The sequence below is a fragment of the Zooshikella harenae genome (genome assembly GCF_018837975.1).
Classification (GTDB): domain Bacteria; phylum Pseudomonadota; class Gammaproteobacteria; order Pseudomonadales; family Zooshikellaceae; genus Zooshikella; species Zooshikella harenae.
On record NZ_JAGSOY010000032.1, the window covers coordinates 1 to 55608 of the forward strand.

The 55608-nt window shown below is 40.7% G+C and carries 45 protein-coding genes and 1 tRNA gene; 19 read left to right on the plus strand and 27 right to left on the minus strand.

Features of this window, described 5'->3' with window-relative positions; all coding sequences use genetic code 11:
* Positions 1-74: 74 nt before the first annotated feature.
* Positions 75-710: a hypothetical protein gene (locus KCG35_RS13960; protein ID WP_215820397.1), complete on the minus strand. Its 636-nt coding sequence runs from the start codon at positions 708-710 to the stop codon at positions 75-77.
* 762 nt (positions 711-1472) lie between these two features.
* Between KCG35_RS13960 and KCG35_RS13965 the strand changes: the two genes are divergently transcribed.
* Entirely contained in the window at positions 1473-2729 is a 1257-nt protein-coding gene (locus tag KCG35_RS13965; protein WP_215820398.1) for a valine--pyruvate transaminase, read from the plus strand.
* Positions 2730-2805: 76 nt separating this feature from the next.
* Here KCG35_RS13965 and KCG35_RS13970 read toward each other — a convergent pair whose 3' ends face one another.
* From KCG35_RS13970 to KCG35_RS13990, 5 genes are all read right to left on the minus strand, one after another.
* Positions 2806-3462 carry an ABC transporter permease gene (locus tag KCG35_RS13970; protein ID WP_215820441.1) on the minus strand — a complete coding sequence of 219 codons (657 nt, stop codon included), beginning with the start codon at positions 3460-3462 and terminating at the stop codon, positions 2806-2808.
* Positions 3463-3529: 67 nt separating this feature from the next.
* A complete protein-coding gene (locus KCG35_RS13975) occupies positions 3530-4222 on the minus strand; it encodes an ABC transporter permease (protein WP_215820399.1) in 693 nt (230 codons plus the stop codon).
* 86 nt (positions 4223-4308) lie between these two features.
* Positions 4309-5079 carry an L-arginine-binding protein AotJ gene (aotJ, locus tag KCG35_RS13980; protein WP_215820400.1) on the minus strand — a complete coding sequence of 257 codons (771 nt, stop codon included), beginning with the start codon at positions 5077-5079 and terminating at the stop codon, positions 4309-4311.
* A 74-nt stretch (positions 5080-5153) separates the two neighbouring features.
* On the minus strand, positions 5154-5924 hold the full coding sequence (locus tag KCG35_RS13985) for an ABC transporter ATP-binding protein (RefSeq protein WP_215820401.1): 771 nt from the start codon (positions 5922-5924) through the stop codon (positions 5154-5156).
* Positions 5925-6413: 489 nt separating this feature from the next.
* Entirely contained in the window at positions 6414-7469 is a 1056-nt protein-coding gene (locus KCG35_RS13990) for a GlxA family transcriptional regulator (RefSeq protein ID WP_215820402.1), read from the minus strand.
* 432 nt (positions 7470-7901) lie between these two features.
* Between KCG35_RS13990 and KCG35_RS13995 the strand changes: the two genes are divergently transcribed.
* The 8 genes from KCG35_RS13995 (at position 7902) to astB (ending at position 22144) form a co-directional block, all read left to right on the plus strand.
* On the plus strand, positions 7902-12722 hold the full coding sequence (locus KCG35_RS13995) for an NAD-glutamate dehydrogenase (RefSeq protein WP_215820403.1): 4821 nt from the start codon (positions 7902-7904) through the stop codon (positions 12720-12722).
* Between the two features lie 65 nt (positions 12723-12787).
* Positions 12788-14014, plus strand: coding sequence for an aspartate aminotransferase family protein (locus KCG35_RS14000; protein ID WP_215820404.1), 1227 nt, complete (start codon positions 12788-12790; stop codon positions 14012-14014).
* Between the two features lie 223 nt (positions 14015-14237).
* Positions 14238-15482: a hydrolase gene (locus tag KCG35_RS14005; RefSeq protein ID WP_215820405.1), complete on the plus strand. Its 1245-nt coding sequence runs from the start codon at positions 14238-14240 to the stop codon at positions 15480-15482.
* The gene (gene astA, locus KCG35_RS14010; RefSeq protein ID WP_215820406.1) at positions 15469-16488 is read left to right on the plus strand and encodes an arginine N-succinyltransferase; all 1020 of its coding nucleotides are present in this window, start codon (positions 15469-15471) and stop codon (positions 16486-16488) included. The genes KCG35_RS14005 and astA (KCG35_RS14010) overlap by 14 nt, the downstream gene beginning before the upstream one ends.
* 167 nt (positions 16489-16655) lie before the next feature.
* Complete coding sequence (locus KCG35_RS14015; protein ID WP_215820407.1) at positions 16656-17477, plus strand: DUF1338 domain-containing protein; 822 nt, start codon at positions 16656-16658, stop codon at positions 17475-17477.
* Positions 17478-17955: 478 nt separating this feature from the next.
* Positions 17956-18993 (plus strand): arginine N-succinyltransferase, encoded by a 1038-nt coding sequence (gene astA / locus KCG35_RS14020; protein WP_215820408.1) that lies wholly within the window; start codon positions 17956-17958, stop codon positions 18991-18993.
* Complete coding sequence (gene astD / locus KCG35_RS14025; protein ID WP_215820409.1) at positions 18993-20462, plus strand: succinylglutamate-semialdehyde dehydrogenase; 1470 nt, start codon at positions 18993-18995, stop codon at positions 20460-20462. The genes astA (KCG35_RS14020) and astD overlap by 1 nt, the downstream gene beginning before the upstream one ends.
* A gap of 341 nt (positions 20463-20803) precedes the next feature.
* Positions 20804-22144: an N-succinylarginine dihydrolase gene (gene astB, locus KCG35_RS14030; protein ID WP_215820410.1), complete on the plus strand. Its 1341-nt coding sequence runs from the start codon at positions 20804-20806 to the stop codon at positions 22142-22144.
* A gap of 81 nt (positions 22145-22225) precedes the next feature.
* On the opposite strand, the gene KCG35_RS14035 is transcribed toward astB, so the two are convergent.
* Positions 22226-23632 (minus strand): YfcC family protein, encoded by a 1407-nt coding sequence (locus KCG35_RS14035; RefSeq protein ID WP_215820411.1) that lies wholly within the window; start codon positions 23630-23632, stop codon positions 22226-22228.
* A 1271-nt stretch (positions 23633-24903) separates the two neighbouring features.
* On the opposite strand from KCG35_RS14035, the gene arcA reads away from it, so the two are divergent.
* The 3 genes from arcA to arcC all read left to right on the plus strand — a co-directional run bounded on the left by arcA (position 24904) and on the right by arcC (position 28229).
* On the plus strand, positions 24904-26130 hold the full coding sequence (gene arcA / locus KCG35_RS14040) for an arginine deiminase (RefSeq protein ID WP_215820412.1): 1227 nt from the start codon (positions 24904-24906) through the stop codon (positions 26128-26130).
* A gap of 86 nt (positions 26131-26216) precedes the next feature.
* Entirely contained in the window at positions 26217-27218 is a 1002-nt protein-coding gene (gene argF, locus KCG35_RS14045; RefSeq protein WP_215820413.1) for an ornithine carbamoyltransferase, read from the plus strand.
* 84 nt (positions 27219-27302) lie between these two features.
* Positions 27303-28229 (plus strand): carbamate kinase, encoded by a 927-nt coding sequence (gene arcC, locus KCG35_RS14050; protein WP_215820414.1) that lies wholly within the window; start codon positions 27303-27305, stop codon positions 28227-28229.
* 259 nt (positions 28230-28488) lie between these two features.
* Here the strand turns inward: arcC and KCG35_RS14055 are convergent.
* A tRNA-Glu gene (locus KCG35_RS14055) sits at positions 28489-28564 on the minus strand.
* A 252-nt stretch (positions 28565-28816) separates the two neighbouring features.
* Between KCG35_RS14055 and KCG35_RS14060 the strand changes: the two genes are divergently transcribed.
* Together KCG35_RS14060 and KCG35_RS14065 are read left to right on the plus strand one after the other, a co-directional pair.
* Positions 28817-29608, plus strand: coding sequence for a hypothetical protein (locus tag KCG35_RS14060; protein ID WP_215820415.1), 792 nt, complete (start codon positions 28817-28819; stop codon positions 29606-29608).
* A 94-nt stretch (positions 29609-29702) separates the two neighbouring features.
* Complete coding sequence (locus tag KCG35_RS14065) at positions 29703-32102, plus strand: response regulator (protein ID WP_215820416.1); 2400 nt, start codon at positions 29703-29705, stop codon at positions 32100-32102.
* Between the two features lie 33 nt (positions 32103-32135).
* Here the strand turns inward: KCG35_RS14065 and KCG35_RS14070 are convergent, their stop codons facing one another.
* Positions 32136-32627, minus strand: a complete 492-nt coding sequence (locus KCG35_RS14070; protein WP_215820417.1) for a glutathione peroxidase — start codon at positions 32625-32627, stop codon at positions 32136-32138.
* A 29-nt stretch (positions 32628-32656) separates the two neighbouring features.
* Positions 32657-33088, minus strand: coding sequence for a peptide-methionine (R)-S-oxide reductase MsrB (gene msrB, locus KCG35_RS14075; protein ID WP_215820418.1), 432 nt, complete (start codon positions 33086-33088; stop codon positions 32657-32659).
* Positions 33089-33427: 339 nt separating this feature from the next.
* Between msrB and KCG35_RS14080 the strand changes: the two genes are divergently transcribed.
* The 4 genes from KCG35_RS14080 (at position 33428) to KCG35_RS14095 (ending at position 37111) form a co-directional block, all read left to right on the plus strand.
* Positions 33428-34642, plus strand: a complete 1215-nt coding sequence (locus tag KCG35_RS14080; protein WP_215820419.1) for a pyridoxal phosphate-dependent aminotransferase — start codon at positions 33428-33430, stop codon at positions 34640-34642.
* A 296-nt stretch (positions 34643-34938) separates the two neighbouring features.
* Positions 34939-35409: a hypothetical protein gene (locus tag KCG35_RS14085; protein ID WP_215820420.1), complete on the plus strand. Its 471-nt coding sequence runs from the start codon at positions 34939-34941 to the stop codon at positions 35407-35409.
* 250 nt (positions 35410-35659) lie between these two features.
* Positions 35660-36550, plus strand: a complete 891-nt coding sequence (htpX, locus tag KCG35_RS14090; protein WP_215820421.1) for a protease HtpX — start codon at positions 35660-35662, stop codon at positions 36548-36550.
* Positions 36551-36934: 384 nt separating this feature from the next.
* On the plus strand, positions 36935-37111 hold the full coding sequence (locus KCG35_RS14095; RefSeq protein ID WP_215820422.1) for a PA1571 family protein: 177 nt from the start codon (positions 36935-36937) through the stop codon (positions 37109-37111).
* 229 nt (positions 37112-37340) lie between these two features.
* Here KCG35_RS14095 and pdxB read toward each other — a convergent pair whose 3' ends face one another.
* The 14 genes from pdxB to KCG35_RS14165 form a co-directional block, all read right to left on the minus strand.
* Positions 37341-38492 carry a 4-phosphoerythronate dehydrogenase PdxB gene (gene pdxB, locus KCG35_RS14100; RefSeq protein WP_215820423.1) on the minus strand — a complete coding sequence of 384 codons (1152 nt, stop codon included), beginning with the start codon at positions 38490-38492 and terminating at the stop codon, positions 37341-37343.
* Positions 38493-38725: 233 nt separating this feature from the next.
* Positions 38726-39202, minus strand: coding sequence for a type II secretion system protein M (locus tag KCG35_RS14105; protein WP_215820424.1), 477 nt, complete (start codon positions 39200-39202; stop codon positions 38726-38728).
* 30 nt (positions 39203-39232) lie between these two features.
* The gene (gene gspL / locus KCG35_RS14110) at positions 39233-40450 is read right to left on the minus strand and encodes a type II secretion system protein GspL (protein ID WP_215820425.1); all 1218 of its coding nucleotides are present in this window, start codon (positions 40448-40450) and stop codon (positions 39233-39235) included.
* Positions 40447-41493, minus strand: a complete 1047-nt coding sequence (gene gspK / locus KCG35_RS14115) for a type II secretion system minor pseudopilin GspK (protein WP_215820426.1) — start codon at positions 41491-41493, stop codon at positions 40447-40449. The genes gspL and gspK overlap by 4 nt, the downstream gene beginning before the upstream one ends.
* The gene (gene gspJ, locus KCG35_RS14120) at positions 41472-42083 is read right to left on the minus strand and encodes a type II secretion system minor pseudopilin GspJ (RefSeq protein ID WP_215820427.1); all 612 of its coding nucleotides are present in this window, start codon (positions 42081-42083) and stop codon (positions 41472-41474) included. The genes gspK and gspJ overlap by 22 nt, the downstream gene beginning before the upstream one ends.
* A gap of 49 nt (positions 42084-42132) precedes the next feature.
* On the minus strand, positions 42133-42522 hold the full coding sequence (gene gspI / locus KCG35_RS14125) for a type II secretion system minor pseudopilin GspI (RefSeq protein WP_215820428.1): 390 nt from the start codon (positions 42520-42522) through the stop codon (positions 42133-42135).
* Positions 42503-43102, minus strand: coding sequence for a type II secretion system minor pseudopilin GspH (gene gspH / locus KCG35_RS14130; protein ID WP_309227388.1), 600 nt, complete (start codon positions 43100-43102; stop codon positions 42503-42505). Before gspH ends, gspI begins: the two co-directional genes overlap by 20 nt.
* A 16-nt stretch (positions 43103-43118) precedes the next feature.
* Positions 43119-44339: a type II secretion system inner membrane protein GspF gene (gene gspF, locus KCG35_RS14135; RefSeq protein WP_215820430.1), complete on the minus strand. Its 1221-nt coding sequence runs from the start codon at positions 44337-44339 to the stop codon at positions 43119-43121.
* Positions 44340-44367: 28 nt separating this feature from the next.
* Positions 44368-45888, minus strand: a complete 1521-nt coding sequence (gspE, locus tag KCG35_RS14140) for a type II secretion system ATPase GspE (protein WP_215820431.1) — start codon at positions 45886-45888, stop codon at positions 44368-44370.
* 267 nt (positions 45889-46155) lie between these two features.
* A complete protein-coding gene (locus tag KCG35_RS14145) occupies positions 46156-48267 on the minus strand; it encodes a hypothetical protein (protein WP_215820432.1) in 2112 nt (703 codons plus the stop codon).
* 16 nt (positions 48268-48283) lie between these two features.
* Positions 48284-49975 (minus strand): O-antigen ligase family protein, encoded by a 1692-nt coding sequence (locus KCG35_RS14150; protein WP_215820433.1) that lies wholly within the window; start codon positions 49973-49975, stop codon positions 48284-48286.
* A gap of 568 nt (positions 49976-50543) precedes the next feature.
* Positions 50544-51029 (minus strand): jacalin-like lectin, encoded by a 486-nt coding sequence (locus KCG35_RS14155; RefSeq protein ID WP_215820434.1) that lies wholly within the window; start codon positions 51027-51029, stop codon positions 50544-50546.
* 298 nt (positions 51030-51327) lie between these two features.
* The gene (locus KCG35_RS14160; protein ID WP_215820435.1) at positions 51328-51993 is read right to left on the minus strand and encodes a class I SAM-dependent methyltransferase; all 666 of its coding nucleotides are present in this window, start codon (positions 51991-51993) and stop codon (positions 51328-51330) included.
* A gap of 156 nt (positions 51994-52149) precedes the next feature.
* Positions 52150-53001: a Dimeric alpha-beta barrel gene (locus tag KCG35_RS14165; RefSeq protein WP_215820436.1), complete on the minus strand. Its 852-nt coding sequence runs from the start codon at positions 52999-53001 to the stop codon at positions 52150-52152.
* Positions 53002-53160: 159 nt separating this feature from the next.
* On the opposite strand from KCG35_RS14165, the gene KCG35_RS14170 reads away from it, so the two are divergent.
* Positions 53161-54263, plus strand: a protein-coding gene (locus KCG35_RS14170; protein ID WP_215820437.1) for an IS3 family transposase whose coding sequence is annotated in 2 segments (ribosomal slippage) — positions 53161-53410 and positions 53410-54263 — 1104 coding nt in all. Because the reading frame shifts where the segments join, the coding sequence is not laid out codon by codon here.
* 225 nt (positions 54264-54488) lie between these two features.
* Here KCG35_RS14170 and KCG35_RS14175 read toward each other — a convergent pair.
* The 3 genes from KCG35_RS14175 to KCG35_RS14185 form a co-directional block, all read right to left on the minus strand.
* Entirely contained in the window at positions 54489-54683 is a 195-nt protein-coding gene (locus KCG35_RS14175; RefSeq protein WP_215820438.1) for a cold-shock protein, read from the minus strand.
* A gap of 149 nt (positions 54684-54832) precedes the next feature.
* The gene (locus KCG35_RS14180) at positions 54833-55054 is read right to left on the minus strand and encodes a hypothetical protein (protein ID WP_215820439.1); all 222 of its coding nucleotides are present in this window, start codon (positions 55052-55054) and stop codon (positions 54833-54835) included.
* Positions 55055-55354: 300 nt separating this feature from the next.
* Positions 55355-55608, minus strand: a 254-nt coding sequence (locus tag KCG35_RS14185) for a hypothetical protein (RefSeq protein ID WP_215820440.1), incomplete at its 5' end; no start/stop codon positions are given.

Below are 55608 nucleotides of genomic sequence, written 5' to 3' on the forward strand. Positions count from 1 at the left end.
ATGGCCAAAGTCGAGATAAAAAAAGCCGGTAAATACCGGCTTTAGATAACCCCAACGTACTGTATTATGTAAGATTAATGTCTACGCCTTCTTCCTGCCAAGAGCAGCACTCCAACAAACATTAACAAACCTGATGCTGGCGCAGAAACTGAAGTTATCGGTGAAGCTGTAGCTATTACAGGCGGAGGTATTTTAGTGTTGCTAGGTTTCTGTTGGGGGATATCAGATAGAACAACAATAGGTGTAACGGGTTCTCCGCCCTCACAACCAGATAAAGCGGGATCACAATCGTCAATTAACTGCTTATCATCAATATCAGGGACTTCTTGTACAGGCTGATTAGGTACTGCCAGTAGTGGAAGTATTGTTTGAAGTGGAGGCGTGTTATCAGTATATATAGGTGAAAGCTGACTAACTGCCTCATACTTCCACTGATTCCCGTTAGGACCTTGGACTATAGGTAAGGCAGGTTCAACAGCTTGTGCTTTAGGTTCTTGATCAGCTTTAAGTTCTACATTAACCGTAGTCACAGCGTTTGTTTCTGGCTGCTCATCAACAAGCCATTCAATCACTCGTTTAGCACCATCACGCCAGCTACTTTCTTTCACTGACTGATCGTTTTTTTCAGGGTCAGCCTGAACTGGCAATGCTACAATGACTGCCAATAACAAACCACTCACCCCAAAAAATAATGAACCTCTTGTTTTCACTGCCAATACTCCTGTGTAACCCGTCCCCCATGATTGGGACTTTTTGTGGCCTACGTTGCCCCGTCCTAACTAACAACTCTAAATACAGTAAGTGTTTGATCAACTAACACATGGATACTGTATTGGGTTAGATCACTAAGTCACCATGCTAAACGCTTAGTGTCTTCTTATGTTAGCAGGTGAGTCTATCCACACATTTACCACTCATTTGATTCACAAACAGATTATTATTTTTTAACTAACAGGCCTTATGCTTGTTATTTAAGTTCGAGTTAATCTCAAACATTCAGCCAATGCCGTATTTATTAGTTTGGTCATACATTCACGACTTAGTCGTATTGTCATCAATATCCGCCTAATTTTTAACCACCCACTTCACATTTAATTTATGTAATGACTAGTAATTAACAAGCAAAATACAAATCTGTTCGATATTTCACATTGATGTTAATTTATGTAAAAGAGCCTGACATAAGACGGAACATGTATCCCATACACGACTCGATGCCACTTATGTCCAAGTTAACTGACCAAACAACACAGATCACTTTTAACAGCAGGATGGATCAAATAGCTTACTTGCCCACTTTTCCTGAGGCAGAGGTATACTTTTAAGCCAAAATTGCGGAAAATTAGTAATCACGCACGTTCTCTAGAACATGATACTTACTAGGCTTTGCATAAAACGTCTCATAGTCCAAATCAGAAACTAGTGACTATTATGCTTGCAAGACGCTTTGATTCGCTTATTTTGAGGTATGCATGAAACTATCGGAGTTTGGAGAAAAGTTTACGAGTCAGACCGGTATACAATCCTTAATGGATGACCTGGGTAATGCCCTCGCCAGTGGTGAAGATTTCATCATGATGGGTGGTGGTAACCCAGCACATATCCCTGCCGTAGAAGATGCCTTCAAAGCCCGACTTAGTCGCATCCTTGACAACCATCATGAATTCGTCAGACTCATTGGTATTTATGATCCTCCCCAAGGTGAGGTTGAGTTTATCAACCACTTGGTTAAACTACTTCGAAACCAATTTGGCTGGTCACTTTCGACTAAAAATATTGCTTTAACCAATGGCAGCCAATCCGCTTTTTTCATGTTATTCAATATGTTTGCGGGACAATGCAGTGATGGAACACAACGTAAAATACAGTTACCACTGGCACCTGAGTACATAGGCTACGCAGATGCGGGACTCACTGAAAACTTTTTTTCAGCAAATCGACCCAACATCGAATATCTAGATAACCACCTGTTTAAATATCACGTTGATTTTGACCAGTTAAAGATTGATGAAACAACGGGTGCATTATGTGTTTCACGCCCCACAAACCCGACAGGCAATGTTTTAACTGATCATGAGATTGAAAAGTTAGATCGGCTGGCCAAGGCACACCACATTCCTTTACTACTCGATGGTGCTTATGGTACGCCCTTTCCCAACCTTATTTTCACTGACGCCACGCCTTATTGGAATGACAATATTATTCTCTGTTTAAGCTTATCAAAACTAGGTTTGCCTGCAGCTAGAACAGGTATTGTGATAGCCAACGAAGAGGTAATCACTGCATTATCACGCATTAATGCGATTATGAGTCTTGCCACAAACAGCACTGGCAGTTTAATGGCAATGGATATGGTTAAGGATGGCAGTATCCTAACCTTAAGTAATGATATTGTTCGTCCGTACTATCAACAAAAAGCCGAAAAAGCGACAAATGTTTTACAGAACGCATTGGGAGATCATGAGTATTATATTCATAAACCTGAGGGTGCAATGTTCTTATGGCTTTGGTTTAAAGACTTACCCATTAGCAGTTTAGAGCTTTATCAGCGGTTAAAGGCCCGAGGTGTTATTGTCGTATCTGGCCATTATTTCTTTCCTGGTATGGATGCCTCCTGGCGCCACCAACACGAGTGTATTCGAGTTTCTTATGCTCAAGATGATAGTAAAGTAGCCAAAGGCTTAAAGATTATCGCGGAAGAAGTTAAACGCGCCTATCAGGAAGGTTAAATAAGTAGGAAGGTACTCAGTAAAAAAAGTAGGCCTAATAAAGGCCTTCTTTTTTTAAGCGAACATACGAAATGTATTATGAGCGTGGACGAAGATGAGCTAACCAACGATGTTCCAACTGTTTAAACGCCCAAACAATCAGAAATGTCAGCATCATATAAAGTAAACCTGCAAATATAAATGCTTCAAAAGGGGTATAAAAACGTGAATAAACAACACGTGCAACCCCGGTAATATCCATGATTGTAACCACCCCCGCAATGGCAGAACCGTGAAGCATAAAAACCACTTCATTACAATAAGCAGGCAAAGCCCGTCTAAATGCACTGGGTAAAATAATGCGGTAAAAAGTTTGAAAATAACTCATACCATAGGCTTTAGCTGCTTCAATTTCACCTCTGGGTGTTTCCTTCATCGCTCCCCGAATAATTTCTGTCGTGTAAGCCGCTGTATTCAACGTAAAAGCAACTAACGCACAGTAATAAGCATCCTTAAAAAAAGCACCAATTGATGAAGCATTTAAGTCAATAAACTGCCCCATTCCATAATATATTAAAAAGAGCTGCACCAGTAATGGGGTTCCCCGGAAAAAATAGGTATAAAGCCAAACGGGCCAAGCTACCCAGCGATTTTTGGATAATCGTAAAACAGCCAAAGGTACAGCCATACATAATCCGATCACCAGAGAAATAAACACTAGCTGAACGGTCATCACCAGACCGTCAAAGTACATCGGGAGGTTATCAAGAATAACTTTGTAATCAACGTACTGGAGAATAACTTCTTTAAAATCCACGAGCTTAGGCCTCCCGACTGACACTGGCACTAAAGTGACGCTCAGCCCAATTCAATAATAAAATTGAAACAGTGGTATACAATAAGAAAATCAAGCAAACCGCAAAATAAAATGTAAACGGTTCTTGAGTTGAACCAGAGGCAAGCTGCGCTTTTCTGACCATATCTTCAAGTCCAATAATGGCCACGAGTGCTGTGGTCTTAAGTAAAACTAACCAATTATTACCAAACCCAGGTAAAGCATGCCGCATCATTTGTGGAAATAAAATCCGTCGAAAAATCAGCCATGGAGTCATGCCATAAGCCTTACCCGCTTCAAGCTGGCCTTGGTCAACGGCCATAATGGCCCCTCTAAATGTTTCAGCCATATACGCACCAAAAATAAAACCGATGGTGAGTACACCTGCTATAAACGGGTTAACATCAATATATTCCTCATAGCCTACCGACTCAGCAATAACGTTAACAAGCATTTGGCCGCCATAAAAAATTAATAGCATTAAAACCAAATCAGGAATACCACGAATGACTGTTGTATAAAGGGTACCAATGACACGTAAAGGTGTCGCTTTTGATAGTTTGGCCAGTGCTGTCAAAATTCCCAGAACAACCGAAATAAACAAGGACGACAATGCAACCTGCAATGTAACCCAAGCTCCACTCACTAAACTGGCTTCATAGCCATGCAAACCTAGCATGATTGTTACTTCTCACTATATTTACTATGGTAATTTGACGTATTTATCTGCAAAAAAAACAAATAAATACGTCAAAACATCAAATGTTATTGTCCGTAAATATCAAAATCGAAATAGCGTTTTTGAATTTTATCGTAGGTACCATCTGCACGGATTTGCTTAATCGCTTTATTAAACAGATCTTTTAGATCTTTATTTTGTTTGCGAATGGCAATACCAATACCTTCACCAAACCATTTTTGATCACTGATTGTAGGGCCAAAAAATTCGTAATTATCCCCACCTTCTTTTTTTAAAAAGCCATCAGATAGCGGAATAATATCGCCTAATAACAAGTCCAAACGTCCAGCTTTCATATCCAAATAAGCTTCATCTTGTGTACTGTAACGTTTAATTGTCACAGCTTCCCCATAAACATCCGTTAAATAACGGTCTGATGTAGTGGATCGTTGAACACCAACCACTTTCCCCTTTAAACCTTCAGGAGAAATAGCAATGTCAGCTCCTTTTTTTCGAACAAAGCGGACGGGGGTATGATAATACTTATCAGTAAAATCTACTTTTTGCTTACGCTCTTCAGTAATCGACATAGATGCAATAATGGCATCAAATTTACGTGAGAGGAGTGAGGGAATCATTCCATCCCAATCCTGGGGTACCATTTTACATTTCACCTTCATGGACTGGCATAATGCATTAGCAATATCAATATCAAATCCCTTTACCTCACCTGATTCTGTTGTATAACTAAAGGGAGGGTATGCGCCTTCAACGCCTATCCGTACTGTTTTCCATTCCTTTGCGGCAGCGGTAGCTGAAAGGGCAAACACGACAACCATCATCATTATTTTCTTCATAAGGTGACTCCTGCTTATTGTCTTTATTGTTTTTCCATGGTTAACAGCGTAGCCAAAATATACTGGCTACGTCGTTAATAGCTGGTTGACAGGAATTGCTGAAGACGTTCAGTTTGTGGATTAGTAAATAATTCCTGAGGAGGGCCTTGCTCTGCAATTAACCCTTGATGCAAAAACATCACATGATTAGAAACATCCCGAGCAAAAGCCATTTCATGTGTCACGATAATCATAGTACGCCCCTCTTCTGCCAGATCATGCATGACTTTTAATACTTCACCCACAAGTTCTGGATCTAATGCTGAGGTTGGCTCATCAAATAGCATCACTTCAGGATCAACAGCTAATGCCCTGGCAATAGCTGCGCGTTGTTGTTGACCGCCTGACAGCTGCCCCGGATAGTAATCTCGACGCTCATAAATACCTACTTTCTGCAATAAATGCTCGGCTGCTTCAATAGCCTGCTTTTTAGGTATTTTCAGCACATGTATTGGCGCCTCAGTGATGTTTTGCAAAATAGTCATATGAGACCACAGGTTAAAACTTTGAAAAACCATTGATAAACGCGCTCGAATGCGCTCAACCTGTTTAGCATCTGCTGGGATTGTATTTCCTGAACGATCCTGTTTCATTTCGATCAGTTCACCATGAACTTTAACCAAACCAGAGGTGGGAATTTCCAGCATATTAATACAACGGAGAAAGGTGCTTTTTCCTGAACCAGAGGAGCCTATCATGGAAATCACTTCACCTTTTTCAGCAGTGAGTGATACCCCTTTGAGTACTTCGTGGGCGCCAAAATATTTATGAATATCTTCAAGCTCTAAGGCAGGTACTTCTGTCATTATTTTTCTTGCCCCTGGAAGGGGTTACTCCTTTATAAATGATACACAAGGTACAACCACCTATTTCGAAAAGCACACTAGGCTGTACTACCCGACTACTTAGTACCTAACTTTTTAAGCATTATTTAAAGAAAAAACGACAAGAGACGTTTTTGAAACGCTTATATTAAAAAGTCATTACACACTAAGCATTAATACCTGATTGTACATAAAATTTATTATTTTTGTAGCGCATCACACTTTTCACAGGTTAAATATCATAAAACGATCACTTATAAGCTTGACATTTAATTTATAGTTAAAGAAAAACCCGCTCAAGTAAAAACCACAAGCATGATACGTATTAACCGTACTTTATATTCGGTTTGCACAAACATACCAGATAATCATCTAACCTAATGTCGCAAATAAGCCTATCTTTTACACATTCGCGACCATTCTCAGCAAAAATGACTTACTAGGCATCAAAAACTTGAACCAATTCTAATTTTAACGCTGAGGCTGCTCGTGGCTACCAAACAATGTTCCCGTTGGTGGTTGCTGACTGCGCTCTTGCTGTTTAACCCGCTCCTGTCTAGGGGTTATACCAAAATGATTACGGTAGGTCGTACTGAAGTGAGATGCTGTGGCAAAGCCACACATGGTTCCAACTTGCGCAATGGGTTTATCTGTTTGCTGTAATAGCTGCCTGGCTCGTTCCAGTCTCAGCTGTAAATAGTATTTTGAGGGTACACTCTGCAGATGTTTTCGAAAAAGTCGCTCTAAGTGACGTCGAGACAAGCCTACATGATAAGCAAGGTCATCCGTACTCAATGGCTCTTCAATATTGGCCTCCATCAGGGTTACGGCTTCTATAAGTTTTGAGTGACTGGTACCAATACGTACTTTGAGAGGAATACGCTGAGGATCTTCACCTGGTCGAATTCGCTCACATACAAACTGTTCGGAAATCGTCGAGGCTAAATCTAAGCTATGATGCTTACCTATCAAAAACAGCATCATATCCATAGCTGCAGTGCCTCCACTACAGGTATAGCGCTGGCCATCAATTTCAAACAAATTGCTGGTCACCCGTGTCTGGGGAAACTCTTCCCGTAAACTCACTAAGTCCCACCAATGGATTGTCGCTTTATAGCCATCTAATAACCCAGCACAAGCAAGCACATAACTACCTGTACCAATACCGCCAATAGCCATGTTGCCATGTTGATGTTTTCGCAACCAGGCAATCACACTTTCATTGCCCGTTCGTGCAACAGGACTTGCCCCACAAACAAAGATTGTATCTAACTCTGGAATGGCTTCCAAACTGCAATCTGCCAGGGTAGAAACACCACTACTACTCGCTACAGCCTCACCATCAGCGCTAATCACAGTACACTCATAGAGCTCTTGTTCTGTAACCCAATTTGCCATCCTAAGTGGCTCTATCGCTGACGAAAAAGCAATCAATGAAAAATTAGGTAATAGCAAAAAACCAAAATGTAACGGTTTCACTGATACCTTTTCTTGTGCGTTATGGTGTTGTACTTCAAACACAACCATAGGGCATCTTGTCTCTTTATTCTGTTATCAATAGACCTAACCAAGCATCTTATTCAAGAACCAATAGAATTATTCGCCACAACAGCAAAATGGTGGGTATTGAATATTAGCTTGGTACGGTAAGTAGGCAAAATTTCACACACCATAGCCCAAAAACGAAAAAATGTCATATGCACATAACAACTTGTCGCATCCTTTAAAAAAATTAGCTATGCCTTCACATGGACAATAGCTCATAATCCAGCCTAGCCAAGAAAAAAATACCCAGCTTGTGCATGTAGAAACGTTCTTTTCATCACATAGCACATGTGAAGCATAAATTAGTGTGATGAAAACGACTGTAGCCCAAATAAAGCAAAAATAATGGGTGTTAGATAATTATACTACACCACAACTGTAATATTTCGCCTATGTACTACCAGAACCAAATCTATGAGCAGTCAGAATCAAAATAAATACGACATTATACGTCAAATTCAGCAACGCCTTAGTGCTCAGCTGTCACCTGACCTAGTCAAACCTGTCAACGCACTGGCTTATCACTTCTATCGAGAAAGCATTAGTCGAGAACTGGTTCAAGCTCCAATTGATAAGCTTTGTGGGGCTATTATGAGCTTATGGGATTTTGCTCAACAGCGTACCAATAAGCCTATAATTCGAGCCTATAATCCGAGCTTTGAAGAGCATGGCTGGGAATCTCGGCATACCATTATTGAGATTATTGTTGCAGACCAACCCTTTTTAGTGTCATCTATTTCTATGGCATTAAATGCTGGCGAATTTTTCATTCACCGCATTACCCATCCAGTCATTCCTGTCATCCGCGATAGCCATGGTAATATCACCGATATTCCTGCCCCAGAAAACGTCCAGCCTGACACACCTTTTGAAGCCATAATGCGCTTTGAAGTTGCACGGGTGCTTGACCAAACCGTGCTTGATGATATGGAGCAACGCATTCAATGGGTACTTCAGGAAGTTAACCTGGCCGTTACTGACTGGCAACCCATGCTTAGTAACATGAAAACGGCTTGTAATGATTTAACCAAAGCCTCAATTCCTGGGTTCGATAGTAGTGAACAACAAGAAATCGTTGCTTTTTTAAAGTGGGTAATGGACAGCCACTTTACCTTTGTAGGCTTTCGTGCCTATACCCTTACCTCTAATCCTCAAAGCTCTACAGGAACAATGGTTCTGCAGGCAGATAAAAGTCTCGGCACATTCCGTAATATTGATAATCAAACCACGCGAGAACTCACTCTATCACCTTATTTACTGCAGCGGATGCTATCCCCGTTCCCGCTGATTCTAACCAAGTCCACAACCATGTCGTCAGTTCACCGTCCTGCTCACCTTGATTACATTGGTATCAAGCGGTTCAACAAGCAGGGACAAGTAGTTGGTGAGTGGCGCTTTTTTGGCTTGTATTCCTCTTCTGCTTACGCAGCACCCTATCAAGATATCCCTTTATTACGCCGCAAGGCTCAGCGTCTTATTGATACCATACATATTCCAGCCAATAGTCACAAAGGCAAAATTCTACGGAATATTTTGAACCATTATCCTCGTGATGAAATGCTTCAAGCTGACTATGAGCAACTGAATGATACTGTACAAGGTATTTTAGAAACCCAGGAAAGACGAGAGTTACGCCTATTTATTCGACCTGACATCTACGGACGCTTTATTTCTGCCCTCGTTTTTGTACCACGTGACCGTTATAACACCGAAGTACGTATGCGGATGCAAGAAATTCTACTGCAAAGCTTTAACGGTCAAAGCGTCGAATTTAATGTTCAGTTTTCCGAACAAGTCTCTGCTCGTGTGCACTTTACTATTCACTGTGAAAATGCTCACGAGCAAGAATACAACATTGATGAAATCGAAATGCAGATGACTAAAGCCATGTTGTCCTGGGCAGACAATCTGCATCTTTCACTACAAAGTCGTGTTGGAGAAGCGGAAGCTAATCGCTTATTCCGTCGCTATGGCAACGCATTTCCAGCAGGTTATCAGGCTGATTTCACGGTAGCCAGAGCTGCTGCAGATATACAACATTTGGAGAATGTACTTTCTGGCCAAACAATCAGCACTTACCTTTATCGCCCCTATACTAGCGCTGGCAACCTACATTTTAAAGTGATCGGCCGTGGTGACTTTATGGCATTATCTGATGTGCTGCCTATTTTGGAGCACATGGGGGTTAAAGTACTGAGTGCTCACCCTTATGCCATCAAATGTACAGACTGGGCAACCTGCTGGATCCTCGACTTTAATATTGCCACAATTAGCGCAATCGACTTAGACAACAATAGCGCCAAGCAAGAGTTCCAAACCACCTTCATTGAAGCCTACCAGGAACGAATTGAAAATGACGGCTTCAATAAACTGGTTGTTGCGGCTGCGCTAACGTGCCGACAAGTGGTGATACTTCGAGCTATCTGTAAATACTTGCTCCAGCTTAAAGTGCCATTCAGCCAGACTTACATGGAAACAACGCTGGCCAATAACCCGATTATTACCCGACAACTTGTGGAGTTATTCAGCCAACGTTTCGACCCTAATCAACCCATAAATGAAGAGCGCTGCCAAGAGTTACAACAGAATATTCAGGCTGCTCTGGATGCGGTTGCGAACCTGGATGAAGACCGCATTTTAAGACACTATCTTGAGGTTATCCTGGCCATGCTACGCACTAACTTCTATGTGCAAGACCAGGATCAAAATCTTAAAGCTTATGTATCCTTCAAACTCGCTCCTGAAAAAATTCCTACTGCCCCTCAGCCTCGTCCTGCCTATGAAATTTTTGTGTATGCCCCCTGGGTAGAAGGTGTACATATGCGTGGTAGTAAAGTAGCACGCGGAGGGTTGAGATGGTCTGACCGGCGAGAAGATTTTCGTACCGAAATTCTGGGTCTGGTCAAAGCCCAAATGGTCAAAAATTCCGTTATTGTACCTTCTGGTGCAAAAGGTGGATTTGTTGCGAAGCGCTTACCTGCTACTGCGGAACGAGAGCAAATTCAAGCAGAAGTGGAATATTGTTACCGCACGTTTATCAGTGGCTTGTTAGATATTACTGATAACCTTGTAGACCAGCAGCTCGTTCCTCCAACTCAAGTACTTCGCTATGATGATGATGACCCTTACCTGGTTGTCGCGGCTGATAAAGGTACAGCAACCTTCTCTGACTTAGCCAATGAAGTTGCAATGGGCTATGGCTTTTGGCTAGGAGATGCATTTGCCTCTGGTGGTAGTAACGGCTACGACCACAAGAAAATGGGCATTACCGCTCGAGGTGCGTGGGAATCAGTCAAGCGCTTATTTAAAGAGCTTAGTATTGATACACAACAACAAGACTTTACCTGTGTCGGTATCGGTGACATGTCAGGCGATGTTTTTGGTAATGGCATGCTGCTCTCTAAACACATTCGTCTAGTTGCAGCCTTTAACCATCAACATATCTTTATCGATCCTACACCCGATGCTCCAAGCAGCTTTGTTGAACGCCAGAGGCTATTCAACCTTCCCCGTTCAAACTGGCTCGATTATGACACGCAATTATTATCCAAAGGTGGTGGAATTTATCCTCGATCAGCGAAAGTGATAGAACTTTCAGCAGAAGCCAAGCAAGCACTTGGTATTGATAAGCAAAAACTCACGCCAAACGAGCTGGTCAAACATATTCTGCAAGCACCTGTGGACCTCCTCTGGAATGGTGGCATTGGCACTTATGTTAAAGCCAGTACCGAGACTCATGGTGATGTTGGTGATAAAGCCAATGACAGTGTGCGCATCAATGCCAACCAGCTAAAATGCAAAGTCATTGGTGAAGGTGGAAACCTGGGCTTTACCCAATTGAGCAGAATTGAGTTTGCTCGCCGAGGTGGATTAGTCACTACTGATGCCTGTGATAACTCAGCCGGAGTGGACTGCTCAGACCATGAAGTCAACATTAAGATCGTTGTCGATCAAGTTGTCAATCAAGGTGACTTAACCCAGAAACAACGTAACAAGCTGCTGGCGGATATGACAAACCATGTTGCATCGCTGGTGCTAAAACATAATGTCCAACAAAGCCAGATTCTTAGTTTGGTTAATGCTAAAGGCGTGCAATTACTCAATGACCAAACGCGTCTACTAAGGCTGTTGGAAAAAGAAAAACGTCTAAAACGTAAACTGGAATATCTACCCAACGAAGATCAACTGCAGGAACGAGCTCAAACCCAGGAAGGTTTAACCCGGCCAGAGCTCTCTGTATTGTTAGCTTACAGTAAGATTCATTTATCCGATGCGTTAAAAGAGGAACGGATAGGCGATGATCCTTACTTTGCACAACAAATACAGAGTTATTTTCCTTCACCTTTAATAGAACGCTGCTTATCTGCTGTTAAGCATCACCCCCTGCATAATGAAATCATTGCTACCCACGTTACCAATATTGTGGGTAACCGTATGGGGCCCAGCTTTATCATGCGTGTTCAAGAGCAAGCTAATTGCTCTGCACTGGCGATTGTTCGAGCCTTTATTGCGGCAACTCAGCTCTTTAATATTGATCAAATCTGGCAAGCTGTTGATCAACTTACGACTGAGGTTAGCTACCCCACTCAGTGCAATCTGTACACTGTATTGCAAGAAATGACAGAAAAAGTGACATTGTGGTTGCTACGGCACGGGGGTCACCCTTTAGATGTCGAAGCCACTGTCCAAAAATATTTGCCTGGCCTCGCCTATATCCGTCAGCAATTACATTCTCTATTGCACGGTGAACTGGCCACTACATATCAACAACGTGTTGGTCATTATTTAGAGCAACATGTACCAGAGTCTATTGCTGCAGCATGTGCCAGCCTGTCATTTGAGTACAATAGCCTTGATATTGTCCACTTAGCATTACAAGAGCAACAGGATGTCAATCATGCAGCACAACTCTTCTTTGCACTTGAAGAAAGGCTGACCCTACAATGGCTACGCACCAGCATCAGCGCTTTACCCCAGCGCAATGTCTGGCAGCGAAAAGCACGTAACACACTAGCTGATGAGTTGGATACAGCGCTAAGTCAAGTTACCTGCCATGTTCAGCAACAAATTGCTCATGAGCACGACCAAATTTTGCCCTGTCTTGATAACTGGCTATCACAAAAAACAAACACATTACAACATAGTCAGTCTATTTGGGCAGATATTCAATCCAGTGCTGAGCCAGACTTGGCGATGTTGTCTGTAGCTGTCCGAGAGCTGCACAACCTTACTTAACAGCACTTTTTCACAACAACAACGATGTAATAAACACAAGCGAGTAACGCAAGCGAGGTAAAAGCATGACTGAAAAGCAGGTAACACGAGAAGTCTTTGACGCTGTCATGGTCCCTAACTATAACCCACAGAAAATAATTCCTGTGCGTGGTGAAGGATCACGGATTTGGGACCAATCAGGCAAAGAGTACATTGACTTTGCAGGAGGCATTGCTGTTACCGCACTTGGACACTGTCACCCACGTCTGGTAAATGCCTTATCCCAACAAGCAAAAACACTCTGGCATTTATCAAATGTCTACACGAACGAGCCTGTGCTCAAACTAGCGCAAAAGCTTACTGAGCTAACATTCGCTGATAAAGTATTTTTTGCTAACTCAGGGGCTGAAGCGAATGAGGCTGCGTTCAAATTGGTGCGAAAATACAGCTACGACCATGTAGGCCCAGAAAAAAATGAAATCATTTCATTTACCCAATCCTTTCATGGTCGAACGTTATTCACAGTATCAGTTGGTGGCCAAACCAAATACCGAAAAGGGTTTGAGCCTGCTCCTGGCGGTATTCGCCATGCAGAGTTTAATGATCTGGCATCAGTTGAAGCGGTTATTTCAGACAAAACCTGTGCGGTAGTGCTTGAGCCCATTCAAGGTGAAGGTGGTATTATCCCTGCCCACCCAGACTTTCTCAGAGGTGTTCGTGAGCTGTGTGATAAGCACCAGGCCCTGTTAGTGTTTGATGAAGTACAAACAGGCGTTGGCCGTACTGGGCACTTGTACGCTTATATGGAATATGATGTCGTACCTGATATTCTAACCTCTGCCAAAGCACTAGGCTGTGGTTTCCCAATAGGTGCCATGTTAACCACTGATAAAGTCGCAAAAAGTTTGGTGTTTGGAACCCACGGTAGTACATCAGGAGGCAACCCTCTCGCATGTGCTGTTGCCAACGAAGTCATCGACATTATTAAAGAACCTGCTCTGCTGAAAGGTGTCCACGAAAAGAATCAACGCATTATTGAAGGCCTAAATGCAATCAATGCTAAATATGGAATTTTCAAAGAAGTTCGCGGTAAAGGCTTATTGATTGGTGGCGCATTAAAGGATGAATGGCAAGGTCAAGCGGGTCGTTTCTTACAAGCAGGGTTAGCGGAAGGCGTGATGGTACTCGTTGCAGGTCCCAATGTTATACGCATGGCTCCTTCATTGATTATTCCAGACAGCGACATTGATCAAGGTCTTGCCCTGTTAGAAAAGGGTATTGCCAAAGTGGTTGCTGAAGGGCCAAACACATAGTCATCCAATCAGTTTATTTTTGCACCCCAACGGCATGGTAGCACTAGTTGGGGTTTCTTTATTAAATGAAGCATTTTTGGCAAAAATGCCTATTCTGCGACCTCACAAAATTATAATTTGTCCAAATAAAAATAGTCTGGGTCGCATCAATAACACTCCTTGTCTAGGCCCTGACAAGGAAATACGGAATAATCAAAAGTAAAAAACAAAGGAAATTAGGAGTATGAGTGAGTCCCCATTCCATGAATGGTTGAATTGGCTGGATAACCGTCAAGAAGAGATGTTGGCTGCAACCATAGCCTTGGCGAATATTAATTCAGGCAGTCTGAACCATGCTGGTGTTAAAGCAGTAGGTGAAGCGCTATGCAAATTAGCAGCACCACTAGAGGGCAAAGTCGAACATATCCCCATGCCAGCTCATCAAGTTATTGATGACAAAGGGCAAGTTAAACAATACCCCTTAGCCAATGCCATAAGAATCACTAAACGTCCGCAAGCGCCCATAAAGGTTTTCCTATGTGGCCATATGGATACTGTGTTTGCTGTGGATCACACTTTTCAACAAGTCAAATGGCTGGATGACAACACTATTAATGGACCAGGCGTTGCGGACTTAAAAGGTGGCTTGGTTGTCATGTTAAATGCGCTGGCCTGTCTAGAGCGAAGCCCACTAGCAGAACAAATTGGCTGGGAAATTCTGTTTAACCCAGATGAAGAAATTGGCTCTCCAGGTTCTTCCTCACTATTTGCAGAATGTGCCCAACGCAATCATGTAGGTATGATTTATGAGCCCTGTTTTCCTAATGGTGATTTTGCTGGTCAACGCAAAGGTAGTGGTAATTTTTCAGTTGTAGTAACGGGCAAAGCAGCACATGCTGGACGTGAACACCATTTAGGGTGCAATGCCATTCGAGCTATGGCCGACTTTATCTCTGCACTCGACGATTTCAACCAACAACGGGAAACGATCACCGTTAATCCTGGTTATATTCATGGTGGTGGACCAGTCAACGTTGTACCAGATAACTGTGTCAGCCAGTTCAATATTCGTACAACAACGGCCGAAGATGAAGTCTGGTGTCAGCAAAATTTAGCCGAATTGATAGCAAACATTAACCAGCGGGATGGCATCACACTTCAACTCCTCGGTAGTTTTGGTCGACCACCCAAGTGTTTAACAGCCGCCAATCAACGGCTCTTTTCACTCGCAAAACAATGTGGTCAACAAATTGGCCTTGATTTAGCCTGGCACCCTACTGGCGGATGCTGTGATGGTAACAACTTAGCAGCTTATGGCTTACCTAACATCGATACGCTTGGTGTTCAAGGCGGCAAGATTCATAGTGATCAGGAATATATGCTGGTCAGTAGTTTAGTTGAACGCGCAAAACTAAGTGCACTTTTGCTTTTTCATTTGGCAAGTGATCATCCTGAAAACTGGGAACGGGGGGAACATGCTCCAAGTTAGACCCATCCATCATAATGACTTACCAGCACTTGAACGTCTTGCCGTTCTCAGTAGAGGACGTTTGACAACGCTTCCTGCTCATCGAGACCACTTAAGTAGCATTATCAGTGCAACGCAGCGTGCGCTACAAAATCCTGCGCCTGAATTAGCAGGAAATAGTTACCATTTTGTGTTGGAAAATACAGAAAATAAACAAATTATTGGTGTTGCAGGTATCGAGTCTGCCGTTGGCATTAACTGTCCTTTCTACAGTTACCGTTTAAGTGAAATTGTCCACGCTTCGGCAGAACTTCAAATTCACAACCGTATCCCAGCACTTCATTTATGCCAAGACTATGCAGGCAGTTCCCGTCTCTGTACTTTTTTTATTGATCCAGAATATTTAAACGCTACAACACGCCAGCTTTTACTGAAAGCACGTTTGTTATTTATGGGCATTCACCGAAACCGGTTTGCGGATAGAACAATCGCAGAGCTACAAGGCGTCCTAGATAACCATCAACTGTCTCCTTTCTGGGAATGTCTCGGTCGTCATTTTTTCTCAATGGACATTACTAAAGCAGTATTTCTAGTCGGCATTAATTCAAAAGCATTTATTGCCAGTATGATGCCCCAGTACCCTGTTTATGTACCCTTACTTTCTCCTGAAGCCCAAGCTGTCTTAGGTCAACCTCGGGCGGATATGCAAACACATATGGCATTATTACAAGCAGAACACTTTTGTTACCGCCACTATCTGGATATTTTTGATGCAGGTCCAACGCTTGAAGTTGAAACAGATCAACTTGAAACTATAAGACGTTTGAGGTCTATGACTGTAACGAAAATAACGACAACACCACCAGAAAATCCTGCACTACCATTATGTTTACTGAGTACCGGTGAGTTAAAGAACTTTCGTTGTATTCTTCGCCGAACAGACCCGGAAAATCTACAACTTTCACTTGAAGAAGCTGAATGCTTAGGCTCAGCAGAAAATGACCAGATTCATTGCGTCATGCTTTGAAATTAGACAATTTATGGAGGTTATAATTCACACAAAATATTTTTAAAAAATAATAGATACTGCAAATATCGTAGTTAAAAAAAGAAGTCATCGCCCGTTACAGAAATTAAGTACGAACAGTCTGTAACACATAATAACAACTCTAGCGGAGATGAAGGTGTACTGCTATGCAAAACACTCAATTAGATAACCTTTTAAATGCAATGTGGCAAAATTATCTGGAACTTAATCCAGATGCACAGCGTATATATAATTTATTTTCTTCACACAATAGTGGTCAGGTGATTAATGATCATATTGCATTACGCTCGTTTCAACACTCAAAAGTCACTATTGATAAAGTTGCTAGACCCTTTCTTGATGCAGGCTATCAAGAATCAGGAGAATATCACTTCCCTGAAAAAAAATTATACGCAAAACATTTTCAACATGACGACAACACTTTACCCAAAGTTTTTATAAGCGAGTTATGTTTAGACCAACTTTCTTCACAGTCTAAACAGACTATAGAAAATTTATTACAGTATTTAGATAGTAACTGTTTACTTCAGGATAATTTTTGTTATTCTGGCCGCCACTGGCCATTAACACTTTCCACATATCAGCAATTGCTTGAAGAAAGTGAATACGCAGCCTGGACTGCAGCCTTTGGCTACCGTCCCAACCACTTTACCGTATTGGTCAATGCCTTGCGTTCTCACCAAACCCTGCAAGAGGTCAACAACTTTCTTCAACAGCAGGGATTTACCTTAAATAGTAGTGGTGGACTCATCAAAGGCTCACCAGAAGTTTTTCTGGAACAATCATCAACCTTAGCAAATAAAGTTGAAGTTACCTTTGATGACACAACAGCAGTTATTCCCAGCTGTTTTTACGAGTTTGCTTTACGCTATCCGATGGATAATGGTGAACTTTACCAAGGATTTGTTGCAGCATCTGCAGATAAAATCTTTGAGAGTACTAATGTCAAAATAGCCATGGCTAACTGATAGAAAAGAGAACGATTGAAAAAGATAAATAACTGAGGGTTAAGCTAGATAAAATTATGCATAACAACAGGTAAATTGCTAGATATAAGAAAGTTGTTAAATGCATCTTTTTGTCAAAGTCAACATGACATTGTAAATGCCCTCAGAGAAAGGTATAAACAGTGACAAATTTAAATGCTTAAGTATTGAAAATAATTACTTACAGGATATTTTCATTTTTGCATTCCTAAGAGATCGACACAGAAGCGGTCTAGCAAAGAAGGGGGATAAAAATCAAAGCAATCTCCCTGAGCTTATGTTCAGGAAAGTATAAAAAGAGAGTATTTTTCTAATAAAAACAGGTTATTGGCAATTAAAATATTCGCGTTATTCTCAAGTTTTAAAGAAAGCGCTTAACCAGGTTAAACCAAACAAGTCAATAAGCCTGAATAACTATTTACCGATTAGGAGGCACCAGATTTTTGGTGATAATGACCCCATGATGATTATTCGCCCAATCAACCAAAATGACTATGAGCGCCTATACGATTTAGCAGAAAAAACGGGCACTGGATTTACCTCTCTACAGCCAAATGAAGCGCAACTTAAACAGAAGATTACTGTTTCTGAAGAAGCTATTGCTATGGATGAGCCTGAATCCCCAGGCGAAGAAACTTATTTATTTGTACTTGAAGATACAACAACACATCAAGTGGTTGGCATTTGTGGCGTTGCAGCTGCTGTTGGGCTTTCTGAACCTTGGTATAACTATCACCTGGGCACATTAGTTCATGCTTCAAGAGAATTAAAAGTACATAACATTGTGCATACACTCAGGTTATCCAATGATCATACCGGCTATACTGAACTGTGCTCATTATTCCTCGACCCCGAATACCGTCATAGTGGAAATGGCAGTTTATTATCAAAATCGCGTTATGCTTTTATGGCACAATTCCCTAACCGCTTTGGTAAACAGGTATGTGCAGAAATGCGCGGTGTATCAGATGAAGAAGGCAGATCTCCCTTTTGGGAAGCATTAGGACGTCCCTTCTTTTCAATGGATTTCGCTCATGCTGATTACTTAACCGGTATTGGTGAAAAAGTATTTATCGCAGAGTTAATGCCAAAACACTTGATTTATACAAACTTATTACCTGAATCAGCCCAAGCAGTGATCGGCGAAGTACATGAAAATACACGCCCCGCTTTACGCATGTTGGAAAGCGAAGGATTCCGCTATGAAGGCTATGTCGACATTTTTGATGCAGGTCCTACTGTTACCTGTCACTTTGATGATATTCGTGCAATCAGAGCAAGCCGTGAAGTCAAAGTGAATGTAACCTCTACTCTTCCCTCTAGCGATACAACATACGTAATGAGTAACACACGGCTGAATGATTTTCGCTGTGGCATGCTACAACTAGTAGAAGACAATGGCGCTGTAGCTATTTCTCCAGAGGATGCTAAAGAGCTTAAGCTTAACAACGGCGATCATGCAAGAATCTTTGAACTTTCTAGTGGGAGAGAACAGTAATGAGCAACTTGAGTGTAATGATTAATGGCCAATGGCAGTCAGGTCAAGGTGAAGCCATACTTTCTTTAAACCCTGCCAATGGTGAAGTCGTCTGGGAAGGAAAAAGCGCATCTTCAGATCAGGTTGAAGAAGCTGTCAAGGCTGCGAGACAGGCTTTTGTTAGTTGGTCAAAGAGCCCTTTTGCTGAGCGTGAAGCACTCGTACAAAAATTTGCACAATTATTAGACGAACAACGTGATCACCTGTCCCAAATAATTTCCCAAGAAACAGGGAAGCCATTGTGGGAAACAGCGACTGAAGTAGCGGCTATGATTGGTAAAGTGACTATTTCCATCAAAGCCTATCATGAACGAACAGGCACACATAGCAATGAAACCCCAGCAGGTACAGCCGTCTTAAGGCATAAACCACATGGTGTAGTGGCTGTTTTTGGCCCCTATAATTTTCCTGGGCACTTACCAAATGGGCACATTATTCCTGCCTTATTGGCTGGCAATACTGTGGTATTTAAACCCAGTGAACTTACACCACTTGTCGCAGAAACAACATTAAAAATTTGGCAACAAGCAGGGCTACCAGCAGGTGTCATTAATCTCCTTCAAGGAGAGAAAAATACGGGTATAGCTCTAGCTAATCACCCTCAGATTGACGGGTTATTTTTTACGGGTAGCTCCAATACAGGACACTTGCTGCATAAACAGTTTGCAGGCCACCCAGGAAAAATTCTTGCGCTGGAAATGGGTGGCAATAACCCACTCATTATTGATTATGTTGAAAATATCACCGCAGCCATTCACGAAACCATACAATCTGCTTATATTTCTGCAGGTCAACGCTGCACCTGTGCACGCCGTCTGTTTGTACCCAACAATGAGTGGGGAAATGAATTTATAAAGCAGTTAACAAATACGGTTGAAAAAATTGTTGTTGGCTCACCTGATGCCAATCCTCAACCGTTTATTGGTCCAGTCATTTCTTCAAATGCGGCAGATCAACTGCTTGCAGCACAAGAAAAACTAATTGCTTTAGGTGGCAAGTCACTGGTCTTAATGAAAAAACTAAAAGAAAACACAGGCCTCATCAGCCCTGGTCTGATTGATCTGTCCTCATCAAAAGATATTCCTGATGAAGAACATTTTGGCCCCTTACTGAAAGTGTATCGTTATGACACATTTGAAGAGGCCATTGATCAAGCCAATAACACACAGTATGGTTTATCCGCAGGGCTACTTTCTGACAGTCGTGATTGCTATGAGTACTTTTTACAACACATTCGTGCAGGCATCGTAAACTGGAATAAACAAACCACTGGCGCAAGTAGTGCTGCACCTTTTGGTGGTGTTGGCGCAAGTGGCAACCATCGACCCAGCGCTTATTATGCTGCAGATTACTGTGCTTACCCTGTTGCCAGTATGGAGGTCTCTGATCTCACCTTACCGAATAATTTATCACCAGGTTTATCCCTATAATGACATTTCATTAATCCTATACTTAAACAGATAGAGGCTATTTGTATACCAAAAGCCTCTTCTCATAGAAGTTAAAAAATAAATTAAACAAGAGCTATACCTATTACGAATGGTTTATAGGGAAAGCGCCAATTAGTGAGCTAAATACGCTTATACTGTAATAAATAATTGAGCCGAAAACTGATGGCAACAGTCCCTTTTTGTTAACCAGTTAGGGTAAGCGCTAAAGATAGCGTATTAAATGGAAGTCATTCGCCAATGGGTATACGGTATTAAATTGAGATGATAATCCCCTTTACAGGAGATACATAATCATCTCTTAATGCTACGAGATAAAAAATATGCATGCTGTTGAAGCAAATTTTGATGGCTTAGTGGGTCCAACCCATAATTATGCAGGACTTTCATATGGCAATGTAGCTTCTAGTAAAAATCAGCAAGTAGCTTCCAATCCAAAAGAAGCCGCGCTACAAGGGCTGGCCAAAATGAAAGCGCTGCATGATATGGGTTTTGTTCAAGGCGTGCTAGCACCTCAAGAAAGACCAGACATCAATACCTTAAAACGCCTTGGTTTTAGTGGATCAGATACTCATATTTTAGCACTTGCCGCAAAAACTGATCCGGTTTTACTTACTTCATGCTACTCGGCATCCAGCATGTGGACGGCCAATGCAGCAACTATATCCCCGAGTAGTGATACCCTGGATGGTAAAATTCACATTACCCCAGCCAACTTAGTAAATAAATTCCACAGAAGTATTGAACCTGAAACGACTGCACGTATCCTTCAAGCAGTATTCAATGATAACCAATATTTCCACCACCACCCTCCACTCCCAGCCGTTGATGTATTTGGTGATGAAGGTGCAGCAAATCATACTCGCCTTTGTAATGATTATGATGATGCGGGTTTGGAATTATTTGTCTTTGGTCGTTATGGATTATCACCCGAAAAATCAGCCCCTTGCCGTTTTCCTGCACGCCATACTTATGAAGCCTCTACTGCTATTGCTCGACTCCATGGCCTGACACTAGAGCAAACACTGTTTATTCAACAAAACCCTGATGTTATTGACCAAGGTGTTTTCCATAACGATGTTATAGCGGTAGGCAATCGAAACGTACTATTATTTCATGAGCAAGCATTTTTAGATAAAAAAGAATTACTAAATAAACTTTATCACTTTTTCCATGATAAACCTTTTTATCCAATTGAAGTTAGCTCAAATTTTGTAAGTGTTAAAGATGCTATTAACACTTACCTTTTTAACAGTCAATTACTTTCTCTCACAAATGAAGAAATGGCTATTGTTGTACCAGAAGAATGTTTACACAACAATGCTGTTAAACACTACTTATCTGAGTTGATAAGTGCAGACAACCCAATTAACAAAGTACTTAATTTCAACTTAAAACAAAGCATGCAGAATGGAGGAGGACCTGCGTGTTTACGTTTACGTGTAATACTCACTCCAGAGGAACTCGGAGCTGTAAATCCACACTGTATTCTTAATGAATTCCTTTATTCAAAATTAACCAATTGGGTTAACAAACACTATCGAAACCAATTAACGATTCAAGATTTAAGTGATCCCTCATTACTTCACGAAACTCAACTTGCACTTGATGAACTTACCCAAATACTACAATTAGGCAGTATTTACCCCTTTCAACGCAATTAGTAATGTATTATGAAATAAAAACCCCGGCTACCTGGCCGGGGTAATTGGACTTACTTAATTATTCTAATTATAAACTGTCTATTAAAGTACTGCTGCGATACTTAGCACGGCCATAATTAGGATGGTTAAGATTAACAACAAGGGCCAAATAAACTTTAACCAACGGTTATAGGAAACTCGACCTATAGCCAAACCTCCCATAACAACGGCAGAAGTTGGCGTAATTAAGTTAACTACACCAGAAGCAGACTGATAAGCAGTCACCACCAAGTCACGGCCCACACCTGCAAAATCAGCCAATGGTGCCATAATTGGCATAGTTAATACCGCTAGACCTGAAGAAGAAGGCACCAAGAAAGAAAGCACCACCTCCAGCCAGTACATTAAATTAATAAATGCAACCGTGTTTAGTCCTGCCAATGCTTGCTCTGAGGCATGAAGAATGGTGTCAGTAATCATCCCATTATTCATTACCACTACAATACCACGAGCAATTCCGATTATAAGTGCTACACCCAAGAGGTCTCGTGCACCATCAACAAAGTTTGAGGTAATGTCCTCTTCACTCATTCTAGCAATTAAGCCAACAATTATACTTGACGCAATAAAAAGTGCAGATATTCTTGCCATCCACCAGTCTTGTGATGATACCCCCCAAATCATTACAGCAAAAGTTAATCCAAATACAATTAAAATTAACTGTCTGGAACCACTCAGGCTCATATCCTGGTTTTGATCTTTACTATGCAGAAAGTGTTTTTTATTGTCTTCAGCTAAGTCTGCGACCAATGACGCTGATGGATCTTTTTTCACTTTCGCAGCGTAACGCATAACAAAGATGACACAGGTTAACCAACCCAAACCTAAAATCGCTAAGCGCCACATCATACCCACAGAGAATTTTACCCCTGCAGCATCAGATGCTATAACAGTCGCAAAGGGGTTAATGGTAGACCCTAAAGTTCCAATACCCGCTCCCAACAAAATAATCGCAACACCGGTTACTGCATCATATCCCGCCGCGATCACTACAGGTATCAATAACGTGTAAAATGGTATGGTTTCTTCAGCCATACCATAAACCGTTCCCCCTGCAGCAAATAGCAACATCAATATCGGGATCATTAAAATTTCTTTTCCCTTTAGACCAGTTACGGTTCGGGCAATCCCAGCATCGATCGCACCTGTTTTATTAACGACCCCTAAAAATCCTCCGATAATTAAGACAAATAAAGCTACATCAATAGCATTTGCCTCATAGCTATCGTGATCATAAAAACCATCAATAGGTGCTAAAAAAATGTCTACCACATTTTGTGGATTTGCTTCAACCTCTTTATAAGTACCTGCAACAGGGACTTCTTTACCAAGTGATTCATTTTCAACCCGATCATATTGACCCGCAGGCACTAACCACGTTAAACCTGCCACCACTATGATAAGGAAAAAGAGAATGCTATACGCTGAAGGGAACTTAAACTTTGCCATCGCAGTACTTCCTTTTTATGGGGTAAACTGGATTTTTTGTTTTATTGGCTTACGTTGTTGACTTGAACTTATATTAAACGCAATTAAAAGTTTATTATTCATAGTCATGATTTCTAATATCGCTTTCACACCATAACACTAAAAACTTTTTTATAACGTTTAATCCAGTCATCAACACTTACTCACTAGAATTAGATTCAAGCCAAAATAGATAAAATAGACTGAGCGCCGTATGTGATTTACCACGCGGTTTATATTGAATGTAAGAGTACACAAAACATGTGTCACTAGGTATTTCACTCTATGCGACATTTTTCTTTATGCTTAAACGCTCTGTCAGTAACGGTTATCAAGTTAGAATTGAGTTAAAGGTTGTTTCAGCCAACGATTAACTCCGGATTGTAGTCCATCTAAAACACTTGTTCTTGATAAAGATCAAACGCCTGAAAAGAAAAATTATTGAATCAACAGTATTTAATTTTTCTTTTTAAAAGGCGTCACTTATAGCGCAAATATGCAAGTTTTCTAGACAGCTCTCTTGTTAAAATATTAATCAACAAATTTACTTTATGTAAAACTATTTAGTAGAATTAACAAAAAAAATACCTTTAGAGCAAATATCAATCATTTTTCTTGTAACTTTACTACAAGCCCTCATTCTATCACCACAGTAGCAGAGCAACCTACCAAAAAGTGACTCCTTATTTCTGTTTAGCGACAAAGCAAGTGCTAAAAAATTAAATCACATGCAGAATTATATATCTTAACTTTACTTTTGCCACAACCAGGTTAATAGTTAGCCTATATTTAAATCTTTAGGAAATAGTTCATAAGTAAGCTGTCGTTTAAACACGCAGCTATGCATAAAAACAAAAGCCATAAATTGTTATTTTAGTAGTTTAGTTAAAATTCACATTAAAATGGGTATTTTTACGTACAGTCAAAAAAAAATCGTAGCGCTAGCCTATGTCGCGCATTGAGAGCTTTCAAGCTAATATCAGCTTATATATTTTAAATACTTTCCTACTTGCGACAGCTTCTTACCAAAATGCCGCAAGTGTTTTTTTAAAATGAATAACACTTCATAAATAGTGTTTTCTGTCAAATTTCTTGAAGTACTTACTGATAACTTATCGAGCTTAATAGAACTCAAGATTTTTATGGTAAAACTATTAAATATTGTGTTATTCATCCAAACTTAGTGTTCTACACTAGAAAGTTAATTTTATCCTTTACTTTTAGTCGCTTGTTGACAGGCAAGGAGAGAGCAAATGTCTCGCTTTTATGTTGGTTCAGAAATTGGACAACTACGCAAAGTACTACTTCACCGACCAGAATTATCTTTACGGCGCCTAACTCCCTCAAACTGTGAAGACCTCCTCTTTGATGATGTTTTACGCGTAGAGGAAGCCGGTAAAGAGCATGATATATTTGCTCAAACACTGCGCGAAAATGGTGTTGAAGTCTTTTTGCTACATGAAGTTTTAGCTGAAACGTTGTCCTCTCCTGAAGCCAAAAACTGGGTGCTTGATCGTCAGATTTCTGAATACCGCTTTGGCCCTACTCTGTCAGTTGAAGTTAGAAGCTATCTTAATGGCATGAATAACGTTGAGTTAGCTTCACACCTTATTGGTGGGATAACCGTTGCAGAGCTTAATTCAGAATGTCCAAGCCCTGTCTTGCAAGTGATGCGAGAAACCGATTTTATAGTAGACCCCATTCCAAATCATTTATTCACCCGTGATACTTCATGCTGGATTTATGGCGGTGTTTCTGTCAACCCTATGGCCAAACCAGCCCGCAAGCGCGAAACAGTCCATTTACGCGCAATCTACAAATTCCACCCATTGTTTAAAGATGCAGATTTCGAAGTTTACTTTGGTGATGAAGACCGTAACTTTGAACTATCCACATTAGAGGGCGGAGACGTACTGGTTATTGGTAAAGGCGCTGTATTAATTGGAATGTCTGAGCGTACAACACCACAAGGTGTTGAATTATTAGCGCGTAACTTATTCAAGACAGGTCAAGCCAATAAAGTAATTGCTTTGCAATTACCCAAAGCACGTAGTTGCATGCACTTGGATACAGTGATGACTCATATGGATTATGACTGTTTTACTGTTTACCCTGATATTATGCGTGATGATATACCTGCTTGGGAACTTACACCTGGAAAAGCAGCGGGCGAGATTTGTTATACCCGCATCAAAGATAGTTTTATCAAGGCAATTGCCCGTACGTTAGAAGTCCCCGAATTACGCCTTATCCATACTGGCGGTGATGCATTCGAAGCTGAGCGCGAACAATGGAATGATGCGAATAATGTACTTACTGTACGTCCTGGTGTTGTTATTGGTTATGAGCGTAATGTTTATACCATTAAAAAGATGGAAGCAGCAGGAATTACTGTACTTCCAATACCTGGTGAAGATTTGGGTCGCGGCCGCGGTGGAGCACGCTGCATGAGCTGTCCACTTGAGCGTGATGATATCTAATTCAACTCATTGAATAACCTTTGACTTGTGGTTCTTAACTCAAGACCATACAACAACTGTTTTAGATAAGAGTAAGGTAAATAACCATGGCATTTAATTTAAGAAACCGCCATTTTCTCAAATTAGAAGACTTAACTCCTCGTGAAATTAAGTTTCTATTACGTCTTGCCGATGACCTGAAAGTAGCTAAGTACACTGGCTATGAAAAACCTCGTCTTAAAGGTAAGAATGTTGCGTTAATTTTTGAAAAATCTTCAACACGCACACGTTGTGCATTTGAAGTAGCTGCTTACGACCAAGGCGCAAATGTCACTTATCTTGGCCCATCAGGTTCTCAAATAGGCGCCAAAGAGTCTATGAAAGACACAGCACGGGTTTTAGGTCGCATGTATGATGGCATTGAATACCGTGGTTTTGGTCAGGAAGTTGTTGAAGAGTTAGCCGCTAGCGCAGGCGTCCCCGTATGGAATGGTCTCACTGATGAGTTTCACCCAACTCAAATTCTTGCTGACTTCCTTACAATGATGGAGCACAGTGGTAAACCCCTTAATGATATTGCTTATTGCTACTTAGGTGACGGCGGCAATAATATGGGCCACTCATTAATGATTGGTGCCGCTAAAATGGGTATGGATTTCCGCATGGCTGCACCAGAAGGTTGCCGTCCAGATGAGAAATTAGTCAATATTGCTCACGAAATAGCCAAAACCACTGGCGCGAAAATCATGATTACTGATGATGTTGAAGCCGCTGTGAAAAACGCTGATTTTTTGTACACAGACGTATGGGTTTCTATGGGTGAACCAGACAACGTTTGGGAAGAGCGTATTAAACTATTGAAGCCTTATCAAGTTAACCGTGAGTTAATTGAAAAAACAGGTAACCCCAATGTGAAATTCATGCATTGCTTGCCTGCATTCCATAACAGAGAAACCAAAGTGGGTGAAGAAATTTACCAAAAATATGGTCTCGACGGTATGGAAGTGACTGAAGAAGTATTTGAGTCTAAACACTCAATTGTTTTTGATCAGGCTGAAAACCGGTTACACACTATTAAAGCGGTAATGGTTGCCACCTTAGGCAGCTAATTAGTCACCTAGTCTGCTAGAACCTGGCTGCCCCTTTCCCCATCCAAGGCAGCCAGTCCCCACTTATAGAGAGAGGAAACAAGCATGTTAGTTGTAATCGCGCTTGGAGGCAATGCTATTCTCCAACGGGGTGAGCCCTTAGAAGCACACATTCAGTATCAAAATATCAAAAAAGCCGCAGCCGCTATTGCTAAAGTTGCTGAAAACCATACAGTCGTATTAACTCATGGTAATGGTCCACAAGTAGGCTTATTAGCATTACAAAATGATGCTTATAAAGATGTTTCCCCCTACCCCCTAGATGTACTAGGCGCAGAAACAGAAGGCATGATTGGTTATATGTTTGCACAGTGCCTTAATAACGAAATGCCTAAGCAATCAGTTGCGGCACTACTAACGCAAACGATTGTAGACAAAAATGACCCGGCATTTACTGATCCAACTAAGTTTGTTGGTCCTGTTTATAGCCAGGAAGAAGCCACTGAACTCACGCGCACTATGGGCTATACCATTAAAGCAGATGGCCTTTATTTCCGACGTGTCGTACCTTCTCCTATACCCAAAGCTATTGTAGAGCTGGATACCATCAAAACACTGGTTGACCAAGGTAGTCTTGTTATTTGTACTGGTGGCGGCGGTGTACCTGTTGCCAAAGCAGGAGATAAGCTTGAAGGTGTCGAAGCTGTTGTCGACAAAGACCGCGCTTCTGCCGTGCTTGCACATGACCTGAAAGCCGATGCGTTGATTATTCTGTCAGACGTTGATGCTGTTGCTATTAACTGGGGCACACCTGAACAGAAAAATATTAAGAAGGCAACAACAGCTCAAATGGACACGTTTGACTTTGCTAAAGGCTCCATGGGACCTAAAGTTGAAGCCATTTGTGACTTTGTTAAGCAAGGTGGCAAAATAGGTGCAATTGGATCGCTCGATAACGCCGAAGGCATCCTTCGAGGTGTTACTGGCACTGTCATTGCTGAAGATCATAGTGGCGAGATTGAGTACTACTAATTAAGCAATATGATTAAATTGAGATGCCAAGCTGTTTGGCATCTCAACTCACTACGTGTTAGAACTTCTCGTCCAACATTTACCCAACTAACAATCTATATATACGCTATACAGCCAGATAGTCATAGCAAGTGCTAGCTGGATGGTAAATACATATAAATATAGAAATGCCGCGATAGCTAACAGGCTGTGGTATTACGGTATAATGCTCAGACACACAAAAAAAAAGCCAGCTTAAAGCTGGCTTTTTTTTTAATTTTGGCGTCCCCTAGGGGACTCGAACCCCTGTTACCGCCGTGAAAGGGCGGTGTCCTAGGCCACTAGACGAAGGGGACGCAAACCTTCGCTCTCAACTTCAGTGGCGAACGGGTGCGTATCCTACGAGTTAATTACTCATGGGTCAAGCTTTTTTATGACACCCTCAAAAATAAAAAACGAGCGCACAAGCTTACCTATTAGTCCTTATTCTCGTCATGTAACACAAACACAGCACCATTCATACTAGAATTTACCTAAACACCTTTGGGCAAGCGGCCTATACTCAATTAAGAAATAAGGTGAATAACAACCAATAAATGGAGAGTTCGGTGTCACCTATTACGATTACAGCGGCGATACTGGTATTTGTCATCATCTTAGTAGGTGTTGCCTATGCTTATCATAGTGCTGAAAATGCCAAAATCGAAAAAAACCGAAAAGCATCAATGTATAGCAACCGCATCCGACGTATAGAAGAGGTAATGAGTACGTTACCTCTTCCTTATCTCGGTCATGGTTTGGGTGAGTTTCTTATGAGTGAAAAGCTTGACGCTTTAGAGTCAATTAAAAACTTATCACTAAAAGAACATAACTCTTCTATTGAAGAGCGCATAGCCAATACAAAAGGTGAAATTGCAGAATTTTTGGATAAATTAGTTCAGGAGCAGCATAAATCCGTCAACATCACCTCTGAAGCACAAGCTCAACAACTCCACAACACCTTCCATGAATGCCACCGCTTGGCTTTGGCCAGCTTTAAAAGCAGCCGATTAAGTAAAGTGGATGCTTCAACGCTCATTAATCACATTAAAGAACGCCTTGTCATTATCACCTACGAGCTTTTTTCTTATAGCGCTTATAATGCACAGCAAGTAGGAAAATATACGCTGGCAATTCACTATTATGAACGCGCTATTGACGAATTACGTAAACATAATGCCAGTCATACTTATGACGCATTTATTCAAAAACTAAAAAGCCGTATTGCTCGCGCAGAGGAGCAACAAAAAACCCAAACAACACAGGAGACTCCCGAAAACGAAAGTAGCAGTTTAGTCAACAAGCTTGATGAGTTTGTTGAAGAAGATGATACATGGAAAAAGAAAAACGTCTACGACTGATACTTACTCTGCCAGAATGATCCAGGGAATGGTATCCTACCTTATAAACCATTAATCGCTATTAACATTTAACAGGTCATACAACACCTGACTAATGAATATCAAGTTTACAAAACGACTATCGTATAAACAGGCGAGGAACACTGTACTTGTTGCCTTTTTACTTGGGCTTACTCTCAGTATTGCTCAAGTAACACTTGATTATATCTATGAAAAAGCGTTTATCGATGAACAAATTCGCTCTATTCTAGACATCACCCGTAATCCAGCTGCGCGTATGGCCTATATCATTGACCACGAGCTTGCACAAGAATTAGTCAATGGTTTACTTAAATCCCCAAGTGTTATTGGTGTAGAGCTGATAGACAGCAATGCCAATGTCCTTGCTTCAGCCAAAGAAGCTATGTATAACGCCCCTTATCGAGGCATTAGCGATTTCCTTTTTGGCAAAACCCGTTACTATCAAGAACCCTTAACCATTGATTATAACCCTAATGAACTACTAGGTTATCTCAACTTGGAAATCGATACCTACGCCATTGGCTCGAGCTTTCTGCAACGCTCTCTCACTACATTAGTAACAGGTTTTGTTCGTAGTTTGGTACTGTCAGTCATTTTATTAGTTTTATTCTACAGTACATTAACTAAGCCTTTAGTCAGCCTGATAAAAGCATTAACCCGGGTTAATCCTGAAGATGAAAAAAATGCTGTCCAACTCCCCTACCCGAAATACCATGAAGATGATGAAATAGGTTGCCTGGTCAAAACAACCAACCAGTACCTACAAAGTCTTCACTCAAACCTGACCCGACGTCAAGAAGCTGAATCGCAACTCCGTCACTATCTTGGGCAACTGGAAACCATCGTTGACCAGCGCACTGGAGAGTTACGAAGAACCAATGAACAGTTACAAACCAGTAATGCAATGCTTGAGCGCGCACGGCATCAAGCAGAACAGATGGCTGAAGCGCGCTCTGCTTTTCTTGCCAGCATGAGTCATGAAATCAGAACCCCTTTAAATGGGGTGTTAGGTATGATTGGGCTAACATTAGATAGCGAGCTCAATCATGAACAGCAACAACAACTCACTATTGCCTACAACTCTGGTAAAGTTTTGGTGGAGTTACTCAATGATATACTTGATCTGTCGAAGTTTGAATCAGGTAAATTATTGCTAGAGCAAATTGAGTTTGACCTGCGTGGCACTGTAGAAGATGCGGTTAATTTACACAGTCAAAGCGCTAATGAGAAAAAACTTGCCCTAGAATGTGATATTGCTCCAGAGATACCAGAAAACTTACAAGGAGACCCAACACGCATTCATCAAGTTATCAGCAACCTGTTAAGCAACGCAATAAAATTTACCAGTCAGGGGTTTGTTCAGCTCAGTGTTCACGTTGCAGATGAAAATGATCAAGAATTCATTGTTGCAATTAATATCAAAGACTCAGGCATAGGTATCAGTAAGGAGGCTCAAGAAAATATCTTCCAGCCTTTCTCCCAAGCCCATGTGGATATTACACGCAAATATGGTGGTACTGGCTTAGGTTTAGCTTTATGTAGAAATTTAAGTGAAGCCATGGGCGGACACCTTAAAGTCAACAGCGAACCTTCCTTAGGTAGTACATTTACCGTCATTTTACCGCTGGCTAAACCCGAGCATATTTTCCGCCCACAAATTAACCCTCAACTGCAGTATTATCAAATTCTCTTACTGTGCCATGATGCCCTTCAGCAAACATTATGCAATCATTTAAATTACTGGGGAACTCCTTATAAAACACTGAACTATAAACAACCGCTAGTACCCCAGCTTGAACAAATCAAACCCCATCTTTACTCATGCGTCATTCTTGATCGAGCAGCTGATGCGAATGCATTTATCAATGCAAACGATGATATGAGTATTATCTTTGCGACAGCCCACCAAGATATGCTAGATAAAGAAACACAACAGATCCTGGGTATTAGCACACAGTTGCAATTACCCTTACGTAGAAATGAACTCTACAATACTTTGCTACAAGTTTTTCACTTATCAACTCAAAAAACGATTGAAGAAGTTTCTCAAACGCCTAAACCATCCTTTGAAGCAATGTATATTTTGGTGGTTGAAGATAACCATATCAATCAGCTTGTGGTTAAAGGCATGTTAGAGAAAATTGGTCACCATGTGGATGTTGCTACTCAAGGCAAAGAGTGTCTGACGTTATGTCAACAACATCACTATGATTTAGTTTTTATGGACTGCAATATGCCTGTGATGGATGGCTATGAAGCAACCCAAAAGCTACGTGCTATTGATCATATGGCATCAGTACCTGTTATAGCACTCACAGCAAATGCTCTAAGTCATGACCGTCAAAAATGCTTAGATGCCGGCATGAATGACTATCTGGCAAAACCCTTCAAAAAAGACCAACTGGCTTATATGGTAGAAAAATGGGCAGACCAACATCGTAATACACTCACTGCAGAGCCAGCTCGCGTGTAACCTGATTTAGCGTATTATTTTAGCCTATGCATCTCAGGCACACATTAAATGACCTTCAATCTGCTGACTAATGGCCAACGGTGATGTGATTGGTGAAAATCGCTGTATTGTTTTTGCCTGAGGAGAAACCAAAAACTTGGTAAAATTCCATTTAATCTTATCCAGCCCAAACAAACCAGGTGCTTGACGTTTAAGTAATCCATACAACGGGTGAGCATTTTCACCATTAACATTAACTTTCGCAAACATAGGAAAACTAACCTGAAATTTTTGCTCACAAAATGCAGCTATTTCATTTTCACTTCCTGGCTCTTGCTGTAAAAACTGATTACACGGAAAACCTAGAACTACAAAACCTTGCTCCTGAAATTGCTGATACAGAGCTTCCAACTCTGCATACTGTCGAGTAAAGCCACAATGACTCGCAGTATTTACAATTAACATTACCTGGTCTTGATAAGGCGCTAGTGTCACCCATTCGCCTTTAATCGTTTGACAAGGAATCTCGTAAAGTGAATCAGCCATTGCACTCCTCCTATTTCTAAAATAAAGAGTTATTTTCCATCTTCCTTGGTAGGCTCTGATTTAGCTGTCGTAAAACATAATGAAGCTGAATTAATACAATAACGCAATCCTGTAGGTTGCGGTCCATCAGGAAATACATGACCTAAATGAGCTTCACATTGACTACACATGACTTCTGTTCGCATCATACCGTGGCTGTGGTCTGTATTTGTGTCGATGACCTCTTTAGCGATTGGCTGATAATAACTAGGCCATCCTGAACCAGAATCGTATTTTGTTGCTGAGTCAAATAATCGCTGCCCACAACACACACAACAGTAAACACCTTCATCCTTCATATTCAGGTACTCTCCAGAGAATGCTGGCTCAGTGCCCTTTTCTCGACATATACGATATTGCTCTGGTGTTAACTGTTGTTGCCACTCCTGAAGAGATTTTTTAGCTTTCTTATTTTTTACCATGAATAACTCCATTGACTTTCCTTTTGCAACACAGGCACAAACAGCCATTTCACCACTTAATGTACTCTAATGGCAGCCAGCATTTAATCTCCCTATTGCACCTCAGTGAAGATACCATCTATGTTACTACATGACACTTTGCGTATGATGCTGAAATCATTATTTCAGCGATTGCTTATAACACCCAGATTACAATACTATGGCATATACTCAGCAATAAGATGAAACTAACATCCTTTGTGCCACAGTAGCTTTTATGAAATCAGGAGGCTAATGAAATGGCTATTCACCTGCTGCTGAGTGGGTATACCTTAGTTGATTATTCAAAGAGTCCTAACCATGCAGGAAATCAATAAATCCCTTAAACTCAGTAACGTTTGCTATGATATTCGTGGGCCAGTACTAGCGGAAGCGAAACGTTTAGAGGAAGAAGGTCATCGGGTTTTAAAATTAAATATTGGAAATCCAAGCCCGTTTGGTTTTGATGCCCCTGAAGAAATCATTCAGGATGTTATCCGCAACCTGCCTCAGGCACAAGGTTACGGAGATGCTAAGGGACTCTTTGCCGCACGCAAAGCCGTCATGCAGTATTATCAACAAAAACCAATCAATAATGTCAATATTGACGATATTCTTATTGGCAATGGGGTCAGTGAGCTTATTGTGATGGCAATGCAAGCACTGCTCAACACGCATGATGAAATCCTCATTCCCGCACCTGACTATCCTCTTTGGACTGCCGCTGTCACGCTATCAAGTGGTAAACCCGTTCACTATGTCTGCGATGAACAGCAGGACTGGTTACCTGACCTAGATGATATCCGCAGTAAAATCACCCCTCAAACCCGAGGCATCGTACTGATAAACCCAAATAATCCAACAGGTGCTGTCTATAGTAAAGCGTTTTTACTTGAAGTCATCGAAATTGCTCGTCAGCATCAACTGATAATCTTTGCTGACGAGATTTACGATAAAATTCTTTACGATGATGCTGTACATCACTCTGTGGGTGCACTGTGTGACGATGTATTGGTGATTACCTTCAATGGATTATCAAAAGCTTACCGTGCTGCAGGTTTTCGCTCTGGATGGATGGTTATAAGCGGGCCTAAACATCATGCTAGAGGGTATCTTGAAGGGTTAGATATGCTTGCCTCTATGCGTTTATGCCCTAGTATGCCAAGCCAATACGCTATCCAAACAGCACTGGGTGGTTACCAGAGTATTAATGACCTCATTCTACCTGGAGGCCGCCTTCTTGAGCAGCGTGATCGCGCCTGTGAGCTGATTAATGCAATTCCTGGTGTGAGTTGTGTAAAGCCTAAAGGCGCCTTGTATTTATTTCCCAGACTTGATCCTAAGCGCTACCGTATTCAGGATGACGAACAGATGGTGCTTGATTTACTCACTCAGGAAAAAGTCTTACTCGTCCAAGGTACCGCTTTTAACTGGCCTTACCCTGACCACTTCAGAATCGTTACCTTACCCTATGTTGAAGACCTAACAGCCGCCATTGAGAAGTTTGCACACTTTCTCAGCCGTTATGAACAATAAACATCGTGAATAAATCTTGAGCCTGTTTACAAGCTCATCGTTTCATAAAACCATTGGTTTTTAAGCGGTTTTAGCCAGTCAAACCAATGGTTAAATCAATGCCTTTCCCATTTTATTGAATAATCAGGTTGAGCGTTTTTCACACCCGTCCCATAACGTTTTGAAGCAATGATTAGTAGCACCTTGAAACACAGCGGCAATTTTGAGCCGTTCATCCAATGATAAATGATTCATTTGTCTATAAATAACTACAGTGCTGTAATAATGTTAATTCACCACATATGATGTAGATTTTCATGGCTGATATTCATATTGATGACTTTTACCGAGACTGTGCACTGACATTATTACGTCTTTATAACTTTTTCCCTCGCAAGTGCACACTCTATGTAGACGACATTATATCTCCCGAACATCCTGATGAGTTTGGCATTCCAACACAGCGCCATCTAGCCTGCTTTGGCTGTATGATTTGGCTTGCTGAAGAAGGCTATGCTCGCTATGAAGATACTATCCGCCATGATGCTTTAGACCAAATTGTGCTGACTCAAACCAGCTTTATTAAACTGTCAGGACTGTTACCAGCCCAATTGTGTCAACCCATACCTCCCCAGCCAGCAGACCAGACTCTCCCCCCTTCCGTAGCAGAACAACAAGCTACGCTTGCACAACAGTTACGTAATGCTATCAACCATCAACAAGCACTTATCGTAAAACACTTGTTACGTTATTTTTTCAATCAAGAATTGCCCCCCCCTCATGCTTGAAGGTGTTACAAAATAATTACAATAGCCACTGCCTAGTGGCAACTTAAGACGCTGCTTACAAACAACTCATCCAAAACAGCTTGCTAAATCAAAAGCCCTCTAATATTTCAGTATTTATTTATAGCAAAGCTACATAAACTAAATATGTAAAAACACATCTAACTTTGTGTTCAAACATATATGCTCTTGAAAAAAAACTAATAAACCACATATCTGACAAATAGATTATTGATGAGATAGGTAACCAAGCATGAAACGAATTATGCTTTTTCTTGCCACGAACTTAGCTGTACTGGTTGTTGCCAGTATCACGCTCAACATATTGGGTGTTGGCAGCTATTTAACGAGACAAGGGTTAGATTTTGGCAACCTTTTAGTGTTTTGTGCTGTATTTGGTATGGCAGGCTCATTTATTTCCCTGCTACTGTCAAAAACAATGGCCAAATGGTCAACAGGTACTCAGTTAATCAAGCAGCCCACTTCTAGCAATGAGCGCTGGCTTGTGGAAACAGTACAAGATCTCGCTAATAAAGCAGGTATTGGCATGCCAGAAATAGGTATCTTCCACTCCCCTCAAGCTAACGCATTTGCTACTGGCTGGAATAAAAATAATGCACTTGTGGCAGTAAGCACTGGCCTTTTAGAACGAATGAGTGCAGATGAAGTCCGTGCTGTTTTAGGTCATGAAATTGGTCATGTTGCCAATGGTGATATGGTGACACTGTCACTGATACAAGGTGTAATTAATACCTTTGTTATGTTCTTTGCCCGAGTCATTGGCTATGCCGTTGATAGCTTCCTTCGTCGTGATAATGATGGTGGTGGCGTAGGTTTTGGCTTTTACATCACCACATTTGTTATGGAAATTGTACTTGGTATTCTGGCTTCTACCATTGTCATGTGGTTTTCTCGTCAGCGCGAATACCGTGCCGATCAAGCGGGTGCTGAATTAACCAGCCGTGAAGCTATGATTGGTGCCTTGCAACGCTTACAAGCTGATTATGCTGAGCAGAGTGCATTACCCTCAACCATGACGGCATTTGGCATTAGTGGCGAGCAAAAATCCAGCTTACTTGCCAACTTATTTTTGAGCCATCCCCCCTTAGAAGAGCGTATTGCTGCCTTGCAAAACATGAGATAACCCTGACAAATACATAACTATCAAGGGGTACTGTTCCCCCCCTTGATAGTCAAATTCGTCCCCTTCCATTTCCCAAAATGCATCTTTTTCTACTCAATTTCTTTCAATATTATTGATCTCTTAAATTTAAGTGTGTAACCGCTAACTACAGAGTATTAATAATAGCAAGGAGCTTTTTTTTTAGTTCATTTAGGTATAAAAACCACAGCATATACGTGTTGCAGTTAGCATGAGATGTCGTTTAATCTCACATTTAGAAAACATAAAAAAAACTTTTGTGACTCGTTAAGCGCCTTGCCAAACATATTAAAAACTTATTACATAGTGCGGCGTCATACAGGTGCGTAACGAATTTTGTACTGATTAGGCTAAGAGGTAACGAACATGCACCTGCAAACCGTCCCAAGCGGCAATAAAACCACTTCGCCCCATCGCCCTGATATTTTTAATGGTGGAGCCATCATTGATGAAAATGGCAACGAAGTGCCTATCACAGAAGAAATGTTGCAAAAAGCATTTAAACGACTAGAAAAAGCCTGGGTACTTCCCAGAAAAAAATGAGTTTTTGTTTTAAATAACAGCACGAAGCCAGTAGAAGTGATATTACAAAAAAGAGCTGATAATCATTCGCAATACTTAGAATTAACCTACTTGCACACAGCCTGTAGTCGTGTGCAGCATTAATCAGTAATAAGCTGCTACTAAACCTGAAGGCTTAGTAACAGACTGATCACATAAAAAAAATGTACGACGTGAAAAGTGTAACATATTCAAGATGCATCACTTAACACTAATGAATAACAACTTTAAAACCTAATGCCTTAAATGCATTAACCACATCGCCAGGGCAGTTTTTTAACTTGATTTTTAGTGTCTTAAATTCACGTCGTTCACGATAATTCTTTCGTAAACCATCAAAAATTTTTCCAACCTCTGCACCCGACTTAAGCAACTCACGTCGTAATATGACATCATCACAACGTATGTCGTATAAAGAACGTATTGCTGTAGACACTGCTTGTTGGCGAGGAACATTGCCCGCAAAACTAATACTTTTCATTACAGGCATAGGTGAGATACCTGGCAGCTTGATTCGAGTGGGCAATCCAAAAAAGCGACAAGCCCCTTTATAAATCATTTCTGTGCCCTGCATTTTGCCATCCAAGCTATAGCCAGCGATATGAGGAGTAGCAAGTTCAATATAAGGTAATAAAGCCGTATTAATCTCTGGCTCTCCTTCCCAAACATCAAGCACAACAGTGGTAGCAAGACCATCACTTTTTAATTTAAGTAAAGCTTCATTATCAATGACAGCACCTCGGCTGGCATTAATTAAAATCGTACCAGGCTTCAGTTGTCGTAAAACCTGCTCATTAAATAAGTGATGTGTTGGATGTGGACCTGAGTCAGTCAGTGGCGTATGCAACGAAATAATGTCACTTTCGGCAATAAGCGTGGGTAGATCTACATAAGCGGCATGAGGCTCACTTTCCTCCAAAAAGGGGTCTGAGACACAGGTTGCCACCCCTAAACGCTGCAGTACTTGGTGTAACGTGCCACCAACATTACCTTTACCAACAATACCAACCACTTTATCGCGAATATCAAAATCCTGCTGTTCCGCTAATACATTAAGTGCACTAAGGACGTACTCAACAACAGCATTGGCATTACAACCAGGTGCACTGGCAAAACCAATACCTTTAGCTGTCAAAAACTGCTCATCTATATGATCTGTACCTATCGTTGCCGTCCCAACAAAACGTACAGCACTGTCCTGTAACAGCTCTGCATTTACCTGAGTAATCGAGCGCACCAAGAGCATGTCAGCTTCACGTACATGCTCTGCAGTAATAGCTCGTCCAGGTAGCCGAATAATATCCCCAAAAGAAGCAAAAAAAGCATCTAACAACGGAATATTTTCATCAGCAACGATCTTCATGTCCAATACCTGTCACAAATAAACCTAATTAAGCCATGCTCATACATTAGGTGCAAGATACATATTCAACTATACCCACAACAAAGGATTTTTAGGGACAGCTGTCAAGTGATGCCCCCCCAGGAGCTTATATTAATAAGTGACTGAGGTGGCAGTTAAATGCTCCTGCATAAACTAGAACGCAGACAACGAACCCTAAAAGTGATTTGTGAAGGGTATATTAATATCATCTGCTAGGAACTTGCTAACTGAAAGCTTACCCTAATGTCAACCAGTCCATTTTCTTGTTTACGTGAGACATGAACATTTAATAAAGGGATCTTTTGTTTTTCTACAATATCGTATAACCAGGTTAATACCTTTTGAAAGGGCACCTGTTCCAACCATAATGTCATGGCTTTTTGCCCAGGCTCTAAACGTTTGATTTCTAATTGCTGTTGACGAGCAACCTGAGTAATTCGTTGTCTTGCTTGGTCCACAGTCAACACCGGAGCATGCTGTACCTGCTTAAGGGCTTTTGCTTGTTGCTGATGGCTACTGACAAACTGATAAGCATCCTGCCAATACAACAACTGCTCATTCGATTTACTTAAACGCTGTTGGGTAGGTTGCCAAATCCCCCAATATAAAATCATCATGCCCATAAATGCGCTGAGCAGAATTAATGCTCTTCGGTCACGAGGTGATAATGATGCTAGAAATGCCTGCATAGATGTTCTCTGTCGGTATAACTCAACCTATTAATTTGCTGCCAGCTCAATACGCGCTAAAACCTGCTTGCTTTGATTATTAGCTGAGCGCAGATTAGCCTCTAACCCTTGAGCTTTACTGGTCGTAATAAGCTGCTCAATACTGGCTAAATCTTTTGCTAACAGCTCCATCATAAAACTACCATCATTACGAAAATCAAGAGAACGCACTGTATATTCTCCAGGCTGTCCCGTTTGTAAAATATGCCCTAACTGAAACAAGGAGTGCAAAAAAGTACTATCCTGGCCACCTGAACGTTGCTTCAGTTCAGCTTTAAATTGACTGACCACATCAATAACCTTTTTCTGGTCAGGAAATATTTTTCGGTATAAATCAATCGTAGCCTGTTCCAACTGATGAGCTTTTACTTCCTGGTGCCAGGCATAACTATGTATACCTGCCAACCCCAGTGATACAACCATAATTATTCCAGCAACAGACCAACGCCACTGCTTCCAGCCCAAATTATTACGGTGATAAGGCTGCCACTCGTGATGCAACAAATTAACACTGTCTATTTGCTGCCAACGCGCTAACAACCAACTAAGCCAGTGTTCTGAAATAATCTGCCAATCAATAGGTAAAAGTATTGCAGAGGGCAATGTTGATTGTGGACTAGTCCAAGCGTGCTGCACTTCTGTCAAATCAATTAACTCTGGCACCAGTTGAGACGCCAAGACCTCAGGGATAATCCCTACGGAACGTGTTGCTGTCACAACAGTAACTTGTGATTGATGACATACGATACTGTTTGACTGCTGAGCTAATAACCAGCTTTCAGGCACTATGGCATCCAGTGGCAGTCCTGCTTCAGAAAACGTTTCAACCAACAGTTGAACATCATCCTTCAATAACGCAATACATGGCACCTGATTGTCTTCGTTGGGTGACAACATCGTCAGGTGGTACTGGTCGATATCTGCCACCAACCGCTCTTCCAGCAAATAAGGCACCGCTTGCTCAATATGCTTACGCTGCTTAGACGGAGTAGCCACCCAAGCCAATGTTGTGAGTGCACCTGGCACCACTAAAACCAGCCTAGCACCAGGATAATCAGCATACTGTTCAGCTAACTGAGTGAGGTTGCCCTCTTCAACGTTACTTTGCTGTTCTTCCTGCTGAACACACCAGCATAAATTGTTGGCTAATAATGCTTGGGCTTGGGCTGCAACCTCAACAAACCCAATAAAAAATGTCGTTTTACTCATGATGACTTACTTTGCTCAAAGATCACCAAAGGTGCCGACAATGGCAGCCATTGACGATTGATAACATCAATTTTTTTACTAATTGTTCGGTGTAATAAACTACTTAAAACTTGTCGTTTACCAAACAATACCACCTCTACCTGTACCCAAAAATAACTGCTTTTAACTTTATAATTCACACTACTGTTAAAAGACGAAGCATCCTTTATGGGCTCTTTTTTACGTTGGTCGATTATTTTTTGGGCATTCGGGTCGATAGCTTTCAATAAAGCTTCGGATGCGGTATTAATATTCAACGCAAATGTATCAATACCTGGCAACACACAGCTTGTGGTCGCAAGTGTATTCATTACTTTTTGATTAAAACCTTTTACTTGCTGCAACTCACTAAAATCATACAGCAACTGATTCGCAGCACGATAAGGCGGCTTTAAGCCAAGATAATAATAATCTTCAGCTGAACTTACACGCTGGTCACTATCAACCCAGTCTTTTAAACTAGCATACAACGTTGAAGGTAATTTGCTGGAGGTTAATAACTTCTGAAATTGTTTTTGGGTTTTATTATTTCCGCCTTTAGGTGAGGGATTGGGATCCCTACTAAGTATGCTATTCAAATTAAAACAACGCTCAGCATCTATGACCCAAACCCGCGTGTAGGCCTCTTTAATTGGGTACTGCTCCAACTGCATGGGTTGTCCACGATATTCACTCCACTCTTCCTTAATAAGTGCATCAACATCAGGGGTTTTATCCTGAGATAACACATATTTAATCAATGTTTCACTGCCCAATGCATAACTTCTCAATTGAGCTTGTGTTACCGAGTGGCTGGTCATATTAATGAGTTGATCTAACCGCTTAATTAATGCTGCCGCTAAAATAGAAACAACAGCAAATACCAGCATCACGGTAATCAGTGCTACGCCTTTTTGCGCTTTTACTGGTTTAGTAGTTTTGGCAGCCTGTTTAAACGCTGTATTACCCACACTATGATTTTTTATATTATTAGAGCACTGCATTATTTTGACATTGATACCCATACTTCCATTTCTCCTAATGATTTATGGGTAAATATCACTTTAATCGCTTCCGGTTTTGATGATGTCGACTGTGCATTATTGGGGGGCCAATCTGAATGCCAGGTATCCTGTTTATCCAAAAATTGATAGTGTAAGTCGGTGACATCCATTAATAATACTTGTTTTTTTGGTTTAACTTCAGGTGCGCGATCCAAAAAGCGCCAATAATACCTAACCAGTTCATTATTCACATTTTCATACTTCACCCGCTGTAAACGGCTACGTTTACCATCAGGATGTTCTGGCCAACTTTGTAATGGGTTATCCCAACCTAAACGTGTAAATTCCAACGTATTTTCATCAATAATAAAGGCTTCTTCTTTATCACCAAACTCATTACGAATAGGTCGCTTGACCCACTGCTCTAAATCATGGCGAATAAAATAAAACGTTTTTTGTAAATCAACCATCTGCTCGCCATGATCGAAAACAGTTACTTGAGTTTTTAATATGCTGTTAAAAAGCTGATAAACCGCCAGCCCTATGATACTAAAAATAGCGACAGCAATAAGGACTTCTAACAAAGTAAAACCATGTGTACGTTGCCTCATGGTTTTCTCATCCTCACGGTATTTAGCTTCGCGTTAAAAGACCTTATACTCATGATGCATCAGCCTCCATAAAGGCAACAAGCGTCGCTAACTGATAAGGTTCATCTTCACGCCATGACAATTGTCGCTCTACGGAAATTTCAACACGAAGAATACCTTTGTTATCGGTCTTTTTAGTAGTACTTTTCACCGACCATTCGCGATCCGCAAACGTTATTTTCTTTTCAGTGTTGCCTGATTGTTTTTTTTTCGTCCAGCGTAATTCACTTAAATAATTTTCAGCCACCTGAACAGCTAACGTTTTTTCTTCCAGTAACTGTACTTTTTGCAAGGAGCCACTACCTGCCATCAGTAAAATGGATGCAGCAGCCGCAAATACAGCAACTGCAAGCATAACTTCCAGTAGCGTAAACCCCTGATTAGCGTTCTTTGATTTCAAACCCTGCTGTACCATCAGTAGTAATCATCCACTCTCGTTCAGTTTGTTGCTGTTCATTAATAATGACTAACCGAAATGGAGTCACTTCGTAACTTGATAAAAAAACAATATGGGGTGTTACTCGGTCCTTATCCTTATCACGAGATGTACTATTATGAGAGTCTTCTTCAGCATCTTCTTCCGCTTCTTTTTTACGCATGGTTGGTGGTTGCCAGTAATCTTCGCGGTCGTCCAGTAATAAGCGGAACACCAACCCATCAGGTAATGTAATGGATGTAAAAGGTTGTTCATCGGTTTTCTGGCACTGCCAGTTTTCCTGTGTACAGGTAAGTAACGATAATTGCTGATCCGTGACAACCAGTCCGTACTGTCGTTGTTGATAAACAGCTGCTAATGAGGTTTCACTGAATACCGTCTGCAAGTTGCCTAATAACTGACGTATTTCCCGGTCACGTGAGCCATCCCCCATTGACATCACGGTTAGACTCACCATTACGCCAATAATCACGAGTACAACAAGTAGCTCAATTAACGTAAAGCCTCGCTGATCGTTTTTTAGCAATGAGCTTGAGTGATGCACATTAACTACCACGCTTTTAAACAACGAGTGCATTAAGATTGAGAATAGGCAGTAACACAGCCAATACAATAACCAACACCACTGCGCCCATAAATAGCAGCATCATAGGTTCGAATAAGCCCACCAACATCGCGACAAAACCTTCCACTTCCTGTTGCTGATTTTCTGCCGCACGCCCCAGCATATCATCCAACTCACCACTGGATTCACCACTAGCAACCATGTGCAAAATCATCGGAGGAAACACATTAGTCCGTTCTAGCGCTTTACGTAAACTATTACCCTCACTCACCCATAATGCGGTATCTTTGACTTGGTGTTTAATCGACAGATTATCAATAACCTCAACAGCAATATGTAACGCATCCACTAACGGCACACCACTGCGCACCAAAATACTCAACGTACTGATAAAACGTGCTGTTTCCATATTTAAAAGCAATTTACCCATTACGGGTAGTTTTAGCCAAAAACGATGAACACGCTTTTTAAACGAATCATTACGCATACCATAGCGATAACCCATCCAAGTCAACACGCCAATAATGGCTACGTAATACCAACTGCTTTTTACCCAATCACTGGCCGCAATAATAACTTCTGTTAAAACAGGCAACTGTTGCTTGGAATTAATAAAAACCTTAACAATATCAGGTACGACATAACCTAATAAAAAGCCTACTATCAGTAACGACGCACAGAGAAGAATAATGGGATAAACCAGTGCCAACTGAATTTTTTGACGCGATTTTTTTCGGTCTTCGGTATAGTCTGCCAATCGGTTTAATACTAAATTTAAGTGCCCAGATTGTTCTCCTGCTGACACAGTTGCCCGATATAAATTTGGAAATACCTGAGGAAAATCAGCCATACTATTGGCCAATGAGTAACCTTCTAACACCCTAGAACGTACTGATAATATAATCGCTTTAATTTTTCGTTGATCATTCTGATCTGCAACAGCCTTTAATACTTCCTCAATAGGCATACCAGCCTGAATCAATGTCGCCAACTGACGGGTAATAAGCGCTAACTGGTGTGCAGAAATCCGTTTTCCAACCTGCAAACTAAAGCGGGGTTGAGTATCACTAGAGCGATCTTTTGTTGTTGATACAGTCAGTGGGGCCAGTTGTTTATCTCGAAGCAACTGACGTACCTGCTTGATACTGTCTGCTTCAATAATGCCCTTTTCTTCCTTACCCCGCGGGTTTAACGCGATATATTCAAATGCGGCCATACCTGTACTACCATTACCCCTTCTTGCATTACCCTTCTTGTGTCACCCGCAACACTTCTTCCACTGTAGTCAACCCCGCCAGTACTTTAGCTTTCCCATCATCACGAATACCTGGCCCAAGCTTACGCGCATGAGCAGCAATTTCCTGCTCTGAGGCTTCAGTGTGAATTAATGTACGAAGGGTTTCGTCAATGGCAATCACTTCATAAATACCCAACCGCCCCCGATAACCTGAGTGATTACATTCTTCACAACCTTGTGGATGGTACAATGTAGGCGGTGCTTCTTCATCAAAACTAAGTGCACGACAATCGCGTACTGTAGCAGTGTAAGGTGTTTTACACTCATTACACAAAACACGAACTAAACGTTGGGCAACCATCCCAATTAAACTGGATGCTAATAAAAAGGGTTCTATACCCATATCTTTTAGCCGGGTGACTGCACCTATAGCCGTATTGGTATGCAATGTCGATAACACTAAGTGACCCGTTAAACTGGCTTGTACGGCAATTTGTGCCGTTTCCATATCACGAATTTCACCCACCATCACCACATCAGGGTCTTGTCGTAGAATCGCTCTCAACCCTCGCGCAAAGGTCATATCGGTTTTAGTATTAACCTGAGTTTGACCAATGCCTTCAAGATTGTATTCAATAGGGTCTTCGACGGTGAGAATGGTGCGTGTTTCAGCATTCAGCTCAGCCAAGCTAGCATAGAGTGTCGTGGTTTTTCCTGAGCCAGTAGGCCCTGTGACCAAAATAATACCATGCGGTCTAAACAACAGATCACGTAGAGTCTGGTCATCACGCTTAGCTAATCCCAGTTTATTTATATCCAGACGACCTGCCTGTTTATCCAACAAACGCAGTACAACTCGTTCACCATTACTGGAAGGTAATGTGGATACCCGTATATCAACTTCACGGCCCGCAATACGTAACGAAATACGTCCATCCTGAGGAATGCGTTTTTCCGCAATATCCAGCCGAGCCATTACTTTTATCCGAGACACCAATAACGACGCCAATTCTCGTTTAGGCTCAATGACTTTACGCATCACGCCATCAACGCGAAACCTCACCACTAAACGCCGCTCAAAGGTTTCTATATGAATATCTGAGGCCTGCAGATGAATCGCTTCGGATAAAATAGCATTAATCAACCGTATAATCGGTGCATCATCTTGTTGTTCCAGCAAATCCTCCGCTTCTGGAACCGCTTCTGCTAACCGCGCTAAATCAATATCATCGCCCAGCCCTTCCATCGCTTCCATGGTTTCAGAGGAGCCACCTTGATAGCTTTCCGCCAACTGCTGATTAAAGCCACCTTCATCCAATTTAACAACCTGATGAATCTGGCTAGCAGCACGCACTACCTCAGAATAAATATCAGTAGTTAGCTGTTCACGAAAAAACAAGGTTGTTACTGCATCATCCCGTTTCAGCAATACACCATGCCGCTTCGCATAACTGTAGGGTAATGGTTTGAAGGCAATTGGAGTTGCTTCCTGAATATCTGCTGCTTCTGTATTGTATTGATCTGCCATGCACAACCACCAGCACTGTGACCGAGGGCACGGATGATAACAAAACTATTTCGAAAAAGCTCGCTGAATCCCTTTTCTTAGGACGGGTATTTAGAACAAGAAATTAAACATTAATTTTTTGGGTTCAAATTAGGCAGCTTTTTTTATTCTTACTAGCTGATAGCAAGCATTTTGCTTGCTATCAGCACATACTAGCCTTACATACGTACTAGGTAAAAGAACGTAGAGTAAGAATAGTGAGAGTTTAATTTATTATAGTGAGATGGATTAATGTACCCGTATAGAGTAAAGATCACTATATGTGTTTCCTAAATAGTCTGAATTATGGTATCCCCCATAAGAATCTTGTGGGGAGTAAGAATCGTTATACCCATTACCAGTCAATCCTATATAAGGGTCTAGGTTACCATTACCTAAATTATAGAGGTCAACATTGCCTCGGTAAGGATCAAAGTAACTTCCATATGGATCTTGATAAACATCAACTGGAGAATAAGAGTCACTATACCCTGTATCTATCGATACTTTATAAGGATCTAAGTTACCATTACCTAAATCAAAGGGGTCAACATTACTTCGGTAAGGATCAAAGTAACTTCCATAGGGGTCTTGATAAACGTCAACTGGAGAATAAGGGTCACTATACCCTCCTTTATCCACTGATCCTTTATTGTAAGGATCTAGATTACCATTACCAAAATTATAGGGATCCACGTAACCTTCACCTGAACAGTGAAGTTCTTTACTATCAACTTCTTTACAAAGCTCACTTAACTTCAATACGAAGCTTCCGAACTCATAAGCATTTAAAGTCGTTAACTCAACAGTATAATATCCAGGTTCAAGCCATTGAGAAACTTGATTACTATCATGTCTTTGCGACTGTTTTTGAAGCAATTTTATGCCTCGACTGTTTGGACCTTTCACCAAAGTCATAAACATTGCAAAGTCACTTGATGAAGCTTCTAGCCTATAATGTCCAGCATGGTTAATTTTAAAACTATACGTTTTTGCATAAAATTGCTTTAGACTAATAGGATTGTAAGGGTCATAGTAGCTTTCATCTACTCTCAATGAAGATGCACAATTTGAATGATTATCTAGCTCTCCACTCAGTGCTGAATTGACACCTATTAACCCATGGCATGGCTCGCTATCTGCTTCAGATAATACAAGATCAAATTGGCCGCTTAGATGAGGATTACGGGTGGTTACATCAAGCACATAGACTCCCGTATCTAAAGTACGAACCATTTCGCGACTTAAGCCTGTACTATAGGATTCATCAAATGTTTCACCCAGTAATACCAAGCGTCCACTCTCTTTTTTCGCTAAATAAACATATGCGCTGTTATTTGAAAAAAAAGTATTAACTCTTACGGCTGTTGGTTTTTCTAATTTAAACTCAAACTGTTTAGCATTAAAGTCTGACCGGTCGATTGAATTATAAGGGTCATAATAACCAGTTTCTCTAAACTGTGAGTAGCAGCCATCAGATAATAGCCCCCCTAATGTTTGACCAATACTCATATGTGTTAAACAGCTACTCACTGGATAAGCACTTAGCTTAAAACGATAATTTCCTAAAGCAATCCGGTTATGAGCTGTCACTTCTAATGTATAAACTCCAGGTATCAAACGAAAGTCTAACGTATCACTCGTACGAGACCAGCTAAACCCATCGCTATTACTATCTACTTTTTGACTAAGGTCATTATCTCTATAAAGATTAAATAAAGGAGCTGACTTATTATAATCCCCAAGATTTTCAAGTCTAAAATCTGTTTCTTTACTCACTGAAAAGCTGTAATAATTAGCTCGCTCAGGATTAAGCGGTGCGTAAGGATCATTATTTGAAACATTGAAGTTTTGTATTAAACAGTTAGCAGACCAATGACCTTGCATAACACTATTTATATCAAGAGGGTTAATGCAGCTAGCATTTTCTTCCATAGAATTCAGCAATAGGGTAAAAGGTTCAGATAATAATTGATCTCGCGTTGCTAACTCAATTGTATACTGTCCAGCTTGAAGGGAAATAGTATTATCCTTTCCCCTATAGTTTCCAAGTACTTGTCCATATTCACCATGCCCTTCTAATAAATAAAAATACGTATCTCCTTGAGCAGTCACTTCTACATTTATTTCTTCAGGTTTATCTAAAGTAAAAGTAAAGTACCTTGCATATACAGGCCTAGCATTATAAGGGTCTCTCCAGCCTCCATCGTCCTGATGATGAGATAAACAATTATTTATCCATCGAGATGAAACAACCTTACTCAAAGAAATATTTTCTTGACATTCCACCCCATACGAAGTAGCAAACACCGTTGATGGCAACATGAAACATGCTACCGTCATTAACATAGTTTTTTTCATTTTTACTCCTGATATTTTATGTTGCTTTTCTTAAGTATTGATTAACCATAAAGTGTAACCTCCTAGCCCTATCAAATTTCGGATAAAAAGATAAAAGTTTACTTAACGTATAATTAGCACCAATGTAGTCTTTTAATAACCACTGTCGTTCTGCCTTTATCATAAGGCCACTTATATGGTATGGATACAATAATAAAAACTCATCAATGTTTTTCAGGCTTCCCTTAGCATCTTTAAACCTATACCATCTAATTTGTGATAAATTATATAATGCACGGTCATTACTCGGGTTAAACTTTAAGGATAATTTAATATCGCTAATATCTTGCCTCAACTGACCTCTAAATGCATAAAACTCTGAAGCCATCCAACTCAATGATATTGCAGGTACTAATAGCAGCAAGACGCAAACACTTCTAGGTATTTTAACTGTAAATTTAAACCTAACATTAAAATTAATATAAAAACGTTTAAGAATAACTGCAAACAATATAATTGAAAAAAACAAGCTAACTGGCGTCAAAAACACAGCACTTAATAATGAGTGAAAGAGAGTTGACATTGTAGCAATTAGCAACCATTTATCATAAAACTCACCTTTTAATGCATTACAAAATGCACATAAAAATAAGCACATTAGTAAAAGAGCAAAAAATGTACCTCCAATAACTCCTAACTCACTATACATTTTTAATATAATATTATGTGGAGTGCGAAGAATAACTTTTTCACTAACCATTGGAGAGGCACGGTCCGTGCCAGGAAATGCATATTTAGGATGAATATATTCAAAGTTATTAACCCCAACTCCTAGAGGATTATCTTTAGCCATTTCCCAGGTATTAACAAACATATCATAACGACTACCCATACCCTTATAGGTCTGGCTATCAGTAAATGAGATTAGCTTATCATACATACGATCAGTACCACTGATATTAAGAAAACTATAAGCTAAGCAGCTAGAAAGCAGTAGTATATTAATCAATATAAAACGTATAGACTGTTTAAATGATCTTGTTTGAACTAATACAATAAAGAATACTATAAGCTCACTGAGCATCAAACCTACAATTGTTGCCCTTGTTGCTGCCTCCATTAATACATGAACTATCAACAGCAATATAATAACTGACAATGTTAATATTTTTTTATTCATCACATGAAAACAATATGCAACAAGTACAGGTACCCAAATATTAAAAACCTGACCTGCATTATTCATGAAACCAATAGGTGAAAAATTACCAACATTATAAGGGGCTTTTATCACATAATGCTCAATTATAAAAACAATACTAAATGCAAAAGCAGATACAAACACAGCAATCATTAATAAACGCAATAATCTACTTGCCGAAACATCTATAATCAAGCAATAACCAAATAGAAAAGTTAAGGAAAAACGTAAAGTCAATTCTAAACCTGCAACCTTATGCGGAGACCAAACCAAACTTAAAAGCATAAAATATAAAAGGATTAAAACAAGCCCACCAATATATGAAAAAGACAGGACATGCCTACGTCTCAAACAAAACAATGAGCAAATAGAAAGAAATACATCAAAAACCACCCATTTTGGAGTATCATGGCTATAGTAAAATACATTGATATGTAATATGGAAATTAAAGCACCTACAATTAAAAATATAATTGTATTTTTATACTCAAAAAAAAGCTGTTTTCTGACAAGGACTATATTTTTCATATATTAACGACTACTACAACTAAAATACCCAGGAAAATTCTCATAGTTACAATACATACATCACTTTGTATAAATCATACTCAACCTTTTCTCTAACAGGATCCAATCGGAAAAAATAGCACCAACAGCATTAGATCAAATAATAGCCAGGCAATATTTGATAATGTTGGTAGACCAAACTAAAAATTACACATGAGACAAAGAGCCACCTTCATATCCAAACTTTAACCATGCCACTTCACATAACTGTAGGGTAATGGTTTGAAGGCAATTGGAGTTGCTTCCTGAATATCTGCTGCTTCTGTATTGTATTGATCTGCCATGCACAACCACCAGCACTGTGACCGAGGGCACGGATGATAACAAAACTATTTCGAAAAAGCTCGCTGAATCAAAGCAGTTGGATCTATCGTCCACGACAGTGCCAGCGTTTGAAGGGAAGAATATGGGATTACAACACGTGGTTTCTATAAATTCAGTGACACAACAAAGTAGCCTGGTTCAGGCTACTCTAAAGTTACAAAAATAGGTGATTCATAAAAGTCAGTTATTTGTAAGATTCTAACGGTTAGTATGTTTGGCGATACACCACACCTATAGCATCAACCAACCTTGCACTTTTACCTTTAAATCCAGCAATACTAAACTGGGCGTTAGCCGTGTATTTATATTCACCAGAGCCACCAGAGCCACCTTTAGCTAATACATTCCCTCGATTGGTTTTAATAACAAGTGAGTCTAATATACTACCATATTTACCAGATACCGAAGTAATATACTCACCGGCTGTAAAATCCAATGTACTACAGCTTCCACCATTTCCACCGTGCTTTCCATAGCTATGAATATTACCTGATGTATCTTCATATTTAACTTCAATGGAATCAATAACACTCCCAGCACATACAGTGATAGAATGTAGCGCCATAAAATCAGAAGGTACATTATCAAAAAAGGCTTGACCTCCACGGCCACCAGAAACACCAGCTTCAAACTGTGCAGCACTTGCTGCCAAAGAAACACTCATCGCCATTACTGATAGTAATGTCCTCATAATCACATCCTTTTGTCGATACTTATAAGCGTTGAACTGACAAAGCAAATTATGCGTTAAAGTATTTAATTTATAAAAAGTAAAATTTCCAATGTCATTGCAGTATCATACCCAGAATACCTAATACTCCAATACGCAAAAAATACGTATAATCCTTTCATTAAGATGATCTAATTAGTACATTTACCGATAATATTTTTACGGCAATAAGCTTACCCCTCTCAACAAGATAATCACTTCACATACCGTGTTTAAAAGACCTTCTGTATTTATGTGATTTTAGGATATTTCCTGCTGCCTAACACATTGAGATCAAAATCAAAACTTCTGAGGACACCCCAAATGGAGTCAAAACCCTTTGATGCTCCAATTGCCACTGTTTTTTGTCGATATATGACTCAATATGAATTGGGCGGCAACCACCCACAATAGATGGATGCATTCGGAATATTATCATCCAGAGTGAAGACACGATCCGTGACGGTATGGTTACCCCTCTTGTAAGGCTAGCGAGACAGATTTTACCGCGAAAGCTCACAACTCGGCGTGACTCAGAGAGAAATCGCTGAATGTCTTCTTCCGATAGGATATCCAAAACATAGCTGGAGACAATGTGATCAACCGAGTGATCAGGGAGCGGAAATCGCACAGTCCCATCGGACAATATCACCTTCGCCCGCTCGCCGTAAGCTTCCAACCGTTTTTTAGCGAGGCCAACCATAACGGGGCTGATATCACAGCCGAGATACCTTGCCGAGGAAGGTAAATGATTTTTAAGAATCCAATCCGCGAACTTACCTGTACCGCAACCAAATTCGAAAACGCTTTGTGCGTCATGAAAACTAGCATGTGCGATAAGCTCGTTGAGTGCGGGGTCTTCGTAAAAACCCTGACGATCCTGCATTTCGCCAAATCTGTCGTAATATGCCCGTGCAGCAGAGTATTCTAATACCTTTTCAAGCATTATATATACCTCCTTGCCTCTCCGACCCAGCGAGTGCTTTTACAACAACTGTTGTTGTTTCGCTAATCTTAACAGATCGGATTAGCCCCACTAAAAATTCTTCACTATAGGTATATTTACCAAAAATTTAATGCACGCTAAAAGAAAACGTACACTTTATTCTGCAAGCTCTCCTAAAAATATAGCGACTCTCTCCAAACCCGCATCCCGATGAATTTGCCCTTGATGAAATGCTTCACTTTCAATTAATGTTAATAAGTTTCGACGTTGAGGATAACGAACAAAAATAAATTTATCCCAATGGTCTGCTAGCATACAGTCAAACTCACCATCCACAAGCCCAATGGGTTTACCACCATAAACAGGAAAAGCACCTCGTCTCAGTAGTTCAAAACCAGCTATTTTAGCATACCGATCATACGCTTCCGATCCACTGACCAGTTTATTTATATTTGCCGAGGGCGGATAATCTGCCTTAGCTCGATACTTATTTAAGTTATATACATAAAGTGTCTTATCCATTTCCTGACTTCTGGCTACATCCATCTGTTTTTTATCAGGCCAGACAGCAGTATTATCTGCACTCCAGTCGGATCTTAATGGACCTTTATCTTGCACACCTTTAAATAATCGTATAAACCATGATATGACTCTTACGACACAAAATGTCATAAATGGCTCAGGTTTAACAGCAAGCACAGCATAAACACTGCAAAGCTCCTTCAGGGCCACCCCATAAACGGACATAAATGCTGATGCAGACTGAGCTGAAGAAAACTCATCAATCACAAGCTGATCAAGAAGCATGCCCTCTCGTGGGACAGGATCAATATTTACGCAATATAAACGTCTACTCCTAAATTTATTTTGACTTTCTGCAAACCACTGCTGATAACCCTCGACATCTTTAATTTTGATGTGAAAGACTAATGCAACTTTTCCAGGTCCAGTTTCACCGTCTAAAAGACTACATGACGTGTTGAGGTTATGAGAGACTGATCTAACCATTTTCCTTGCTCTTTTTATATAGGCGTGTTCGAAGGGCGTTATGCAGACCTTGGACAAAGAGGATTTAGAAAAAAGCTTTTTAAAAAGGTACCTGCTCTGGTCTAATCCCATCGGACACTTAATTTTGAGACAATACAACCAATGAATTAAGAGGTCTATATGAGCCTGAAAAAATCACATAAGAGCTATCCGCAGTCATTTAAAGATGAAGCTGTTTTGATGGTGCTAGAGCAAGGCTACAGTGTTGCTGATGCTGCAAAGTCACTAGGCGTCGGTACTAGCCTGCTTTACAAGTGGAAAGAAAAATACGAAGCCCAACAGAAAGGCAGTATCTTAGAGGAATCTGAGCGAGATGAACTGAAACGATTGCGTAAAGAAAACAAAGCGTTACGCATGGAGAAAGAAATTTTAAAAAAGGCCAGTGCCTTCTTTGCGAAAGAAATGAAGTAAAATTTCGCTTCATTAAAAAACAATCTAACCATTTCCCTGTAGCATTGTTATGCCACATGATGGGTGTGAGTAAATCAGGCTATTATGATTGGCTAAAACGGCCTGCAGCTGTGATTAGTCTTGATACTTTGAAGCTTTATCGCCGTATTCGAAAATTATTTAAAGAAAGCCGGGGTAGCTTAGGGAATCGTGAAATGGTGAAGAAATTGCGCAAAGAAGGCTATCAAATAGGTCGCTACCAAGTTCGTTACATTATGCGCCGATTACGCCTTAAAGTAACACAGCGCGTGGCTTACAAGATCACAACGAAGCGTAAGCATGCTGATTCAGTAGCTGATAACTTGCTAAACCAGAACTTTAACCCAACCGCCGCCAACCAGATTTGGGCTGGTGATGTGACTTACTTAAAGACAGGTGAAGGTTGGATGTATTTGGCCGTGGTGATGGATTTATACTCTCGTCGAATTGTTGGCTGGCATATCGATAAACGGATGACAACCGATTTGGTATGCAAAGCTTTAATAAAAGCGTATAACCTGCGCCAACCACCTAAAGGCCTTGTATTTCACAGTGATCGTGGCTCACAGTATACCAGCAAACAATATCGTAAGCTGTTATTGAGCTATAGTATCCGAGCCAGTATGGGCGATGTAGGTGCTTGTTGGGATAATGCTGTTGTAGAACGCTTCTTTGGTAGCTTGAAACACGATTGGCTTTTTAAGGTGAATCAACCTACGAGGGAATTTATGAAACAAGATGTGGCTGCTTATATGAAGTATTACTACTTAGAGCGACTTCATTCTGCCAATTGATGGAGATACAATCATATTTAACGGCTTTGGTAGGAAAGATAAGCACTACATCGAAATAAGGGATTGTCTAACCACACTAAACAACCTTTAGATGTTCAAAAAACAAACATGAAGACTGACAGCAAGAGTAGCTTATGTGGACGATAAGCTAACAATGGAGGAATTGAAGTACCTAACGGAAGGCTTTGAAGATTCTCCGCCAGTCCAATAGGTACTTAAAAGCTGTTAGTCCACAACTTTAACATTGATAGCACAAGGCCCTTTTTGGCTCTGGCCAATATCAAACTCTACTTTGTCGCCATCACGAGGCTCATACCCTTGTATATCATTTTTATGAAAGAATAGGTCTTTACCTTCGTTTGGAGTGATAAAGCCAAAACCTTTAGTTGTGTTAAAAAATTTAACTGTACCTGTGCTCATTCTAATCTCTAATCTCGTGTCTGTATGAATTCGAGGATATTTATAGAGGTTAATGACAAATAAAGCAAATAGTTTCTACTGTTATTGCTGTTTAGGCCAAGTATCTGACAGAAGAGTACCAGGAAACACCCCCTGTAGAGCTAGAATCGTTAAAGGCAATTTCTCTTGCGATATGCCTCAATGAAGCCCTCAATCAAGAGTAACAGCAACCAACAGCCTTCTACAGTGTTGACATGAACCTCATGAAAACCATCACCACCTTCAATACGAGCATACTCCCCCTTCATGACAAACAGATTGCTGATACCTCCAAGCATGCATTTTGCTATAAAGTCTTGTTTGCCGCATCCATGCGGCAAACAGTTCGACATGCGTTATCCAGCCTTTGTCTACCACTGGCGTACACTGAGGTGTTCATTTAACAGTGATGGGAGTACTGTGAGTAATAGAGACTAAGGAGGGTCTTCGGCTGTGGAAAGAACAAATTAATTCATGCACTGTATTGGCACACAATCTGTATCCCTCACCAACTATTCCTGATCATCCTATATGCAACTGCCCTGTCATTCATGGCTAGGGTGCATTAGAAACTTTTGTCCATACCTATTGATAACTGAGGTGGTTTATAAAAAATATCAGTGAGAAGGACAAGCAGTTGTTCAGTAACTACTCTACTTGGTCGCCATAAACACGATCACAATCAATAAAATATCCACGGCAATATGCAATACAAATGTCCCACTATAACGATAAAGAATGCTTTCTGTACTATAGCACTTAAAAAGCTGTTGATAGTGACATACATTTAACATTGCTTTTAATTCTTCTCTCGCTACTGACAAACAGTCAAGTGCCGATTTTTGTGAACTTAAATTAGCAATAAAGAATAATACTAAGCCAAAGCTCAATAAAACAGCTGTCACTG

Coding starts and splice junctions, on each gene's coding strand:
- KCG35_RS13985 (WP_215820401.1), bottom strand. CDS start 5,924: ATGACAGAAGTACCTGCCTTAGAGCTTGAAGATATTCATAAATATTTT.
- gspF (WP_215820430.1), bottom strand. CDS start 44,339: ATGGCCGCATTTGAATATATCGCGTTAAACCCGCGGGGTAAGGAAGAA.
- argF (WP_215820413.1), top strand. CDS start 26,217: ATGGCATTTAATTTAAGAAACCGCCATTTTCTCAAATTAGAAGACTTA.
- KCG35_RS14175 (WP_215820438.1), bottom strand. CDS start 54,683: ATGAGCACAGGTACAGTTAAATTTTTTAACACAACTAAAGGTTTTGGC.
- KCG35_RS14080 (WP_215820419.1), top strand. CDS start 33,428: ATGCAGGAAATCAATAAATCCCTTAAACTCAGTAACGTTTGCTATGAT.
- KCG35_RS14035 (WP_215820411.1), bottom strand. CDS start 23,632: ATGGCAAAGTTTAAGTTCCCTTCAGCGTATAGCATTCTCTTTTTCCTT.
- pdxB (WP_215820423.1), bottom strand. CDS start 38,492: ATGAAGATCGTTGCTGATGAAAATATTCCGTTGTTAGATGCTTTTTTT.
- KCG35_RS14105 (WP_215820424.1), bottom strand. CDS start 39,202: ATGCAGGCATTTCTAGCATCATTATCACCTCGTGACCGAAGAGCATTA.
- KCG35_RS14015 (WP_215820407.1), top strand. CDS start 16,656: ATGCAAAACACTCAATTAGATAACCTTTTAAATGCAATGTGGCAAAAT.
- KCG35_RS14160 (WP_215820435.1), bottom strand. CDS start 51,993: ATGCTTGAAAAGGTATTAGAATACTCTGCTGCACGGGCATATTACGAC.
- KCG35_RS14000 (WP_215820404.1), top strand. CDS start 12,788: ATGACTGAAAAGCAGGTAACACGAGAAGTCTTTGACGCTGTCATGGTC.
- msrB (WP_215820418.1), bottom strand. CDS start 33,088: ATGGTAAAAAATAAGAAAGCTAAAAAATCTCTTCAGGAGTGGCAACAA.
- gspE (WP_215820431.1), bottom strand. CDS start 45,888: ATGGCAGATCAATACAATACAGAAGCAGCAGATATTCAGGAAGCAACT.
- KCG35_RS13995 (WP_215820403.1), top strand. CDS start 7,902: ATGAGCAGTCAGAATCAAAATAAATACGACATTATACGTCAAATTCAG.
- KCG35_RS14095 (WP_215820422.1), top strand. CDS start 36,935: ATGCACCTGCAAACCGTCCCAAGCGGCAATAAAACCACTTCGCCCCAT.
- aotJ (WP_215820400.1), bottom strand. CDS start 5,079: ATGAAGAAAATAATGATGATGGTTGTCGTGTTTGCCCTTTCAGCTACC.
- arcA (WP_215820412.1), top strand. CDS start 24,904: ATGTCTCGCTTTTATGTTGGTTCAGAAATTGGACAACTACGCAAAGTA.
- KCG35_RS14180 (WP_215820439.1), bottom strand. CDS start 55,054: ATGTCGAACTGTTTGCCGCATGGATGCGGCAAACAAGACTTTATAGCA.
- KCG35_RS13975 (WP_215820399.1), bottom strand. CDS start 4,222: ATGCTAGGTTTGCATGGCTATGAAGCCAGTTTAGTGAGTGGAGCTTGG.
- KCG35_RS13970 (WP_215820441.1), bottom strand. CDS start 3,462: ATGTACTTTGACGGTCTGGTGATGACCGTTCAGCTAGTGTTTATTTCT.
- KCG35_RS14070 (WP_215820417.1), bottom strand. CDS start 32,627: ATGGCTGATTCACTTTACGAGATTCCTTGTCAAACGATTAAAGGCGAA.
- KCG35_RS14165 (WP_215820436.1), bottom strand. CDS start 53,001: ATGGTTAGATCAGTCTCTCATAACCTCAACACGTCATGTAGTCTTTTA.
- arcC (WP_215820414.1), top strand. CDS start 27,303: ATGTTAGTTGTAATCGCGCTTGGAGGCAATGCTATTCTCCAACGGGGT.
- KCG35_RS14065 (WP_215820416.1), top strand. CDS start 29,703: ATGAATATCAAGTTTACAAAACGACTATCGTATAAACAGGCGAGGAAC.
- KCG35_RS14085 (WP_215820420.1), top strand. CDS start 34,939: ATGGCTGATATTCATATTGATGACTTTTACCGAGACTGTGCACTGACA.
- astD (WP_215820409.1), top strand. CDS start 18,993: ATGAGCAACTTGAGTGTAATGATTAATGGCCAATGGCAGTCAGGTCAA.
- KCG35_RS14155 (WP_215820434.1), bottom strand. CDS start 51,029: ATGAGGACATTACTATCAGTAATGGCGATGAGTGTTTCTTTGGCAGCA.
- astB (WP_215820410.1), top strand. CDS start 20,804: ATGCATGCTGTTGAAGCAAATTTTGATGGCTTAGTGGGTCCAACCCAT.
- KCG35_RS14150 (WP_215820433.1), bottom strand. CDS start 49,975: ATGAAAAATATAGTCCTTGTCAGAAAACAGCTTTTTTTTGAGTATAAA.
- gspL (WP_215820425.1), bottom strand. CDS start 40,450: ATGAGTAAAACGACATTTTTTATTGGGTTTGTTGAGGTTGCAGCCCAA.
- KCG35_RS13990 (WP_215820402.1), bottom strand. CDS start 7,469: ATGGTTGTGTTTGAAGTACAACACCATAACGCACAAGAAAAGGTATCA.
- astA (WP_215820408.1), top strand. CDS start 17,956: ATGATGATTATTCGCCCAATCAACCAAAATGACTATGAGCGCCTATAC.
- KCG35_RS14005 (WP_215820405.1), top strand. CDS start 14,238: ATGAGTGAGTCCCCATTCCATGAATGGTTGAATTGGCTGGATAACCGT.
- gspJ (WP_215820427.1), bottom strand. CDS start 42,083: ATGAGGCAACGTACACATGGTTTTACTTTGTTAGAAGTCCTTATTGCT.
- KCG35_RS14145 (WP_215820432.1), bottom strand. CDS start 48,267: ATGAAAAAAACTATGTTAATGACGGTAGCATGTTTCATGTTGCCATCA.
- gspK (WP_215820426.1), bottom strand. CDS start 41,493: ATGGGTATCAATGTCAAAATAATGCAGTGCTCTAATAATATAAAAAAT.
- KCG35_RS13965 (WP_215820398.1), top strand. CDS start 1,473: ATGAAACTATCGGAGTTTGGAGAAAAGTTTACGAGTCAGACCGGTATA.
- htpX (WP_215820421.1), top strand. CDS start 35,660: ATGAAACGAATTATGCTTTTTCTTGCCACGAACTTAGCTGTACTGGTT.
- astA (WP_215820406.1), top strand. CDS start 15,469: ATGCTCCAAGTTAGACCCATCCATCATAATGACTTACCAGCACTTGAA.